Genomic DNA, 57,399 nt, shown 5'->3' with positions numbered 1-57,399 from the left:
TCGCCTCGACTTCCTTGAGCGCGGGATTCAGCACCTGCTCCAGGCCGCCTTCAGCCTGCCCCGAGGACAATGCCTGCCGCGCCGAGAGTGCCTGCATGACACGGGCCGCGAGAGCCTTTCGCGCAATATGCTCACCGTCTCCCGAGAAGGCGACGGCTCCCAATTGGTTGTCGGCATAGTAGCCGCAACCGGGTTGCGGAGAATCCCCCACACGACCCGGAGCACTGCCGTCCAGTCCGCCGGTCGAAGTGCCCACGGCGATGTCCCCGTACTGATCCAGGGCAACCACACCGATCGTATCCTTCGCCTCCGACTTGCTGGAGGCGTCGCGCTGCTGCGGCGTGATCAAATCCGCCGGATCGCAAAGCTCCAGCTGCTTGTCGGCGGCGAAACGCCGGGCCCCCTCCGACGCCAGCAGGATCGGCTCCTCATGCAGCATGGCCTTCGCGACACTGATTGGATGGCGCACGCCCTTGATCACTGCGACGGCACCTACATTGAAGTCCCTGCCCTCCATCAGGCCAGCGCACATCTCGACCTCGCCGTCCGAATTGAGGGCACTTCCATATCCCGCATTGAATGTCGGGTCGGCCTCGAGGACGCGACCGGCAGCTTCCACGGCATCGACCGCCGTTCCGCCGCCGGCCAGGACGGCCCGACCTGCCTCGAGCGCCTCGATGCATCCGTTGCGATGCGCCTCCTCCTCTTGCGGATCGATCTCCTTGGCGCCGCCGTGCAGGATCAGCGACCACATCAGCCAGCCCTCAGATGGCGAATATGGGTCTGATCGGGCCCTCCCCTCGAAGGCGTCGCGCCTCCGAAGCCGGTTACTTGCCGCCACACGGCTTCAACGTCGTCGACGGTCAGCACGACAAGGTCGTTTTCCCGTGCAAGCCGGAGACACACGTCGACGGCCTCCTTCTCGGGACAGACGGCGTGAATGCGGCCTGGGGCGCAGCCGGCGTTCAAGGCACCTTCCCGCAGCAAGCCGGCGATCGCTCCGGGGGCTCGGCCGCGCAGCTCCTGCTCATCCTCCTTGAAGACGATGACGTCGAATATCCGCGAAGCGATCGCGCCCATCTCGCGGATGTCGCAATCGCGGCGGTCGCCCGGTATGGCGACCAGGCCGATCGTGCGCTGATAGCCGCGCCTCATGTGGGAAACGAGCTTTCCGAGCGCCCTCAGCCCCTCCGGATTGTGCGCATAGTCGACGATCGTGCGGAAACCATGCCCGTCGAAGACGTTGAGGCGACCGGGAGATTGCTCGAACGAGGTGCCAAACTCCGCCAGCGCCGCCCGGATCGTTGCCGCCGGAACGTCGTGGCAATGCGCCATAGCGACGGCTGCCAGGCTGTTGGCAACGTTGAATTCGGCCGAACCCTCGAAGGTCGCGGGAATTTCGTCGACGCTCATCAGGAACATCGATTCCCCATCCTCGTGGATGAAAATGTCCCAGCCGTCGCTGCTTGGCTCCCGCGTCACGGCGCGGCCGCCTTCCGCCAGGTGGCTGCGCAAGAAACCGGGCCACTCGCTCCTGCTCGCCAGCGAGAAGTAGCAGATCCTGCCGCCGGCATCTCGCGACATTGCGGACGTGTGGACGTCGTCGGCATTAAGAATGCTCCATCCGCCGCGGCGGACGGACTCGACCACGACCGATTTCACCTCCGCCAGGTCCTCGATCGTGTCGATGCCCCTCAGCCCGAGATGATCGCCGTGGACGTTCAGCACCGCGCCAACATCGCATGCATCGAAGGCAAGCCCTTCGCGGAGGATGCCGCCGCGTGCACATTCCAGCACCGCGACATCGACACCCGGCTCGCGCAGCACGATCCTGGCGCTCTGCGGGCCTGAGCAATCGCCTGTGATGATTCGTTCGCCGTTCAGGTAGACGCCGGTGGTCGAGGTGAGCCCGACGGTTGCGCCATTCGCCTGCAGGATGTGCGCCAGCATTCTGGCAGTGGTCGACTTGCCGTTGGTCCCGGTGATCGCGAAGATCGGAATCCGGCCGTCCTTGCCGCCTTTGAAGAGAAGATCGAGCACGGGCCGTGCGACGTTGCGGGCGCGCCCCGACGAGGGTTCGAGATGCATGCGAAAGCCGGGACCGGCATTCACCTCTATGATGCCGCCGCCGGTTTCGCTGACCGGCCGTGAGATGTCGGGACAGACGAAGTCGATCCCGGCAATGTCGAGACCGACGATCTGTGCCGCCCGCCTGGCGATCAGCGCGTTTTCGGGATGGATTTCTTCCGTCCGGTCGATCGCGGTCCCACCGGTGGAGAGATTGGCGGTGGGCCGCAAGAGCACCATTTGACCCGGCGCTGGAACGCTCGCCAGGGTGAGCTGCGATTTTGACAGGAAATGCTCGACGCATTCATCGATTTCAATGCGGGTCAACACCGAGGAATGGCCCTCTCCCCTTCGCGGGTCGCGGTTCGTCTCCTCGACGAGCTCGGCGACAGAACTCCGGCCATCGCCGACCACATGGGCCGGAACCCTCTCGGCGAGCGCCACCACCTTTCCGCCGATCACCAGGATCCTGTGGTCCGAGCCGACGAAATGCTGCTCGACGATAACGCTGCGGCTGTGTTCTCGCGCCTGTTCGAAACCCCAGCGGACGTCGTCTTCTGTTGCCAGACCGATGTTGACGCCGCTCCCATGATTGCCATCGAGTGGTTTGGTGACCACGGGGTAGCCCAGCCGTGTGGCTGCCGCGACCGCGTCCTGCGCCGATCGCACCAGTTCCCCGCGTGGCACCGGTAGCCCGGCCTGTTGCAGCAGGAATTTGGTCAGGTCCTTGTCCGAGGCGATCTCGGTCGCAATCTCGGAAGTGAGGTCGCTGCAACTGGCGCGGATCCGCTTCTGATGCTTTCCGTGACCAAACAGCACGAGGCTGCTGTCGTCGATCCGCGCGGCGGGTATGCCCCGCCTCTCGGCCTCGCGCACCAAGGAAGCAGTCGTGGGGCCCAAGGCACGCTCGGCGGCCAGACGCTTGAGCTGCTGCAGCCTGGATGCGAACTCGAACGGCCCCTGCGTTTCCGCAATCTCGCCGAACCCCTCGACACCATGGAGATTGGCAGGCAGCAGGCTGTCCACCAGTTCGAGCGCGACGCGTCCCGCGAGCAGCCCGACAAGCTCATCCTTGTAGGCGAACATGACGTTGTAAGTGCCCGGACTGCCTTTGACCGACCGTGTCTTTCCTCGTGTCACCCGGTGACCGAGCATGCTCTGCAGTTCCAGGGCGACATGCTCGACGACGTGGCCGAGCCAGGTTCCTTCCTGCATGCGGCGGACGAAGCCGCCGGCGGCGCCATAGCTACAGCCATGGCCCGCAAGGCCGGGCAACAGTCGGACGATTTGTTCGGAAAACCCAGGCAGTTTGTCTGTCGGGAACGCCTCAAGTGCTCCGAGGTCGATCCGAATCTGGACCATTGGCGTCATGCTATAGAGGTGCGGCCCGCGAAACACGCGGGCGTCCACGACGCGGATAGGGCGAAAACGCGAGGCGCCCCGATGAATTTCTTTGTCCGACATAGTCCGTTTCTCCTGACTAACTCCGCAACATCCGGAGGATCGGTTAGTTCCCGGCCTTTCAGCCCAAATATTTTTGCAGGAGAGAGAAACAAAAGTGGCCGTTAACATATGTTGGCCCAAGAACACCCTCTGGTCATCTCGGCCACGTGCGGTCGCTGTTCTGAGGGCTACTTATCTCTCGGGACGAGGCGGGCCAGGCATTCGCTCCTCTTCACAAGCATTCGCCGGGCACACCGCGGCCGTTGAGCTAGTGCCCGGCTTTAGCTCATGGCGACCCATTGTGCGGGTCCAGCACTGAGGCATTAATCTTCAGCACGCCTTCGGCACCCGGGAACATTTCCAGACGCGTCAGGTTTGGAACCATCCTTGCACCGGAACTACAGCCATGCAGAGTCGAAAATCGGTGAAGGCCGCGCTCGTCAAGGAGATCGACGCGGTCCGCCTTCGTATCTCGCTGCTTGAAAGCGAGCTATGCAGAGATGGCAGACCCAGGCAAATTGGATGGCGTTCAGGATACGAACTGAACGCCCACAAAGCCCGCCTTGCTCGACTGGAGACCGTGCTTGCCCACTATCCGTCGGCACCGGCAGCCCGGGCATCGAAACAGCAACAGCTTGAGTTGCGCGCAAGGCAACCAAGTAATTTTGGGGAAACGCCATGGCTGACAGACCCTCAATCAGAACTCCGCTAGCTCGAGTGCGGGGCCTTGGATCGGCGAAACACGGAACCGAAACGTTCATGCTGGAGCGGCTGACATCTGCTGCCCTGTTGATCCTTGTCATTTACATCGTCGCGGTCGTTATAATGCTGGTCGGTGAGCCTCGAGACGCCGTCCTCAGCGTCGTAGGATCGATCTATGTCGCGCCAGCCCTTATTGGCTTCATTCTCGTAAGCTGCGTTCACATGCGGCTTGGAATGCAATCGATCATCGAAGACTACTGCCATGCCACCGTGCTCAAATCGCTTCTTCTGATCGCCAATTGGTTGTTCTGCTGGGCAGTCGCGCTCACAAGCTTGTTCGCTGTGCTATTAATCAGCTTCAGATAGCGATCCGGTTCCCTGCTGCAGCCAGCGTCTGCCACCGGCAGGCTGAAGTTCGCCTCAGCGGCGAACCGGGGCAGGCCCGCCCGAAAGGACCTCGACAACCCGGCCTCATCTGATTTGCGGCAGCCTGTCCCATTGATGGAAAGGGGGTGGAGAGGTCAGCTCCCACTCCAATGTGGTAGCTCCTGGCCCCCATGGGTTCATGCCGGCGGCTCTTTGCCGGTAGAAAGCTTCCAAGATGCCGAAGAGGAAAATCACGACACTCGCGGCCGACAGGTACGATCCATACGAGGACACCATGTTCCAGCCGGCGAATGCGTCGGGATAGTCGACATAGCGACGCGGCATGCCAGCCAATCCAAGGAAGTGATGGGGGAAGAAGACGAGGTTCACGCCGACGAAGGTCGTCCAGAAATGGACCCCAGCCAGAAGCGGGTTGTAGAGATATCCCGTCATTTTCGGAAACCAGTAATACCAGCCCGCGAAGATGCCGAAGATCGCTCCCAGTGAAAGTATGTAGTGGAAATGCGCGACGACGAAGTATGTGTCGTGCAGTTCACGGTCGAGGCCGGCATTTGCGAGTTGAACGCCCGTCACCCCGCCTACGGTGAACAGGAATATGAAGCCGAGGGCCCAGAGCATCGGCGTCCGCAGGCTGACCGAACCGCCCCACATGGTTGCAATCCAGGAGAACACTTTTATCCCGGTCGGCACTGCGATCACCATCGTGGCGAAGGTGAAGTAGCGCTGCGTGTCGAGGCCTATCCCGCTGGTGTACATATGGTGGGCCCAGACGACGAAGCCGATCACCCCGATCGCCACGATTGCGTAGACCATCCCGAGATACCCGAAGATCGGCTTTCGCGAGAAGGTCGAGATCACCTGGCTGACGATGCCGAACGCCGGCAGGATCATGATGTAGACTTCCGGGTGGCCGAAGAACCAGAAGAGATGCTGGTACAGCAGCGGGTCACCTCCGCCGTCCGGCGCGAAGAACGTGGTTCCGAAATTGCGATCGGTCAGGAGCATGGTGATGGCGCCGGCCAGCACCGGCAGAGCCAGCAGCAGCAGGAAGGCGGTGATGAGGATCGACCACACAAACAGGGGCATCTTGTGCAGGGTCATCCCCGGCGCGCGCATGTTGAAGATGGTGGTGATGAAGTTGATGGCTCCCAGGATCGAGGAGGCGCCCGCAATGTGCAGAGACAGGATGACCAGATCCACGGCGGGACCGGGATGGCCGGAGGTCGACAGCGGCGGGTACAGGAACCAGCCGGTCCCAGGGCCATAGCCGCCGGGGACGCTGGGCATGAAGATCGACAATAAAAGCAACATCAATGCCGGCGGCAGCAGCCAGAACGAGATGTTGTTCATGCGCGGGAAGGCCATGTCGGGGGCGCCGATCATGATCGGAACCATCCAGTTGGCGAAGCCGCCGATCAGGGCGGGCATCACAGTGTAGAAGATCATGATCAGCGCGTGGGCCGTGGTGAAGACGTTGTAAAGCTGCTTGCCGGCGTCGATCGCCGCGTCGCCCTGGTAACCGTAGATCATCGACGCCAGTCCGGGGAAAAACTGGATCCCGGGTTGCTGCAGCTCGATTCGCATGCTCACCGACAAGAGCATGCCGATCACCCCCGCGATGAAAGCGAAGACCAGATAGAGTGTGCCGATGTCCTTGTGGTTGGTCGAAAACAGCCATCGGGTGATGCCGGTCGGCTGGTGGCCGTCGAGACCGTCCGGATCTGCCGCCGTATATTCGTTCATGACCTTCTCCGCTTGAGCCGTCCGTCGCCAGCATCGAACCGTGCTGGAACTTGATTGTTCCCTCCACCGAACCGGCGGTAGGAACATTCCACGGAAGCCGCGGTTAGGTTCCGCGCGGCCGACCCTGCGCGGCTGAGGATCGACGTCCATGCTGGCGATAATTGCTGCGACACTGGTTCTGACGACGGTGGTTGGTGGGCTGATATCCGCCTTCTGGCTCGAGGCGCGTCATGGTCTCCATGACCCCACGCCGCCGGACATGTCGGTGCCCAGGGAACTGAACGCCCCGGCCTGGAGCCGGTGGTCCTGACATGGACGCGATCACCGCGACACTCGACCCGAGAACGCGAGCCGGCTGGCTGCTGCTCGGCTTCGCGCTCGGCGGTTTCTTCGACGGCATCGTCCTGCATCAGATCCTGCAATGGCATCATCTTCTCTCGGGCGTCGCCGATCCGGTGGGTTCCGACCTGCGCTTCCAGATCATGGCCGACGGCCTCTTCCATCTTTTCATGTATGTGCTCGCCGTCGCCGGCACGGTGCTGCTGGTGGCCGCGAGGGCGGCCGGCGCGCGGCCCGGGAGCACCACGGAGATCCTGCGGCTCGCCTTCGCCGGGTTCGGCGTCTGGCATGTCGTCGATGCCGTCGTGTTTCACTGGCTGCTGGGTCTGCACCGGATCAAGATGAACAGCGACTTGCCGCTCGCCTGGGATATTGCGTGGCTGGTCATCTTCGGCATCGTGCCGCTTGTGTTGGTGCTGGTGCTGCCCAACCGCGGCGGACCGGCACGCGGTGCTTCGGCAGCGCTTACCAGCATCGTCCTGCTCGCGGGAGTGGCAGCCGGCGCCGGCCCGTTCTTCAACGGTGCCGCCAATTCCATCATCGTCTTTCGGGCCGGGATGGAACCGGCGGCGATGATGCGGGCCGTTGAAGTCGCCGACGCCCATCTCAAATGGGTCGACGCCAGCGGCACCATCTGGGCGGTCGACCGCGTCTCATGGCGCGGGTTGGTAGCCCTTCACGCGCGCGGCGCCTTGGTGGTCAGCACGACGCCTGTCATTGCCGGATGCCTTGCCTGGACCGATGCCGCCGGAGTGAGCAGTAGCTCCAGCCAGCAGCGAGGCACTCCTGCCAGGCTATGACTTCCGGACAGGGATAGGGGAGTATCAAGCATGCAATTCGCCACCGAGAGCAGCCACGGCCGGAGCCTGACACCGCGGATCGTCGTGGTCGGCGGAGGCTTTGCCGGTCTGGAGGTTGCCAAGGCGCTTGGCAAGGCGGAAATCGGGGTGACGATCATCGACCGCCACAATCACCACCTGTTCCAGCCCTTGCTCTATCAGGTTGCAACCGCCGCCTTGTCGGCGCCTGATATCGCCGAGCCCATCCGCAAGATCCTGGGCCGCTATCCCTCGGTTCAGGTCCTCTTCGGCGATGTCACCGAGATCGGCACCGAGGCCAGGATACTGGTGCTGGCCGATGGGACCACGGTCCCCTACGACATCCTGGTCTTGGCCACTGGTTCGCAGCCATTCTATTTCGGCCAGGAGAGCTGGGCTCGGGTTTGTCCCGGTTTGAAGACCATCGAGGACGCGCGCACGATCCGGTCACGGCTGCTGCTATCGTTCGAGCACGCGGAACGGACCACCGATCCAGTCGAGCAATCCCGGCTGATGACGATCGCCATTATCGGCGGCGGCCCGACCGGTGTCGAACTGGCGGGCTCGATCGCCGAACTCAGCCGGCACACACTGGCGCGCGACTTCCGCAACATCCGGCCCGAGAAGACAAGGATCATACTGGTAGAAGCCGGCGAGCGTCTGCTCGCCGGATTCGCCCCGGAGCTTTCCAGATATGCACGTCTGCGCCTTGAAAGCCTGGGCGTCGAGGTCGCGCTCGGCAACCGGGTCGAGGCGATCGAAGCGCATCAGATCACCGTCGGCGGCCAGGTGATCCCGGTGGCCTTGACGCTCTGGGCCGCTGGGGTGGCGGCTTCTCCGCTGGTCGCCCAGCTCGGTGTCGGGCTCGACCGCGGCGGTCGGGTGAAGGTCGAATCCGACCTGCACGTCGTCGGCCACCCCGATGTCTTCGCGCTTGGCGACGTCGCACTGGTCCTCGATGGGAACGGCCAGCCATTGCCGGGTCTTGCCCAGGTCGCCAAGCAGCAGGGCGAGCACCTCGGCAAGGCACTGGCACGCCGGATAAATGCTGGCGACACGCTGCCCGCTTTTGTCTTCAGCAATCGAGGCAACACGGCCATTGTCGGCCGCCACGCTGCCGTGTTCGAATCGGGCAGGCTGAAACTGAAAGGCTGGTTCGCCTGGTCTGCCTGGGCGCTCATCCATGTCTACCTGCTCGTCGGTTTTCAGCACCGCGTTCAGGTCTCGATCCAGTGGCTCTGGCGCTACCTGACCTATGAGCGTGGCGCCCGGCTCATCGCCGAGGAGCGAGTCGAACCGGGTTCGACATCGTCGCCGGGAGCGGCCCCGAGAGAGCCGCTGCCAACCAAGGCAGACGCCGCCCCGGCATTGCACGCCCGCACTGACTAGATTGCCGGGTGCTCAGTTCGGAGACAGTGGCGATGCGGGGGTCAGCTCTGGATTCCGCCACGGCCCGTCGTCCCACGGCAGCCCGAACCTCGATAATCGAGGCGGGTGGTTCCCAGCTTGTATCCGGTGCCGGCCTGATGGATCCGGATGGCACCAACGACGTTGCGTCCCTATATGAACAAATGAACACAGGCTCCTCGAAACGGGATCTGTTGAACCCCTCCTCTTCAGAGACAGCTCGTCATGACGTCACCTGCGACTGCTGAACAACCCCCGGTCATTCAGACGGGGCTTCCCGCCCTGAGCAACAGCTATGCGCAATTGCCGGAGCGCTTCTTCGCGCAAACAGATCCGAAGCCGGTGTCCGAACCGCGGCTGATCCGGTTCAACCGGCACCTCGCGGAGGAACTCGGGCTCGATGCCGACCAGCTTACCAGCCCGGATGGAGTGGCGATGCTTGCCGGCAACAGATTTCCGGAAGGGTTGCAAGCAATCGCCCTGGCCTATGCGGGCCACCAGTTCGGAAACTTCGTGCCTCAGCTTGGCGACGGGCGCGCCCTGCTGCTTGGCGAAGTGGTGGACGTCAACGGCGTTCGCCGTGACATCCAGCTGAAAGGATCGGGACCAACGCGGTTCTCGCGCAACGGCGACGGCCGCGCCGCACTCGGCCCTGTCCTGCGCGAATATGTCGTCAGCGAAGCGATGGGGGCGCTCGGCATTCCGACGACGCGAAGCCTTGCGGCGGTGCTCACCGGCGACCCGGTCTATCGCGAGGTCCGGCTGCCCGGCGCCGTCCTGACACGGGTGGCGGCAAGCCATATCAGGATCGGCACGTTCCAATATTTCGCCGCGCGCCACGACACCGAGGCGCTCAAGATACTGGCCGACTATGCCATTCAGCGTCACTTCCCACAGCTGGCGGGGGAAGCACGGCCGTACCGGGCTTTGCTGGAGGCCGTTGTCGCCGCACAGGCGGACCTGGTGGCGCGCTGGATGCTGGTCGGCTTCATCCATGGCGTCATGAACACCGACAACATGTCGATCTCGGGCGAGACGATCGACTATGGCCCATGCGCCTTCATGGACGCTTACGACCCCAGCGCGGTGTTCAGTTCGATAGACCGCGCCGGTCGCTATGCCTATGCCAACCAGCCTCGTGTCGCCACATGGAACCTTGCGCGCTTTGCCGAGACCCTGCTGCCGCTCATGAGCACGGACGAGAATGAAGCAGTGTCTGAAGCGGAAGAGGTGCTGAGGTCGTTCCAGGCCTCCTATGAGGCTGTGTTGCAGCGCGGCTTCCGCAGAAAACTCGGACTGCTGACCGAAGCGGAAGGCGACTTGCAGCTCGCTGCCGACTTTCTGGATGTGCTGGCTCGCGGCGAAGCGGATTTTACGCTCGGCTTCCGGCGCCTGGGCGATGACCTCGACGCTGCGGACGGCCAAGGCACGGCGCGGCAGTTGTTTAAGGATCCAGGTGCATTCGATGCCTGGTCGGCGCGGTGGCGCCAGCGCATCGCAAGCGAGGGCGACACGGCCACGCGCCGTTCTGCCATGCAATCGGTCAATCCCAAATTCATCCCCCGCAATCATCGCATCGAGGCGATGATCCAGGCGGCGTTGGGCGGCGACTTCAGACCGTTCGAGGAGATTCTGGCGGTCGTCAGCCGTCCCTTCGATGAGCAGCCGGGAATGGAACGCTTTGCTGAGCCGCCACGCCCGGATGAGCGCGTCCTGCAGACATTCTGCGGTACATGAGACATTCGTGATGGTCGCTTAACATGTGCAAATGCGGAAGACCCATTTGCAAACTATCGTCACGGGCACTCTCGTAGGGGCTGAGCTATGACGATCATAGAATTGGCATTCGAATTGCTGGCACGGAAGCTCGTAGACCGTACCGGAATATCAGACGAAGATGCTCGAGACCTTGTCGCAGCCATGGGAGCTGACTGGTCATCGCTCGTGCGAGCAGCGAGGGCGATCAAAGAGGCTTAGGTCTTTTGACGTCGTTTTAGCTGCCATCAGCTGCAGGCAGATCGGACCAGAGGCTGCTGCCGCGATCCAGGCGCGACACCGCGCTCTTCACCGATCATGTCAGCAACGTGGTCAAGCACTGTATTTCGGTCGCTCCAGATCGACCGGATACAACACGCTGTCCCCTGAAAGCCACGGCGGCCCGCTACGCAAGTCGCCGCAAGCTCGCAATAAACAGCGATAGCAGCCCAGGCTTAGGATTTATATTGCAGGCCCGCACCACTGGCAGGGCGACGCGGGCGGGCCGCTGCCGTTCCTTGAAATCCGCGTTGGGAGTCAGATTCCGTCGGCACCGAAAAGCACAGGTGCTGACGAAGCAGACGGAACTTCCCCCCACGATCACGGTTTTGAGTCACGATACCAACCCAAGGAGATGCAGATGTCGAGCAAAATGCCGCCCGTGCCGCCTGAGAACCAGAGCCAGAAGGGTCGAGGAGAAGGGCGACAGGTTAGCCACGATGATGCCCAGCACGGCACTCACGGAGCGCCGGATCCGGAGCGCCAAGGGCAGCAAGCCAACACCAAGGTCAACACCACTCATCAGGGCCGTCAGCAGGATCGGTGATCATGTCCACATCGAAGAAACACCCGAACACGATCCGGCAGGGCGGGCCAGGCGCATCGCACGAGAACGCCAGAAAACCCCTGCAGGTCAACAAACCCCCGGCGGATGAAGACCGTCGATCCAAAAGCCGAGTTTCAGGGGGTGGCGGTGAAAAGGACAGTCATCATTCGCACAATCCAGCCAAGAAGGGTAGCAACAGTTGAACCCACGGCTTTGTGAATGATTGTGCTAAAGTGCGCCGCGTGTGCATGTCATTGTCTCACAACCGAGCCTTTTTTTGAGTGACATGCATAGCCGGACCAGGGTGAGGATCAGCGAGTCGAGACGCCCGGAAAAACCGGAGGCCGTGGGCCCGCACCACTGGCGGAGCGATGCGGGCCCGGCCAAGGGTTACGGCCCTCGACCAGCAGCGAGGGGCTCGCTGCCGCATGCAGAACAAGCCCCGTAATTTCAGGTTCCGCTAATATACAAAAAAGCCGGCCACCTTTCGGCAGCCGGCCAGTTCCAACAGAACAAGGGAACGTGCACTGATGGGGCAGTGCAACGCCCGAAGTGTTTCGAGGCGACGATGTTCCACCGGAAATCCACAGATTTGCCGTTTCGATCTTCATTGGCCGGATTGAAAGATCTTTGACGATCTCTCCCAAGTTCTCGCGGAGCCCGGTCCGACGTGTGGCGCCCTGTCTGCGCCTTGGCTCTCTATGCGGCCAGCAAGCTCATCTTTGAAGAATGCCCGCCGCGACTGCCGCGCGCGTCAAACACCGGCGTGCAATTGGTCGAGCGCGCGGCAGACCGGGGACGCGTCAAGTCGAGCGTCGGTCGACGTAGGTGTAGACGCCGGCCCCAATGGCGACCGCGCCGACCGTGATCACGATCGATGGCGCGCCCATCAAACTGGCAAAGACCGCCCAGATGAGGGCGATGACGATAGCGCCGAGTGTTCCCAGGATCAGTCTCGGCATTGTCTACCCCTCCACGTTCGGGCCGCCTGTGGATGGTCGTCACCCACCGGTCATGCGAAACGCCGCATGAAAGCACAGTGTGGCCCATGAGGTGAAGGGCCGCGCCGGAATACTCCGGTGCGGAAAAGATGATGCCCGCGCCGCCAAAGCCCGGGTGTTCAATAGCCAAATGGCTGGACCGGCGCCTAGCGCCTCAGCGCGTGGACTTCCGCCATGCTTTCGCCGCCCATCGGCAGGGCCATGTCATCATCGAGCAGCCGGGTGATGCGGGCAAAGCCCGTAAACGCCTTCCTGGCTGCTTCGGCCGACATTCTGCCCGACAGGGCCGCGGAGCAGCAATTCACGGCGCACTGATACACAGGCCCACGCCGTCCCAATGGCCATTTCTGCAAAAAGACCATCGCTTCGGCAACGCTATCGACCTCCTCGACGGGGTGTCCCTGCCCGCGCGCAATGCGCACAGGCGTAAAGAAATGCAAGCGGTCCATTTTGTTCTCTCCCTGGTCGGCCGCAGCGCGAACCAACCCTACTGAATTCGCGGATGGCGCGTTTGTTCCGCTTATTGCAAAAAAATCTGCGCTGGTGGGCTTGGGTTGCCGACGCCCGCTTTTGTCCGGAACGTTAGGCCGGCTGATGCATTTCGCTCTCGTGATTGCCTTGAGGGACACGTTCAAACCATGCGCATAGCCCATGTCGCCCCTTTGCACGAATCGGTGCCACCCCTTCTCTATGGCGGCACCGAGCGCATCGTTTCCTATCTGACCGAAGGGCTGGTCGAACTCGGCCATGAGGTGACGCTGTTCGCCAGCGGCGACAGCCGGACGTCGGCCAGACTGATACCAGGTCGCGAACGCGCGCTACGCCTCGATCCGCGTCCACTGAAATCGGACACGGCGGCGCATCTTGCGATGCTTGCCGATGTGAGGAACCGAGCCCGCGACTTTGATATCATTCATTTTCACCTCAGTCATTTCCTGCATTTCTCGTTCTTCGAGACCATGCCGGACAAGACGGTGACGACGCCGCATGGCCGGCTCGATTATGTCGACCTAGCGCCAGCCTATGAGCGTTTTCCGCGCTTTCCGCTGATCTCGATCTCACACAGCCAGAAGACCGGGCTTGCGAATGCCAATTGGCTGGCCACCATCCATCACGGGCTGCCGACGGGTCTCTATAAGCCGACCTTCGAGACGGCGGCGGGCGAACCATACCTTGCCTTTCTCGGCCGGCTTTCTCGCGACAAGCGGCCGGACCGGGCCATCGACATCGCCTTGCGCTCGGGCATGAAGCTCAAGCTGGCGGCCAAGATCGGCGACGATGACCGCGCCTATTTCCATGAGACGATCGAGCCCTTGATCGATGGCGACCGCATCGACTATGTCGGCGAGATCGCCGAGGGTGAGAAGACTGAATTCCTCGGCAATGCCGCTGGTCTGCTGTTTCCGATAGACTGGCCCGAGCCGTTCGGCCTTGCCGCGATCGAGGCGATGGCGTGCGGTACGCCAACCATCGGCTGGAACTGCGGTGCGTTGCCGGAAGTCATCGACCATGGCGTTACCGGATTTGTCGTCGATTCTCTCGATGCCGCTGTCGCCGCGGTGCCGGCCTTGCTGCAACTCGACCGGCGAAAGGTGCGCGCCGTCTTCGAAAGTCGGTTCTCCGCCAACAGGATGGCGCGCGACTATCTCACTGCCTATGCGCGTCTCATCGGCGCCCCGGCTGAATCGAAAGCATCGTGAACGACGGCGGACGTTCCGAGCCCGAAACAGAGATTTGTGACTGATGACCGAACTTGACGAGCGCAAGCTCGACCCTGCCGTGGCCCTTGCCTCCCTGGACGAAACCGCGCCGCGCGAGCCGCACCGGCTGTTTGCCCTGAAGCAAGGCGACTGTTTTGCCGTGGCCGATGCCTACGGCGATATCAGGGGCGCGGGCGACGGTTTCTTCCGTGACGACACGCGGGTGCTGTCGGAGTTCAGGCTCACCGTCGGCGGCCGGCAGACATCGCTGCTCGGCGCCTCGCTCAGCCAGGACAATGTGCTGTTCACCAGCAATTTGACCAATTTGCCGATGCAAAGCGCCGGTGGCCGCGACATCCCGCAGGGCGCCATCCATATCGAGCGCGTCAGGCTGTTGTGGCAGGACCGGCTGTTCGAGCGCATCACCCTTTCCAACTACAGCCAGGAGCATTCGGCAATCCGCGTCTCGCTGCATTTTGCCGCCGATTTCCGCGACATGTTCGAGGTGCGCGGTTCGACCCGGCCGAAGCGCGGAATGGCGCATGCAGCGGAGATCGAGCCTGCCTCGGTGCTGCTGCGCTATGACGGACTGGACGGGCTGGCGCGGGTGTCGGCGATCTCGTTCTCGCAGCCGCCAGACCAGTTGAGCGCCGAGCGCGCGGATTTCCTCATCGCAGTGACCAAGCGCAGCAGCAAGATGCTTTACGTCGAGGTCGGCGCGGAACTGACCGAAACGCCCGACCGCGACCGCTTCCGGGCGGCCGCGGCGCGCGCCCGTTTCGGCATGCGGGCCAAGCGCCGCCATGGCGCGACGGTGCACAGTTCGGGTCGCGTCTTCAACGATTGGGTCGAACGCGCCCGCGCGGATGTCGCCTTGCTGACCACCGAGTTGTCGACCGGCCCCTACCCCTATGCCGGCATCCCCTGGTTTTCGACGGCCTTCGGCCGTGACGGCGTCATCTCGGCGCTGCAGATGCTATGGCTCAACCCCGGCCTGGCGCGCGGCGTGCTTGCCTTCCTCGCCCAGCACCAGGCGACCGAGACATCGCCTTTCAGCGACTCGCAGCCCGGCAAGATCATGCACGAGACGCGCAAGGGCGAGATGGTGGCGCTGCAGGAACTGCCTTTCGGCCGCTACTATGGCGGCGTCGATACCACGCCGCTGTACATCCACCTCGCTTGCGCCTATGCCGAACGCACCGGCGACATGGACTTCATCGCCAGCCTGTGGCCGTCTCTCTGCGCCGCCGCCAAGTGGACGGAAGAGGCGAGCCGCGCAACCGGCTTCGTCACCTATCAGCGCGCTGCCGAATCCGGCCTTGCGAACCAGGGCTGGAAGGACAGCTTCGACTCCGTCTTCCACGCCGACGGGCGCATCCCCAAGGGGCCGATCGCGCTGGTCGAAGTGCAGGGTTATGTCTTCGCCGCCTTCAGGGGCCTTGCCGCTCTCGCCCGCCGCCGGGGCGAGTTCGCGCAGGCCGAGCACTGGGAAAATCGCGCCGAAGAGATGCGGATCGCCGTCGAGCGTGATTTCTGGCTGGACGATCTCGGCTTCTATGCGCTGGCGATCGACGGCGCCGGAGAGCCGTGCAAGGTGCGCACCTCGAATGCCGGACACCTGCTCTATGTCGGCCTGCCCGAACCGGCGCGGGCTAAGATGGTCGCCGACCAGTTGCTTTCGGCTTCCTTCCACTCCGGCTGGGGGGTGCGAACGCTTTCCGACGATGCTGTGCTGTTCAACCCGATGTCGTACCACAATGGTTCCATCTGGCCGCATGACACGGCGATGTGCGGCGCCGGCCTGGCGCGGTTCGGCGAGCGTGACAGCGTGGTGCGGCTGATGAGCGGTACGTTCGAATCGGCAGTGCATTTCAACATGCGACTGCCGGAACTGTTCTGCGGTTTCACCCGCTCGCCGGGCGAAGCGCCGATCGCCTACCCCGTCGCCTGCCTGCCGCAAGCGTGGTCGGCAGGCTCGGCCTTCATGCTGATGCAGGCGTGCCTCGGTCTGGAAATCGACGGCTGGAACGGCGAAATCCACGTCACTCGACCCCGTTTGCCGATCGGCATCGATACGCTGACGCTCAGGCATCTGGGTGTCGGCGAAAAGAGGGTCGATCTTACCTTCCAGCGCGTCGGCGACCGCGTCGTCGCCTTTCTCGCCGACCGCCATGAAGGGCTGGTTCCGCTGATCGTGCGGACATGATCTGAACGGCCTTCAACGGGAACCGAACCCAGGGTTTGTGCGTTGCGAAAAACACAGGTTCTCACGGGCGATGGTCGGCTGCGAACACTCAAATCGAACCATGAAGAAAAAGGCCCTGGCGGCCAAAATTGAGTTGGAATTGGAATGACTGATTATGGCATGGCCCTGCTCTGGGTCTTGATCCTTGCAAGCCTTGGCCTTTCGATTCTAGCCGTTATGTTATCGATCTCCAGGCAACGTCGTAGCCATAGCTTGACGGTTGCACCGACTGCCGGCGAGGACGTCGCATCGGAAGCGACGCGCAAGGTCTTGCGGGAGTTCGAGAAGAACGGACAATCTCCCGACGCGGCGCTGGTGAACTGGTCGCCCGACACCTTGCGCAAGATACTTGCCGACGACCTGCCGGACGCGCAGGTCATCGTCGTCTCGAACCGAGAACCCTATATCCACAACATCAAGGACGACGGCGTCGAGCTTCTGGTGCCGGCCAGCGGCCTGGTGTCGGCGCTTGAGCCTATCACCCGCGCCTGCAGCGGCACCTGGATCGCCTATGGCGGCGGAACGGCGGATCGTCTGACGGTCGATAGCAACGATCGGGTTCAGGTGCCGCCGGACAATCCGTCCTATACGCTGCGCCGCGTGTGGCTGAGCGACGACGAATATCAGGGCTACTATCTCGGCTTTGCCAATGAAGGGCTTTGGCCGCTCTGCCATATCGCCTTCACCCGGCCGGTCTTCCGTGCCTCGGACTGGGAGGCCTATGAGGTCGTCAACCGCAAATTCGCCGATATGGTGGTTGCCGAGGCGCGCAATGAGCGGCCGATCGTGCTGGTTCAGGATTACCATTTCGCGCTCCTGCCGCGCATGATCCGCGAGCGCCTGCCGGAGGCGATCATCATCACCTTCTGGCACATCCCGTGGCCGAACTCCGAAGTGTTCAGCATCTGCCCATGGCGCGAACGCGTTCTTGATGGACTGCTCGGGAGCTCGATCATCGGCTTTCACACCCAGTTTCATGCCAATAATTTCACTGAAAGCGTAGACAGGTTCCTGGAAAGCCGGATCGAGCGCGCCGACGCCGCGATCTCGTATGGCGGGCGGACGACACTGGTGCACGCCTATCCCATCTCCATCGAATGGCCGGCCGAACTCCTGGCCAAACTGCCACCGGTCGAGGAAAGCCGCGCCCGCCTGCGTGAGCGGTTCGGCCTGTCGGCGGACGTCAAGCTGTGCGTCGGCGTCGAGCGCCTGGACTACACCAAGGGCATCCTCGACCGCTTCCATGCGCTGGACGAATTGTTTACGCGCCACCCCGAGTGGATCGGCAAGGTAGTGTTCCTGCAGATTGCTGCCCCAAGCCGCGGCACGCTGCCGGCGTACCAGCAATTGCACGATGAATGCCTGCGTTATGCCAACGAGCTCAACCAGCGCTACGGTCATGACGGCTACAAGCCCGTGGTCATGGTGGCTGAGCACCATTCGCAGCAACAGGTCTATGAGATCTATCGCGCCGCCGACATCTGCATGGTCACCAGCCTGCATGACGGCATGAACCTAGTAGCCAAGGAATTCGTCGCCGCGCGTGACGACGAACAGGGCGTGCTGTTGCTCAGCACGTTTGCCGGCGCGTCGCGCGAACTGCTGGAAGCACTGATCGTCAATCCTTACGACGCGGCGATGATGAGCCAGGTGCTGCTGCAGGCGCTGACCATGTCACCGGACGAACAACGCGAGCGCATGCGCCCGATGCGCGAAATAGTGCGCGACAACAATGTCTTTCGCTGGGCCGGCAGCATGCTGCTCGATGCGGCGCGCCTGCGCAAACGCGGCGACCTCGAAAGAGCGACAAGTGTCGCCGAGCGGCCCGCAAACACCGGCAGCAACATCGTCTCACTGTTCGACCGCATGCGGAAGGTGGCGTCATGAATAGCCTGTCGAAAGCACCGGGCCTGCCAACCGCACCCGACCTGCCGGAAGGACAATGGGCGCTTTTCCTCGACATCGACGGCACGTTGCTGGAGCACGCCGCGCACCCCGACGCCGTGTCCGTGAGCGACGAACTGCGCAACCTCCTCGGCGCCGTCGACAAACGGCTGGACGGCGCCGTCGCCTTTATCACCGGCCGCTCGGTCGAGGGCGCCGACCGCCTGTTTCATCCGTTGAAGCTGCGTGTTGCCGGTCTCTATGGGCTGGAACACCGGCTGACGCCGGACGGCCCGGTCGTTACCGCGGATGCTCCCGCCGATATCGCTGCCCTTGCCGACGCCATCGAGGCCGAACTCGATGACGGCCTTGTTCATATCGAGCGCAAGGGTCCGATCCTCGCCATCCATACGCGTGCGGCGCCGCATCTGCTGGCCAGGGCAACGCATCTTGCCGAACAGGCATTGACCGAGCTTCCCAAGGGCTATCGGGTTATCCCGGGCAACGCCGGCGTCGAACTCATGCCGCTCGAAGCGGCCAAGGGCGCTGCCGTGCGGCGTTTCATGGCAATCCCGCCCTTTGCCGGACGGCGGCCGGTCTTTCTCGGCGACGACACCGCCGACGAAAACGGTTTCGAGGCGATCAACGAGGCCGGCGGCATCTCGATCCGGGTCAAGCCGCGTGGGCCGACCGTGGCCCAATACAGGCTCGATGATGTCACCTGCGCGATAGCTTGGCTTGCCGCCAATTTCGACGCATCACCGGCTCTCAACCGCAAAGCGTCCTGATCGCTGCTGCCTGCGGATCGAATCAAGATACGCCGCGTTTGCGCCGACCTTCGCCAAAAGCCGATCGATAAGCGCTGTTCTCATTGAATATCTTTAAGGCCAAAGCCGGCAAATGGATTGCTTGCCGGTTCCCCTGCGTCAGGCATAACCTGCGCAGTCGACGCGTGAGGGCGCGTGCGGCATCAAGGGGAGGACATCGCAGTGACCATACAAGGCGCATCACCTGATCTATACAATGAGGATCTGGCTCCGGCCAAAGTCCGAAACTGGGGGCCGTTCTCGATCTTCAACGTCTGGACGTCGGACGTCCACAGCCTCTGGGGCTATTATCTCGCCGCAAGCCTGTTCCTGTTTTGCGGCGGCTTCGTCAATTTCATCATCGCCATCGGCATCGGTTCGCTGATCATCTACGCGCTGATGAACATGGTCGGCTATGCCGGCGTGAAGACCGGCGTGCCCTACCCCGTGCTGGCGCGCGCCTCCTTCGGCATCTGGGGCGCCAACATTCCGGCCCTGGTGCGCGCCATCGTCGCCTGCTTCTGGTACGGCGCGCAGACGGCGGCGGCATCGGGCGCGATCGTGGCGTTGCTGATCCGCTCGCAATGGTTCGCCGATTTCAATGCCAACACGCATTTCCTCGGCCACACGGGTCTGGAAGTGATCTGTTTTGTGGTCATCTGGGCACTGCAATTGCTGATCATCCAGAACGGCATGGAAACGGTGCGCCGCTTCCAGGATTGGGCCGGACCGGCGGTGTGGGTGATGATGTTGATCCTGGCGATCTATCTCTGTGTAAAATCCGGGAGATTTGCCTTCACCAGCGACATCCCGATGGATGTGCTGCTCGACAAGACAAAGGATGCCGGCGTACCCGGAACCCCTGGCTCCTGGACGTCGCTGTTTGCGGTGGCGGCGATCTGGGTCACCTATTTCTCAGCGCTCTATCTCAATTTCTGCGATTTCGCCCGCTATGCCCCAGACAAGGCATCGCTGCGCAAGGGCAACATCTGGGGCCTGCCGATCAATCTCATCCTGTTCTCGCTGGTCGCCGGCGTGACCACCATCGCTGCCTTCGACGTGTATGGCGAAGTGCTTCTGCATCCCGACCAGATCTCGGCGAAATTCGACAGCTGGTTCCTGGCAGCGCTTGCAGCCCTGACTTTTGCCGTGGCGACGCTCGGCATCAATGTGGTGGCAAACTTCGTCTCGCCGGCCTTCGACTTCTCCAATGTCTTTCCCCGGCAGATCGACTTCAAGAAGGGCGGCTATATCGCAGCTGTTATCGCGCTGGTGCTCTATCCCTTCGCGCCGTGGGAAGGCAGTGCCGCATCTTTCGTCAACGTCATCGGCGCGACGATGGGGCCGATCTTCGGGGTGATGATGGTCGACTACTATCTGATCCGGAAGGGCGAGGTCGACGTCGAGGCACTGTACCGCGAAGATGGCGAGTTCCGCTTCCAGGGCGGCTGGCACGTCAACGCCTTCATAGCAGCCGGCATCGGCGCCATCTTCTCCTCGGTCCTGCCGAACTTCACCAATTTGCTGCCGGCATGGTGGGGCGTTTATGGCTGGTTTTTCGGCGTCGGCATTGCAGGGGTCATCTACTACGTCCTTCGCACCGCCGCCCTTGGCGCAGGGGCCAGGACGGCGAAGGCGTGAAATTGAGGGATAGGGAGTAGTCAGTAGTCAGTAGTCAGTAGTCAGTAGTCAGTAGTCAGTAGGGAATAATACCCCTACTCCCTACTCCCTACTCCCTACTCCACCATCTCAGCCAACCTCCGCACCGTGTTCCAGTTGCGTGCGGTGCCGATGCCCATGCGCTTGTGGTTCATGGCAGCGAGCAGCCGCGAGCTTGGCCGCTGGCGCGAAAAGACGACCCAGATGTCGCCGTCGACCGAAGCCACCCTCTCGTCCTCGGCGGCATAGGCCTGGAGCGCGGCCACACCATCCGCTGACGCTGGCTCGCGCATCACCCGCACGGCCACCTGATCGCCTGCCTCGGCAGAGTCGGCCGGGAATGGGTTGCCGGCGGCAAGTTTCAGCCAATCCTCGGCAGTGCGCACGATGATGACGACATTGCGGCCGAAGGTTTTTTCGAAGGCCGTTTCCAACTGCTGTTCCAGCTTGGCGATACCAGTCGCCCGTGTCTCGAAGACCAGATTGCCGGTCGCCACCAGGGTGCGCGGGTTCTTCAGCCCAAGCTGTTCAGCCATCGCCTTGAGGTCGGCCATGACGACCCGGCGGCCTTCGCCGAGGATAATGCTGTAGAGCAGCGCAACATAGGTTTGCATGGCAACGCGGCCTGCTTATACCAGCCGCGACTGGTCCACCGCGGCCGAGATGAAGCTGGCGAACAGGGGATGCGGCTCCAGCGGCCGGCTCTTCAGCTCCGGGTGATACTGGACGCCGATAAACCAGGGATGGTCGGGATATTCGACGGTTTCCGGCAGCACACCGTCGGGCGACATGCCGGCAAACACCAGGCCGCAATCTTCTAGCCGCTCCTTGTAGTCGATATTGACCTCGTAGCGGTGGCGATGGCGCTCGGAAATCTGGGTGTCGCCATAGATGTCGGCGATCTTCGAACCCTTGGCGAGTTCAGCCTGATAGGCGCCAAGCCGCATGGTGCCGCCGAGATCGCCCGTTTCGCGGCGCTTCTCCAGCATGTTGCCTTTCAGCCATTCGGTCATCAGGCCGACGACCGGCTCGTCGGTCGGACCGAATTCGGTCGACGAGGCGTGTTCGACGCCGGCCAGCGAGCGCGCTGCCTCGATGCAGGCCATCTGCATGCCGAAGCAGATGCCGAAATACGGCACCTTGCGCTCGCGGGCGAATTTCGCCGCCAGGATCTTGCCTTCCGAGCCGCGCTCGCCGAAGCCGCCGGGCACCAGGATGCCATGCACCTTTTCCAGCCACGGCGTCGGGTCTTCCTTCTCGAAAATCTCGCTCTCGATCCAGTCGAGCTTGACCTTGACGCGGTTGGCCATGCCGCCATGCGACAAAGCCTCGATCAGCGATTTGTAGGCATCCTTGAGGCCGGTGTATTTGCCGACAATGGCGATCGTTACCTCGCCTTCCGGATTGTGGATGCGGTTGGACACGGCCTGCCAGGGCTCCATGCGCGGCTTCGGCGCCGGATCGATACCGAAGGCGGCCAGCACTTCCGAATCGAGCCCTTCCTTGTGGTAAGCCATCGGCACGTCATAGATGTGGGGCACGTCGAGCGCCTGGATGACGGCGCTCTCGCGCACATTGCAGAACAGCGACAGTTTTCTGCGCTCTTCCTTGGGGATGGCGCGGTCGGCGCGGACCAGCAGGATATCGGGCGCGATGCCGATGCCGCGCAGTTCCTTGACCGAATGCTGGGTCGGCTTGGTCTTCAACTCGCCGGCCGTGGGGATGTAAGGCATCAAGGTCAGGTGGACATAGACGGCGTTGTTGCGCGGCAGATCGTTGCCGAGCTGGCGGATAGCCTCGAGAAACGGCATCGCCTCGATATCGCCAACCGTACCGCCGATCTCGCACAGCACGAAATCATAGTCGTCATTGCCGTCGAGCACGAAATTCTTGATCTCATCGGTGACATGCGGAATGACCTGCACGGTGGCGCCGAGATAGTCGCCGCGCCGTTCGCGCTCGATGATGTTCTTGTAGATGCGGCCGGTGGTGATGTTGTCTTGCTGGTTGGCCGAGCGGCCGGTGAAGCGCTCGTAATGGCCAAGATCGAGATCGGTCTCGGCGCCGTCATCGGTGACGAAAACCTCGCCATGCTGGTAAGGCGACATCGTTCCGGGATCGACATTGAGATAGGGATCGAGCTTTTTGATGCGTGCGCGATAGCCTCGCGCCTGCAAGAGAGCCCCAAGGGCCGCTGCAGCGATGCCTTTTCCAAGTGAGGAAACCACGCCGCCTGTGATGAATACATATCGCGCCATGGGAGTCATCGCTTAACGCGGCCGAATTGATTCCGCCAGAGAAAAAACCGCCGCTGAGGCTTTTTCCAGAGAAGGCGCGATAGTCCCGAGGTTCGAGACTGGTGTTTTGGTCAAAACAAAAGGGCCGGCAAAAGCCGGCCCTTTCGGCAGGTTTGTGAAAGCGTCAGATGATGACGACCTTGGTGCCGACCCTGACGCGGCTGTAGAGGTCCATGACGTGCTCGTTGATCATGCGGAAGCAGCCATTGGAAGCGCTGGTTCCGATCGACTGCGGCGCGATTGTGCCGTGGATGCGCAGATGCGTGTCCTTCTTGCCGTCGTAGAGATAGATGGCGCGGGCGCCGAGCGGGTTCTGGCCGCCGCCGGGCATGCCGTCCTTGTACTGGCCATAATGCTTGGGTTCGCGCTTCTGCATGTCGAGCGTCGGGATCCAGCGCGGCCATTCCTGCTTGTCGCCAACGGCAACCTTGCCCTTGAACTGCAGGCCTTCGCGGCCGACCGCGATCGCATAGCGGCGGGCGGTGAAAGCCGATTCGACGAGGTAGAGGCGGCGCGCGCTGGTATCGATGACGATCGTACCCGGCTCATAGCCGCTGAATTCGACGTCCTGCGGCACGAATTCCGGCTTCACCTTGAACTGCTTCTTGGCTTGCCGCTTGGCGAGAGCCTGGTCGAGCGCGCGCGTTTCGGGGAGATAGGCAATCGACGAGGCAGAGGACGTGCCGCCGAACAGGCCGGCGAACAGTCCGCCGCTCGTCGGCTTCTGGCCCGGGGCCTCGCTGCGCAATTCGCCATTGTTGCCGGTCAGCGCGATATTCATCGCTTCGGCCGGAAGCGGTTCAGCCGATTCGATCGGCTCGATCGGCGCGATCGGGTCAACCGGAGCGATGATCTTGGTGGTCTTCTTGCCTGGCTTGGCGTCGGCAACCACGACCGGCTTGCCCTTGCTTGCCAGGAACGCCTGGCGCTGGGCATCGGCCCTGGCTTTCGCCGCATCGCGCATCGCCAGCTTGCGGGCCTCGAGCGCCTTGACGCGGGCGAGATCCCTGTCGGCGGCGATCTTGTCTTCGAGCTTGCTGATCTGAGCCAGATCATCCGGGCTCGGGTTTTTCTTCTTCTTGAGAAGCTTCAGCTGCGTCGCATCGCTCTTGGCGGCGACGTTGATGACAGCGGTTTTGCCAACCGCCTGCGGTGAGGTCATTGCCGGAGTGCCGGCGAAGACCGCGGAGCTCATGCCGAATACGGCACAAAACCCCATGAAAATGAAGCTGCGAAGCTGCATGGCGAAGATCCGATCGTTCAATGCTTGTTGCCCACGGCGTCGCCCGGCGCCCCCCAAGGGCGCAGAAAGTGCCGCCGGCAATCTATAATCGAAGTGGCGTACGGGCCTCAAGCACGGGGTGCGGTCGAATCTTCGTGATCGTGTGCCATTTGCCGCGACTGTGTTGAAACAACAACAGATCGCGGCATCTGACGCTACCGACTACTGGTTCGGAACCTGCGGTGTCACCGGCAAGGTAACGCCATTGGTAGCCGGCGGCGTAGCCGAATCGGTTGCAGGTGGCGTCGCCGGAGATGGAGCCGTCGCCGGGGCCGTGGTGGCGGGCGGCGTGGTGGCGGCGCCGTTGGCCGCGGGCGCGGCCGGTGCGGTGTTGCCCGAAGGCGGCGTCGGCGCCGTCGTGCCGGGCAACTGATTGAGCACGCCGTTGCCGCTGTCGGCCGGCACGCGGTCGAGAATGTCGATCGGTTTTTCGCCATAGCGGGCAACGATCGAGAGTGTCAGCGACGTCACGAAGAAGGCCGCGGCCAGGATCGCCGTCGCCCGCGTCAGCGCATTGGCGGCGCCACGCGCGGTCATGAAACCGGAACCGCCGCCAATGCCGAGACCACCGCCTTCGGAGCGTTGCAGCAGCACCACGCCGACAAGGGCGAGCACGACCATGAGGTGGATGACGATCAGTACGGTTTCCATATTTTATCCTGGCAAGCCCTGCCGCTCCCTGGCGATCAGGGCCGGTGATTTGGAGGCGGCTCCATACAATGCTTTAACGGCATTTCCAAGCCCGTGGCCGGAATATGGGAAGCAATGCGCCCTTTGCAACGATTTCCGCCGAACTGCTGCGTTCATAAGTCTATGACCGAACTGGTCGGCAACGAAATTCCGGGGCCTACGAGATATTCTGGTATGCCTCGGCGATGGCGAGAAAGTCGGACGCCTTCAGGCTGGCGCCGCCAACCAGCGCGCCATCGACGTTTTTGACGCCTAGCAGTTCGACAGCGTTGGACGCCTTGACCGAGCCGCCATAGAGGATGCGCATCTTGCCGGCCACGGCTGCGCCGAGCGCTTCCGCCAGTTTTTGGCGGATATGCGCGTGCGCCTCCGCCACGTCTTCGGCGGTCGGCGTCAGGCCGGTGCCGATAGCCCATACCGGCTCGTAGGCGATAACGGTGTTGGCGGGCGTTGCGCTCGGTGGCACCGAGCCGGCGACCTGGCGCGATAACACGTCGAGTGCTGTGCCCGCTTCGCGCTCGGCCTTGGTCTCGCCGATGCAGATGATGGCGACGAGCCCTGCCCGCCACGCCGCCGAGGCCTTGGCGAGGACGATGGCATCGTCCTCGCTGCGCTGTTCGCGGCACTCGGAATGGCCGACAATGACGTGGCTGGCGCCCGCATCCTTCAGCATCTCGGCTGAGACGCAGCCGGTGAAGGCGCCGCTTTCCTTGATGTGGCAGTCCTCGCCACCGGCCCGCACCGGCGTGCGCGACAGGATTTCGACGGCGCGCGACAGTAAGGTCGCCGGCACGCAGACCAATGCTTCGGTCTCTGCGTCGAGCCCGCTCATGAAGCCGTTGCCGATCATCCTGAGCTCGTTCAGCGAAGCGCTGGTGCCGTTCATTTTCCAGTTGCCGGCAACGAGCGGTCGAATTCCTGGCGTCATGGGGATCTGGTTCTCCGGGCGACATTGGGGTCTCGCCCTCCCTATCAAAATCAGGCCACAAAGCAATCGACAGTGAGCCGGAAGGGCGCTATTGCGCTTGTTTCAGACTCGGGCGCACGCAAAACTGCGCAAAAATCGGAAGTAACAATGCTTGGTATATTGAGAAGCGCGGCAGGGACCTGGGTCGCGAAAGCCCTGCTGTCGCTGCTGGTGTTGAGTTTCCTTGCCTGGGGCGTCACCACGCGGATGACGGGCGGCTTCCTGGCTGGCCATCATGCGGTGATCACCGCCGGCAGCACCACCGTGTCGATCACCGAGTACCGCCTCGCCTACGATCGCCAGATCGCCATGCTGCAGCAGCAGATCGGCCAGCGCATCAGCCGCGACCAGGCCAAGGCCTATGGCATCGACAACCAGGTGCTGGCTCAGTTGGTGTCCGGCGCCGTCCTTGACGAACAGGCGCGCAAGCTCGGGCTTGGCTTCTCCAAGGACAGGCTGGCCGAACTGACGCGGCAGGAACCCGCCTTCCAAGGCCCGAATGGCCAGTTCGACCGCCGGCTGTTCGAATCCCGGCTGCGCGAACTGGGAATGCGGCCGGAGGATTATCTGAAGAACCGGGCTCAGGTGGCGGTGCGCCAGCAGATCGTCGAAGCGGTTTCGGACGGCCTCAAGGCTCCGGACACCTTCTTCAAGGCAGTTGCGCTCTATCGGGGCGAAGACCGCACCATCGACTATCTGATCTTGCCAAAGGCGTTGGTGGAGCCCATCGAGGCGCCATCCGACAGCGTGCTTCAGGCTTATTTCGAGGCCAACAAGAAAACCTACGCGGCGCCAGAATACCGCAAATTCTCCTATGTCCGGCTCGAGCCCGAAGACATCATGGATGTCAGCGCCGTAACGGACCAGCAGGTCAGCGACGACTACAACAAGAACAAGGGCCGCTACACCACGCCGGAAATGCGCACCATCGAACAGCTGGTGTTCCCTTCCGCGGACGCCGCCAAGGCGGCATCCGATTCGCTGAAGACGGGCGCCACTTTCGACAAGATCGTCACCGCGCAGGGCAAGACCCCGGCCGACACGCTGCTCGGCACGCTCTCCAAGGATAAGATCACCGACAAGGCGGTCGCCGATGCCGCATTCGCGCTTGCCGTCAACGAAGTCAGCCCGGTCGTCCAGGGCGCGTTCGGTCCGGTGCTTTTGCGCGTCACCGAGATCAAACCGGAAACGGTGAAGCCGCTGGCGGAAGTGTCAGACCAGATCCGAAAGGATCTGGCGCTCGGCGAAGCAAGCCGCATCCTGCTCGACGTGCACGACAACTACGAAGACACCCGCGCCGCCGGCAGCACGCTGGCCGAAGCCGCCGCCAAACTGAAGCTCAAGGACGTCACCGTCGAGGCCATAGACCGCACCGGCCTCAAGCCGGACGGCACCATCATCAAGGACCTGCCGGCATCGCCGGACCTGATCAAGGCGGTGTTCGAGGCCGAGCCCAACACCGAGAATCAAGCCCTGACCACGCCTAACAACGGCTTCGTGTTCTATGAACTGACATCGATCACGCCGGCTCGCGACCGCACGCTGGACGAAGTCCGCCAGCGCGTGGTGGCGGACTGGACGACAGAGGAAACGACCAAGCGGCTGACCGCGAAAGCAGACGAACTCGACAAGCGCCTCAAGGCTGGCACCACACTCGACGTCATCGCCGGCGAACTGAAGCTTGAAAAGCAGACCAAGCGCGGCGTGAAGCGCGAGGCCGACGATGTCGATTTCGGCAAGGAGGGTGCTGCTGCGATGTTCGGGGTCGGCGAAGGCGGCACCGGGCTGATCCCCTCGCCCACCGGCGACGGCCAGATCCTGTTCAAGGTCGCCGAAGTGTTCGAGCCGGCCGGAGCCGACGCCAGCTCGGTACCCGACGATGCGCAAAAATCCTTCACGCAAGGCATGTCCGACGATCTGCTCGACCAGCTGGTGGCGCAGTTGCAGACGCAGTACGCCGTCAGCGTCGACCAGGCCGCCGTTTCCCAAGCCCTCGCCCAATGAATGGCCTTAGCCCAATGAACGTCTTGGCCCAATGAGCGCCCTGAAGACCCATATCGCCAAGGTCGCCACGGGAACCGGGCTTACCTTCGAGGAAGCGCGCGAAGCTTTCGACATCATCATGTCTGGCGACGCGACGCCGGGCCAGATCGGCGGCTTCCTGATGGCGTTGCGCGTGCGCGGGGAGACCGTGAGCGAGATTTCCGGCGCCGTCGCCACCATGCGTGCCAAGATGCTGCGCGTCGAAGCTCCTGAGGGCGCCATCGACATTGTCGGCACGGGCGGCGACAATTCGCATTCAGTCAACATCTCGACCGCTTCGGCCTTCGTCATTGCCGGCTGCGGCGTGCCGGTCGCCAAGCACGGCAATCGCGGCCTGTCGTCGCTGACGGGCGCTGCCGATGTGCTGGTCGCGCTCGGCGTCAAGATCGATATCCTGCCAGAGGTGATCGGCCGCTGCATCCAGGGGGCCGGCGTCGGCTTCATGTTCGCGCCGGCGCACCACCCTGCGATGAAGCATGTCGGCCCGACCCGCGTCGAGCTCGGCACGCGTACCATCTTCAACCTGCTCGGACCGCTGTCCAATCCGGCTGGCGTCAGCAGGCAGATGGTCGGCGTGTTCCTGCCGGAATGGATCGTGCCGGTGGCCGAGACATTGAAGGCGTTGGGCACCGAGCATGCCTGGGTGGTCCATGGGGATGGCTATGACGAAATCACCACCACCGGCGAAACGCAGGTGGCGGAACTGGCCGGCGGCGAGATCCGCCATTTCACGCTCACCCCGGAAGCCGTCGGCCTGCAGCGCCACACCAAGGACGAGTTGCGCGGCGGCGACGCCGCCTACAATGCCACGGCGTTGCGCGACATGCTGAGAGGTGCTGCCGGGGCCTATCGCGATACGGTGCTGATGAACGCCGGCGCCGGCATGGTGGTGGCCGGCAAGGCGACGACGCTTGCCGACGGCATGGCCGCGGCCACACAGGCCATCGACAGCGGCCGGGCGCTGGGCGTGCTCGACAGGCTGGTCGAGATTTCGAACGGATGAGCCGTGGCTGACATTCTGCGCAAGATCGAGGCCTACAAGCGCGACGAGATCGCGGCGGCGAAGGCGCGGATACCGTTGGCCGAGATCAAGGCGCGAGCCAAGGATGCCGACGCACCGCGTGGCTTTCGGAGGGCGCTTGAGGCGAAGCGCAGATCGGGCAGCTTCGGCCTGATCGCCGAGATCAAAAAGGCAAGCCCATCCAAAGGCTTGATCCGTGCCGATTTCGACCCGCCCGCACTGGCGCAGGCCTATGAGAAAGGCGGTGCCGCCTGTCTTTCGGTGCTGACCGATGCGCCATCCTTCCAGGGCGCGCCGGAATTTCTCACCAATGCACGGAAGGCAGTGTCCCTGCCCGCGCTGCGCAAGGATTTCCTGTTCGACCCTTACCAGGTCTACGAGGCTCGCGCATGGGGCGCCGATGCCATCCTGATCATCATGGCCAGCGTCGATGATGCCTTGGCGAGCGAATTGGAAGCGACCGCGTTCGAACTCGGCATGGACGCGCTGATCGAGGTGCATGACGAGGCCGAGACGCAGCGCGCGGTAAAACTCTCGTCGCAGCTGATCGGCATCAACAACCGCAATCTCAGAACATTCGAGACCAGCCTCGAGACCTCGGAACGGCTGGCATCGATGGTGCCGGGCGGCCGATTGCTGGTCAGCGAGAGCGGAATTTTCACCCACGACGATTGCTTCAGGATGCAAAAGACCGGCATCAGCACCTTCCTCGTCGGCGAGAGCCTGATGCGGCAAGAGGATGTCGCTGCGGCAACGCGGCTGCTTTTGACAGGCAAGGCGAAAGCAGAGGCCATCTGAGGATGGCAGCCGCCCTCACCCATCTCGGCGCCAAGGGCGAGGCCAACATGGTCGATGTCGGCGAGAAGGCGGAGACGACGCGCACGGCGGTCGCCGAGGGCTTTGTCTCGATGCGGGCCGAAACCCTGAAGATGATCCTCGACGGCGACGCCAAGAAGGGCGATGTGCTGGGTACCGCGCGCATTGCCGGCATCATGGCTGCCAAGAAAACGCATGAGCTGATCCCACTCTGCCATCCGCTGCTTTTGACCAAGGTGTCGGTCGACATCGAACCGGACACCACGCTGCCCGGCCTCAGGGTCACCGCGCTCGCCCGCGTCACCGGCAAGACCGGGGTCGAGATGGAGGCGCTGACCGCGGCATCTGTCGCGTGCCTGACCATTTACGACATGGCCAAGGCGGTCGACCGCGCCATGGTGATTTCCGGTATAAAGCTGGTGGAAAAGACCGGCGGCAAGTCCGGCGACTACAAGGCGGGTTCGTAAATGGCGCTGGTTCCGGTCGCCGAGGCGCTTCAACGCCTACTCGACGGCGCTGTGGCGTTGCCCGGTGAAAGCGTCGCGCTGGCGGATTCGGCCGGCCGGGTGCTGGCGGAGCCGGTCGTGGCGCTGCGTACCCAGCCGCCTTTCAATGCATCTGCCATGGACGGCTATGCCGCACGGGCGCGGGATGTGGCGACCCTCCCGGCGAGGCTTTCGGTGATCGGCAAGGCGCCTGCAGGGCGAGGCTTTGACGGCGCTGTAGGTAAGGCGGAAGCTGTGCGCATCTTCACCGGCGCGCCGCTGCCGGAAGGCGCAGACACCATCGTCATCCAGGAGAATGTCCGCGATCTCGGCGGTGGCCGGATCGAGGTCACCGAACCGACGGCGAAGAACCGTAACATCCGCCGCCTTGGACTGGATTTTGCCCAAGGCGACGTGCTGCTGGAGAAAGGCCGCGTGCTCGATCCGGCTGCATTGTCGCTGGCGGCGTCGGCCAATCATCCCCGGTTGAACGTGGTGCAACGGCCGCTGGTCGCCATCATCGCCACCGGCGACGAATTGCTGCCACCGGGTAGCGAACCTGGCCCCGACCAGATCATCTCGTCCAACGCCTATGGCGTCGCTGCTGTGGCGCAGTCGGTCGGCGCTCGCGCGCTCGATCTCGGTATAGCGGCCGATCGCAAGGAAGCGATCGCGGCGCTGGTGAAAAAGGCGGTCGATGCGAAAGCCGACGTCATCGTCACGCTCGGCGGCGCCTCGGTCGGCGACCATGATCTCGTCCATGACGTGCTGACCGGCGAAGGCATGAACCTCGACTTCTGGAAGCTCGCCATGCGCCCGGGCAAGCCGCTGATGTTCGGGCGGCTGGGCGATATCAGGTGCATCGGCCTGCCCGGCAATCCGGTGGCGAGCCTGGTCTGCTCGCAATTGTTCCTGAAGCCGTTATTGGCGCAGCTCGGCGGCCGTCCCCACCGGCAGGACATCCGCCAGGCTCAGCTTGGCGCCGCGATGCCGGCCAATGATCTAAGGCAAGACTATGTGCGCGCCGTGGTCCGGGAAGAAGCCGGCGCATTGGTGGCGACGCCGTTCGGCATCCAGGATTCCTCGATGCTGAGAATGCTGGCCGACGCCACCGGCCTGATCGTGCGCGAGCCCTTCGCTCCGGCGGCAGAAGCAGGCGCTGCTTGCAGCGTTCTGATGTTGCGCTGAAGGTCGCGGATCCAAGCCGTTAATTCCAAGAGATAAGACTGGTTGTTACTCCGCCAGCAATGTCCGCGTCAGCGGATGTGTCGGATCGGCAAGCCCGTCGACGATGCTGAAATGATGCCGGTCCGGCTCGACCACTGTGCTGGTCGTGGCGCCGAGGCCGATCCAGATGTTGGCAAGCAGCGCATTCTGGCGCAGGAACTCCGCCCGCTCGCCGCCGCCGGCCCAGCAGGTGATGCGCGCGCCCTGCATGGGGCGCAGCAGAACCGGGCTTTCGGCCAGTGCTTCCGCTTCATCGATGGCCAGTGTCGCGTTCATCCCCGTCCGCATGATCGGCCGCAGATCATGAACCCCGGAGATCGAGACGACATTGCGTATGCGGCCGGCCACATCGGCGGCCAGAGGCGTCGTTGTCGTCACCATCCTGGAGGCGAGATGGCCGCCGGCGGAATGCCCGGTCAGGATCACCGGCCCGCCGACCATCGTCGCCGCCTTGCCGATCGCCGCCGCGATTTCCCTGACGATGCCGGAAATGCGTATGTCGGGACAAAGCGTGTAAGTCGGCATTGCCACGGCAAAGCCATTGGCAACCGCGCCGTTGGCCAGATGCGACCATGGCTTGTTGTCGAACGCCTTCCAGTAACCGCCATGGATGAAGACGACGAGCCCTTTGGGCATGACATCGGGAAGGAACAGATCGAGCCTGTTGCGCGGGCTGTCGCTATAGGCGATGTCGAGCTTGGCCCGACCGGACGCCGACATTGTGTCGCGAAAAGCCTGTGCCGGTGTGTCCCACGCGGCCGGCCAGCGATTGCTGCCGGCAATGTTGTCGCCGTTGGCGTAGGCATTGTCCCAATCGGCAACACGATGTTGGAGCATCTGCATCCCTCCCGGATGGCTTCAGTTCAGTCGACAGGAATGGCCGCCGAACAGGGCGGCGTCAATCCTGCGACCTAAAAACATTTTAGGCTTGAAACAAATTTCGACTGGTGCGATCCTGCGCCTTGTTCAGCCATGGGCGCGAGGCAGACAGGGGCAGCCGAAAATGCTTGGGCCATCAGCGCATATCGACACATTCACGCGCGACAACCTGCCGCCGCCGGAGCAATGGCCGGAGTTTTTGCTCGACGGCTTCGACTATCCCGACCACATAAATGCCGGCGTCGAATTGACCGACAGGCTGGTCGAAAAAGGGTTCGGCGACCACACCGCGCTGATCGGCAATGGCCGCCGCCGCACCTACAAGGAACTGTCCGACTGGACCAACAGGCTCGCCCATGCCCTGGTCGAGAATTATGGCGTCAAGCCGGGCAACCGGGTGCTGATCCGCTCGGCCAACAATCCGGCCATGGTCGCCTGCTGGCTGGCCGCCACCAAGGTTGGCGCGGTGGTCGTCAACACCATGCCGATGCTGCGCGCCGGCGAACTCGCCAAGATCGTCGACAAGGCGGAAATCACGGTTGCGCTTTGCGATACAAGGCTGATGGACGAGATGATCGCCTGCGCCAAGGGCAGTGCGTATCTCAAGCAGGTCATTGGCTTCGACGGCACGGCCAACCATGACGCGGAACTCGACCGCGCCGCCCTCGACAAGCCGGTCACCTTCACTGCCGTCAACACCGGCCGCGACGATGTCGCCCTGCTCGGCTTCACCTCCGGCACCACCGGCGTGCCGAAGGCGACGATGCATTTCCACCGCGACCTGCTGATCGTCGCCGACGCCTATGCCCGCGAAATCCTGGAGGTGACGCCCGACGACATCTTCGTCGGCTCCCCGCCCCTTGCCTTTACCTTCGGTCTTGGCGGGCTCGCCATCTTCCCGCTGCGCTTCGGCGCCGCGGCGACGCTGCTGGAACAGGCGACGCCACCCAACATGATCCACATCATCGAGACCTACAAAGCGACCATTTCCTTCACCGCTCCAACCGCCTATCGGGCCATGCTCAAGGCCATGGATCAAGGCGCTGACTTGTCCTCGCTGCGCGTCGCGGTTTCGGCGGGCGAGACGCTGCCGGCGCCTGTCTTCGAGGAATGGACTGAGAAGACCGGCAAGCCGATCCTCGATGGGATCGGCGCCACCGAGATGCTGCATATCTTCATCTCCAACCGCTTCGACGACATGAAGCCGGCCTCCACCGGCAAACCCGTCGGCGGCTATCAGGCACGCATCGTCGATGACGAGATGCGGGAGTTGCCGCGCGGCTCTACTGGCCGGCTGGCGGTGCGCGGCCCGACCGGCTGCCGCTACATGGCCGATGCCAGGCAAAAGGACTATGTCCGCGACGGCTGGAATCTCACCGGCGATACGTTCACGCAGGACGAGGATGGCTTCTTCCACTTCGCCGCGCGTTCCGACGACATGATCGTCAGCGCCGGCTACAACATCGCCGGCCCCGAGGTCGAAGCGGCGCTGCTCTCGCATCCCGACGTCGCCGAATGCGCGGTGACCGGCGCCGAGGACGGCGAACGCGGCCAGATCGTCGAGGCGCATATCGTGCTTGTGCAAGGCGTTTCGCCGGACGCATTGACCGTCAAACGCCTGCAGGACCACGTCAAGGCAACGATCGCGCCCTACAAATATCCGCGTTCGGTGAAGTTCATCGACGCCTTGCCCAAAACCCAGACCGGCAAGATCCAGCGCTTCCGGTTGCGCGCGGAGAAGATCAATTGATTAAGCCGCACGATCCGGCGTCCGATGGCGCGCAGATGTCGTTCAAGGAGCGGATGTCCTACAGCGACTATCTGCAGCTGGACAAGGTGCTCGATGCGCAGGCGCCGCTGTCTTCTGCCCATGACGAGATGCTGTTCATCATCCAGCATCAGACATCCGAATTGTGGATGAAACTGGCCCTCCACGAGATCGGCGCCGCGATCCGCTCGATCCGCGCCGACCGCCTCGAACCGAGCTTCAAGATGCTGTCGCGTGTCGCGCGCATCTTCGAGCAGCTCAACAATGCCTGGGACGTGCTGCGCACGATGACGCCAAGCGAATACACCGAGTTTCGCGACGCGCTCGGCCAATCCTCGGGCTTCCAGTCGTGGCAGTACCGCGCTATCGAGTTCATGGCCGGCAACCGCAACCTTGCCATGCTCGGGCCGCACAAGCACCGGCCCGACCTTACGGACAGGCTGGAAGCCATCCTGGCCACGCCGTCGCTCTATGACGAGGCGCTTCTGCTTTTGGCGCGCAATGGCTTCGACATCGGCGCCGACGCCAGTCGCACGGACTGGCGCGAGACGCGCGCCGAGAACGAAGAAGTGCTGGCTGCCTGGCAAACCGTCTACCGCGACCCGCAGCGCTACTGGATGCTCTACGAACTGGCCGAGAAGCTGGTCGACTTCGAGGATTATTTCCGCCGCTGGCGCTTCAACCACGTCACCACGGTCGAGCGCATCATCGGCTTGAAGCGCGGCACGGGCGGCACCTCAGGCGCCTCCTATCTGAAGAAGATGCTGGAGGTCGTGCTGTTTCCGGAGCTCTGGACGGTCCGCACCCGGCTCTAGAGCATTTCACCGTTTAACGGAAACGGCGAAATGCTCTAGCTCTTTGGTTGACGCAATTTCGGACGGAAAACCGCTTCACACTTTTCCTGAAATTGCTCTAGTTTCTCACGTAACCGCGGTCTTCACCGCGAAGCGGGCGTCCTGCCAGGCGCCGGTGCGCAGAATATCCTCCAGGACTTCGACCGCCTGCCAGACATCGCCATATCCGACATAGAGCGGCGTGAAGCCGAAACGGATGGTCGACGGCGCCCGGAAATCGCCGATCACGCCGCGCTCGATCAGCGCGCGCATCACCTGATAGCCATGCGGATGGAGGAACGACACCTGGCTGCCGCGCTGGCTGCCGTCGCGAGGACTTTCCAGTTCAAGCCCGTAGGCGCCGCATCTGGCTTCGACGAGCTGGATAAACAGGTCGGTCAGCGCGATGCTTTTTCTGCGCACCGCCGCCATATCGATGTCGTTCCAGATATCGAGCGCGCCCTTGAGCGCCCGCATCGACAGCACCGGCTGCGTTCCGCACAGGAAGCGGCGAATGCCGCTGCCGACGGCAAAGCCCTGCTCGAAGGCAAAGGGCCGCGCATGGCCCCACCAGCCGCTGAGCGGCTGGTGGGCATCGTCATGGTGGCGCTCGGCCGCGTAGATGAAGGCTGGCGAGCCCGGGCCGCCATTGAGGTATTTGTAGGTGCAGCCGACGGCGAAATCGGCATTGGCACGGTCGAGTTCGACCGGCAAGGCGCCGGCGGTGTGGCAGAGATCCCAGATGATCAGCGCGCCGGCGTCATGTGCCTTGCGCGTCAGCGCCGCCATGTCGCGCAACTGGCCGGATTTGTAGTTGACGTGGTTGACCAGGATGACGGCAACGCTGTCGTCGATCAGGTCCTCGATTGCGGCCGCGTCGACGCCCTCCAGCCGCAGCCGCGTTCCCGGCCGGGTCGAGGCGACGCCTTCGGCCATGTAGAGGTCGGTCGGGAAACTGTCGCCCTCGGCAACGATGACCGACCGATTCGGCCGCATGCCGAGCGCGGCGTGCAGCAACTTGTAGATGTTGATCGAGGTTGTGTCGCAGACCACCGTCTGCCCGTCAGCCGCGCCGATCAGTCGTCCGAGCTGATCTCCCAGTTCCACCGGCATGTTGAACCAGCCAGCGGTGTTCCAGGCGCGAATGAGGTCGTGCGCCCATTCCTGCGTGGCGGCCTGCTGCAATTCGCTGAAGACGGCTGGTGACGCGGCACCCAGCGAATTGCCGTCGAGATAAATTACGCCTTGCGGCAAGACAAAGCGTTCGCGCATGGAGCGCAGCGGATCGGCGGCATCCATTGCTTCGATTGTAGCGAGATCGGGTGTCGTGCTCATGATCCGGCGCCCCTCCATGGACAAACGCGCGCGGCGGAGCCTGCCGCCCAAACATGCCGGCGATCTTGAGTGGTCGCCCTTGAACTGTCAAACATTATATATAATTCACCCATTGAAAGGCTTTGATATATAATGATCCGCCGAGCGTTTATGACTGATGGATCACGATGCTGGATGACGAGCAGACCTCGAAGACGGAAGTGGCCTATCGCCTGCTCAGGCGCGATATTCTTGCGACCCGGCTGGCGCCTGCCGCGCCGTTGAAGCTGAGCACGTTGCGCAACACCTACGGCATCGGCTGGACGCCGTTGCGCGAAGCGCTGTCGCGGCTGGAGGCGGAACGGCTTGTGACCGCCATCAGCAACCGCGGGTTTGCGGTCGCTCCCGTCTCTCGGGCGGAGCTCGAGGATCTGGCGCGTGCGCGGCTGGTGGTCGAACTGCCCCTGCTGGTGGAATCGATCGAGAAAGGCGACCGTGAGTGGGAAGACGCGGTCGTTGCCGCCCACTATCGTCTCTCACGGTGCGGGTCTGTTCTCGACGATCCATCGGATGATGCGGTCGACGCGTGGTACGAAAAACACGATGCCTTCCATGCGGCGCTGCTCAGTGCCGCGACATCCAGCTGGCTGCTGCGCTTCAATGCAACGATTTCCGACCAATTGCATCGCCATCACCGCTTTCTGGGTCTGGCCCCCACGCTGCGCGCCGCCGCCGGCCGCACGGATGGGCACCGGAAGGCCGTGGCGGCCCTGCGCGACGCCGTGGCGATCGAACACCATACCGCCCTGATGGAAGCGGCCCTCGATCGCGACGTCGAACGTGCGAAAACTCTGATGACCGCTCACATCGGCTCCACGCTGCAGGTCTATGCCCAGAGCGAACCCGGCGCGGATGCTGCGCAGCCCAGTCCGAAAGGGAAGCGGCGATCGTAACCGACGACGCAGGGCACTTTGTCTTCGTTTCACCCCGTTGCTGGCAACTGGGCGCAGGCGGCGCTCGCAGCGCCGAACGTTACGCTGAACAAAACGTCAACACATTCATTAAACTTTAAAAGGTTGCGGAACACAACTGGAACAGATAGTGTTTGTTCTGGGTTTGTTTTTTCCGATTCTGGTTTCAGAACCCTTGGGGGCCGCGATGCTGACGCGCAAACAACATGAGCTTCTGATGTTCATCCATGAACGCCTGAAGGAGAGCGGAATCCCGCCGTCCTTCGACGAGATGAAGGAAGCGCTCGACCTCGCCTCCAAGTCCGGCATCCACCGACTGATCACAGCGCTTGAGGAGCGCGGTTTCATTCGCCGGCTGCCGAACCGGGCGCGCGCGCTGGAAGTGCTGCGGCTACCCGACTCGATCGCACCAGGCCTCAATGCGGCGAGGAAGTTTTCGCCGAGCGTCATTCAGGGCAGTCTTGGTCAAACCGGCCAAGGGCAAGGCGGCCAGGGACAAGGCGCGATGGGCCAAGGCGGTCTCGGCCGCCAGATCAAGCCGGGCTCGCCGTCGCGTTCGATGTCGGCCGGCAATGACGATGCCGTTTCCGCGATTTCAATCCCGGTTATGGGACGCATCGCCGCCGGCGTGCCGATCGACGCCATCCAGCATCAGACCCATTCGATCTCGGTGCCGCCCGACATGATCATGGGCGGCGAACACTACGCGCTCGAGGTTAAGGGCGATTCGATGATCGAGGCCGGCATTTTCGATGGCGACACGGTCATCATCCGCAATGCCGACACAGCCAGCCCCGGCGAGATCGTGGTGGCGTTGGTCGACGATGAGGAAGCGACCCTGAAACGCTTCCGCCGCAAGGGCGCCTCGATCGCCCTGGAAGCCGCCAACCCGGCCTACGAGACCCGCATTTTTGGACCGGACAGGGTGAAGGTGCAGGGCAAGCTTGTCGGATTGATCCGGCGCTACTGAGCCGGCTTGGGTTTGTACTTTTCACGCTGGTTGTAAGGCGGCAGGCCGCGCGCTTCGCGGGAGAAGCGGCGTTGCTCGTGCCAGGGGCGATACGGCTTGTCGACGGCGAAGCGGATGGTTGGCGCTGCCGCTGCCGATTGCGGATCGAAGAAGACGGCGGCGCTGCCGTCGCGGGCCAGCTGTTTCTTAGTCACGACCAGCACCAGCGGGTCGCGGCACGGATTGTAGGCGGTGGCGTCATCGATGACGATCAGGCTCGCGAAGGCACAGGCCGGCCGCGCCGTCTTGCGGTCTTTCGCAAGCGCTACAATGGCTCCGGAAGGGTGCCGGGCGATACAGAGATCGCCGGTGCAATAGAAGGGCGAGCCGGGCGGCAGATCGAGCGGATCGAGATCGAACCGCGTATCTGTTGCCTCGAAAATCTCAGGTGGGATAATGGTTTCGGCCCGCAGCGCCCGTTTCCAATTGTCCGTGGTGAATTCGTTGGAGCGTTCGCGGTTGAGGGCGAGTTCGCCGCCACCGATCGGCATGGCCACCAGATGCGCATCCTCGGATATGAGCACGTCGGGCGTAAGCACCTGCGGCACCGTCAACAGGCCGGCCAGCGCGAAAGGCACGGCCGCCAACCTGAGCCAGGTGGTGGCCATGGTGGCGATGACGAGGGCGACCGCCACCAACAGCACCGAGCGGATGGAGATCAGCCCGACGGCGTCGACCGGCGAGCGCTCGGAAATCCAGGCCGATATAGCGATCATCGCCATCAGACCCTTGCCCATCACATAGAGGAACGGCCCGTCGGCGCCGAACGGCATCGCCAGTGCGCTGAGCACGGCAAAGGGCATGACGATCAACGAAACAATCGGCATCACGGCCAGATTGGCGATCAGGCTGAGCGGCGACACACGCTGAAAATGCCAGATGGCGAACAGCAAGGTTGCACTGCCGGCGATGATCGAGGTCATGGCGAGGCCGCCCATGGCCAGCGCGAACTTTCGCGACAGGAAGCCGACGAAGGAGCGCTTTGCCGGCGGCGTTCTCACCTTGTCGGCGCGGTAATCGGCCCAGCCGGCATAGGCGCCGACAAGGGCGGCGGTGGCGGCAAACGACATCTGGAAGCTGGGACCGACCACCTCGTGCGGCGACACCAGGATGACGGCGATGGCGGAGATCGCCAGATTGCGCATGGTGAGTGCGGCGCGATCAAACAGCACGGCGACAAGCATGACCGCCAGCATGATGAAGCTGCGCTCGGCGGCAACCACGACGCCTGAAATAACGAGATAGGCGGCGATCGAGACAAGCGCTGCCGCGGCCGCATATTTCTTCACCGGCCGGCGCGAAGAGAAATCGGGAAACAGCGCAAAGGCGCCACGCAGCAACGCCATGATGGTGCCGGCAACCAGCGCCATGTGCAGGCCGGAGATGGAGATGATGTGGTAGATGCCGGTGCGCCGCATCGCTTCGTTGACCTCGTTCGGGATGCCAGCGCGCACCCCGACAATCAACGCCGCGGCAATCTCGCCTTCGGCGCCGCCGATCTTGCCCCTGATATGGTCGGCAATGTTTTCGCGCGCGTTCTCGATTGCCGAGGAGAGCCGCGCGGTCAGCGGCGGCGGTCCCTGCGTAGCAATGGTTTTCGGATTGCCGAGAAAGAAGCCGCTGCCGCCGATACCGGTGAAATAGCTGTCGAAGGAGAAATCGTAGCTCTCCGGCCGCACCGGACCGGTCGGCGGCAACAGCCTGGCATAGCCGGCGATCAGACAGCCGGCGGTCATATCGGCGGGAACGGTCCGCGCCGAGAGCCTGACCCGCTCCGGGGCGTAGCGCAACTCGGGGTAAGCGGTCGAAACCACGTCGAGCGTCAGCCTGATGCGGCCGCTTTCCATCTGTTCGAGACTGACGACGCGGCCGGTCAGCCGTGTCTGGATGTCGGAGCCGAGCATCTGCGTTCCGGCGCGCCAGGTCTCGACTTTGGCGGCGACGACGCCGAGCGCGCACAGCATCGCGGCCATGCAGAACAGATGCGTCCTCGGCCGCGATCGCGTGGCGACAGCGCAACATGTCGCCAGCACCACAATGGCGATTGGCTGCGCAAAGCCGGGCTCGCCGGCCAGCGAGAAATAAATGATGACGCCGGCCGCCAGGAAAACCGGCACCAGCAGGAAGGCGACGCCCCGGTCGAGCTCCGTGTTGGCGGCCACGGCAAGGCTGCGGCGGAGCGCGGGCCATGACGGACGGCGAAGCCGTCTGCGCAGACGGGCGATAGATCCGGGCGCTGTGACTTGCGCCGGCAACGGGTGACCGGGCAGCGCAGGCGCGACGCCGGGATGAGGCTCAGGCAGCGCGAGGGGCAGCGGCTCGGCATAGGGACTATCGGCAAACAGCGAGCGTTCGCTGACGCTTGCCTCGGCGCCTTCGCCTTCCTTCGTGCCCCGGCCACGTCCAGCCATCGGGTCTGCCCCTTGCGCCCCAGACCTCCTATGCTACATGAACGCGCAAAGCGCGAAAGTCCGTGCGGTCGTGCGTTAGAATCAAACCCACCGCGCTTTCACTCCTCTCGAAAGTCCTGCAGCAAGGCGCGCCGTAAGTCCTCCTCAAGCATGAACACACCGACAACCCGGCGCTCAGTTGTCACGTTCCTGTGAACGAAACACTGAGAATGTAGTCCGCGTCGTGAAGGAAGCCGCGAAAATTGGAGGCGGCGAGGACCGCCCTTCTAGCAGCAGAGACGCCCGGGATATGTGCCCTTAGCTCGCCAATTGTGCTTTTAAGCGCTTTCAACGGGCCAGGAAGTATGTAGACTTTGGCATCCGGGTAGACCATGAGCATCTTGCGGAGATCAGACGTCGATCCGCGCACGCTATCGACCATACCGCCGAGAGTGTGGACATCTCCAGAGGCGAGGCCCCTGATTTGCTGAGTGTCGCCGTTGGACGCTCGCACCACCATAGGGTTTTGGAATTTCTGGAGCAAAAGTTCGACTAAGCTTTGCAGCATTGCATCGAGATGACGATCCGCTGCGTCACTCGCAAAGATGCCAGTTTGAACTTCAATGAAGTGCGCCTGATTTTTGGCCTCCAGAGCTTGCTCCTTAGCGACCTCTCTGCTTTGGACAAATTCCTGCCGGGTAAGTTGTAGCTCCTCACGCTGTAGGGCGAGTTCTCCCGATTGCACCATGGTGGCCACGGCCAGCCATAGAAACGCAGGAGGGGCGAAAACGCCGGTCAGCACAGCCGCGAAATCATTCAGGCTAAGTGGCGTCTTGAACTCAACATAGCCTCCCGACGCCAGCGCCCAAGCGACAAGCAGAACGTAGATTCCCGTCACGATCCAACCGCCGGCCACCCAGCGCGAGCCTTTTGCCTTCCTTGGCGTTTCTGACACTTCACTCATCTCACCCCCAATGACCAATTCCCTTGCTGTGGTCTCTGCCAAATGCCGTTGCACGGAGCTACAGGCTTTAGCTGAATTCACGGTGCCTTCGTGCCCCCGGCCACGTCCAGCCATCGGGTCTTCCCTTGCGCCCCAGACCTCCTATGCTACATGAACGCGCAAAGCGCGAAAGTCCGTGCGGTCGCGTCCACCGCGCCGGAATTGACCCGCCAAGGACGCTCAATCCTCAATCATATCCTGGCCCTCCGCTCTCAGGCGAGCAAGCCCATCGTGCATTGCCTTCAATTGTTCCGGTGTATGACCCTGCCATTCACCGAGTTCACCCAGGATGAGCAACGGATCACGGGAGCGGTAGGATTTCGTCGGATTACCGGGAAATTTTTTGTCGGTCAGGTTAGGGTCATCCATAAAAAACCCCGTCGGCTTTACGATGTAAATCCTTTGACGACCGTCACCCGTTGCAAGCTCTGCTCCCCAGATGGCGGCTTCCGGTGTCTGGGTGAAATAGATCCATGACAGTGGTTTACCTCTGAAATTGGAAGGGTGGCCGACGCTCAGCAGATCCCCGGGTTTCAAATCCGCCCGGGTACCATGGTAGAACGGATCACCCTCCGTATGGTCGGCGTTTTCGGTCATCGGTAGTCCTTCTTTCAATCATGCCTCCTTCGTGGCGAGACCGGCCTGCACACAGTTGCGGTGTTCACGATAATGATTGCAGAAAGGTCAATATGCGTGACCAAGCCAACGCTGTCACGGCGGCGTTGTAGTCGGGCAGTGCCGCATCGGTGAAGAAATGTCCGCTCGTCAGAGGGGGCTACCACCGTCGCAGCGATGTTCCAGGCACTGTGACGGGCGCTGCAGCCGAATGAAACCCAGACATTGACGCTGCTGCCAAATGAGGTTGCGCGGAGGTGCGAACAGATTTTTGTGCTACAAGGCTCCACCGCCAGTTGACGCAACCGATAATTGCCGACGTGCCCCCGGTCTCATCCAGCCATCGGGTCTGCCCCTTGCGCCCCAGACCCCCTATGCTACATGAACGCGCAAAGCGCGAAAGTCCGCGCGATCACGCTCCGTTTTCCAAGGCTTCCCGAGAGTTCCATGTCCGACACGGTCGTCACCCGTTTTGCCCCCTCGCCCACCGGCTATCTGCATATCGGCGGCGCGCGCACGGCGCTGTTCAACTGGCTGTACGCCAGGCACACCGGCGGCACGATGGTGCTGCGCATCGAGGACACCGACCGCGAACGCTTCAACGAGGCGGCGACACAGGCCATTCTGGATGGGCTGACCTGGCTCGGCCTTTCCTGGGACGGTGAGGCCATATCGCAGTTCGAGCGCGCGCCGCGCCACCGTGAGGTGGCCGAGGAGCTGGTGCGCCTGGGCAAGGCCTACTACAGCTACGAGACGCCCGCCGAGCTCGAGGCGATGCGCGAGGCCGCACGCGCCAAGGGCTTGCCGCCGCGCTACAACGGCCAGTGGCGCGATCGTGCCCCCTCGGAGGCGCCTCCCGGCGTCAAGGGCGCCATCCGCATCAAGGCGCCGACCGAGGGCGAAACCGTGGTGCACGACCGTGTGCAGGGCGAGGTGCGCTTCCCCAACAAGGACCTCGACGATTTCATCATCCTGCGCTCGGACGGCAACCCGACCTACATGCATGCCGTCGTCGTCGACGACCATGACATGGGCGTCACCCACATCATCCGTGGCGACGACCATCTGACCAACGCCGCGCGCCAGACGGTGATCTACAACGCGATGGGCTGGGACGTGCCGTCGATGTCGCATATCCCGCTGATCCACGGCGCCGACGGCGCCAAGCTGTCGAAGCGGCACGGCGCACTCGGTGTCGAGGCTTATCGCGCCATGGGCTATCTGCCCGAGGCACTGCTCAACTATCTGGCAAGGCTCGGCTGGAGCCATGGCGACGACGAGATCATGTCGATCAAGGACATGATTTCGTGGTTCGACATCGGCGATGTCAACAAGGGTGCGGCGCGCTTCGACTTCGCCAAGCTCGAGTCGATCAACGGCGCGCATATGCGCAAGATGGCCGATACCGAGCTGTTCGACATTTTCGTCGCCACTCTGCCATACCTCGAAGGCGGATCTGCTATCGCCGCCCGTCTCGACGACGCCAGGAAGGCGCAGCTGCTGGCCGCCTTGCCGGGCCTGAAAGAGCGCGCCAAGACGCTGGTGGAACTGGCCGATGGCGCTGCCTTCCTGTTCGTCGAGCGGCCGCTGCCGATCGACGAGAAGGCGGCAGCACTGCTCAGTGCCGACGCGCGCGCGATCCTGCGCGGCGCACATGCCGCTTTGCAGACTGTTTCGGGCGATTGGTCGGCTGCCGCGGCTGAAGCCGCGGTGCGCAAGTTCGCAGCGGCCGGCGGCCACAAGCTCGGCGCCGTGGCCCAACCGCTCCGGGCGGCCCTTACCGGCCGCAGCACCTCGCCCGGCGTGTTCGACGTGCTTGCCGTGCTTGGCCGCGAGGAAAGCCTGACGCGGATTGCGGATCAAATCGATTAGGAGCGAGCTGGCCCAAAAAGATTGGCATTGAAAGGCGGGTTTCGCAGTGCAACATTAGGCCTTGGCCCAATCTGGCACGCACTTCCTAAATGCGGTGGCGAGTTCGCGCATTCCGGTGATTTCGACGTGTCGTTTGCAGGAATTGCCTTGCCGGCATGAGGAAGATGAAGGAGTTTGAGAATGAGCGAAGCTGCGACGAGACTGGAAACCGGCAGCAAGACGACGCACCCGTCGACTGCCACGCTCGAACTGGCCGGCAAGACGCATGAATTCAAGGTGCGGAGCGGCTCGGTCGGGCCCGACGTCATCGACATCGGTGCGCTCTACAACACCACCGGCGCCTTCACCTACGATCCCGGCTTCACTTCGACGGCGAGCTGCGAGTCGGCGATAACCTTCATCGACGGCGATGCCGGCATCCTGCTTCACCGCGGCTATCCCATCGACCAGCTGGCCGAGCATGGCGACTTCCTCGAAGTCTGCTACCTCCTGCTCTACGGCGAACTGCCGACCAAGGCACAGAAGGACGATTTCGACTACCGGGTGACGCGCCACACCATGGTGCACGAGCAGATGTCGCGCTTCTTCACCGGCTTCCGCCGCGACGCGCATCCGATGGCTGTGATGTGCGGCGTGGTCGGCGCGCTGTCGGCCTTCTATCACGACTCCACCGACATTTCGGACCCGTATCAGCGCATGGTCGCCTCGATGCGGCTGATTGCCAAGATGCCGACGATTGCAGCCATGGCCTACAAATACCATATCGGCCAGCCCTTCATTTACCCGAAGAACGAGCTGAACTTCGCCGCCAACTTCCTGCATATGTGCTTTGCGGTGCCGTGCGAGGAATACAAGATCAATCCGGTGCTGGCGCGCGCCATGGAGCGCATCTTCATCCTGCACGCCGACCACGAACAGAACGCCTCGACCTCGACGGTGCGCCTTGCCGGCTCGTCGGGCGCCAATCCGTTCGCCTGCATTGCCGCCGGCATCGCCTGCCTGTGGGGCCCGGCGCATGGCGGCGCCAACGAAGCGGCGCTCAACATGCTGGGCGAGATCGGCCATGTCGACCACATCCCGGAATTCATCGCCCGCGCCAAGGACAAGAACGATCCGTTCCGGCTAATGGGCTTCGGCCATCGCGTCTACAAGAACTACGATCCTCGCGCGAAAATCATGCAGAAGACGGCGCATGAGGTGCTGGGCGAACTCGGCATCAAGGACGATCCGCTGCTCGACATCGCCATGGAGCTGGAAAAGATCGCGCTGACCGATTCCTACTTCATCGAGAAGAAGCTCTATCCGAACGTCGATTTCTATTCCGGCATCACGCTGAAGGCGCTGGGCTTCCCCACCACCATGTTCACCGTACTGTTCGCGGTCGCGCGCACCGTCGGCTGGATCGCGCAGTGGAAGGAAATGATCGAGGACCCGCACCAGAAGATCGGCCGCCCGCGCCAGCTCTATACCGGCGCCCCGGAACGCGACTACGTGCCGATTGCGAAAAGGTGAAAGAGAGTGAATGGTGAATGGTAAGTAGTGAATAGCAGGTAGTAATAGCAGGTAGTAAGTAGCAGCTTGATTATAGTCGAGAGCTCGTTAATCCTATTCACTATTCACTATTCACTATTCACTATTCACTCGCTAAGCCCTATTCGCTCTCCCGATGTGGCGAAGAACGACATCGGCGGCGATGTCGCCGGAGGGCCTGTCGGTGGCCATGCGTCTGGCAACCTCGCCAAAGCCGTCCTTTTGCCAAGCGCGGTAGGCGGTGTCTGAGAACAGTGCCTCGAGCTGCCGCGCCAGATAGTGCGGCCGCACATACTGGTTGTAGCTTTCCGGCACGACCGGCCGGTCGGCAATAAGGTTGGGCAAAGCAGCGCTCCACACCGTGATCAGGCTCTGCGCCATCAGCATGATCGGATCGAACTTGTAGCAAGAGATCATCGGGACACCCGACATCGCCAGTTCCAGTGACACCGTTCCAGACGCGATCAGCGCCGCATCGGCCTTGCCGAAGGCCTGCCACTTGCGCTCGGGATCGAGGATGACTTCCGGCTCCTGATCCCAGCGCGCCACCGATGTTTTGACCAGTTCGGCGACATGCGGCACCGTCGGCAGCAACAGCCGCAGCCTGTGGCCACGCGCGCGCAGCGCCGACACCGTCTCGCCGAACGGACCGATAAGCCGGCTCACCTCGCCGCGCCGCGACCCTGGCAGGACGAGCAGCGTCTTGACGTGATCGGCCGAGAGATCGCGTGGCTGGGCTTGCGCCCTGGCCGCGCCCAGCACGCCTGGATCATGCGTGAGGCGATGTCCGACGTAAGTGCCGGGCGGGCCGCCGAGACGGCTGAGCTCCTTTACCTCGAAAGGCAGGATGCACAGTATGTGGTCGACATAGGGCTTCATCGCGGCCGCCCTACCCGGCCGCCACGCCCAGACGCTCGGGCAGACATAATGGACGATCGGGATCGACGGATCGGCGGCGCGGATCTTTTTGGCGACGCGCAGCGAGAAATCGGGGCTGTCGATGGTGATCAGACAGTCGGGTTTTTCGGCGGCGACAGCACTTGCCGTCTGGCTGATCCGCCGCATCAGGCGCGGCAAGTCACGCAGGATGGCGCTGAGCCCCATCAGCGCGATCTCGGCGCCGTCGAACAGCGGCGCCAGTCCGAGCGCCTGCAGATGCCGCCCGCCAGTGCCGACGAGTTGCACCTCGCGCCCGGTCATGCGCTTCAGCGCCTGCACGATGTCGGCGCCCAGCAGGTCGCCGGATTCTTCGCCGGCGACGATGGCAATCTTCAGCGGCTTCTCAGCTGCCATGGACAGACTCCGCAGCCGGCAGGCCGAACACGAACAGGCCGAGCGCATTGGCGCGCGCGAGAACGGCGGGGCCTTCGAGGATGAGCGAACGGCCGGCTTCGACGGCAATGCCGGCGAGCCCCGCGGCATGCGCCGCCTCGACGGTCTGGGGGCCAATAGATGGCAGATCGGCACGCAATTCCTGGCCAGGCTTGGCGCATTTGACCAGGACACCGCGCGTCTTGCCGGCCAGCCTGCCATGGCCGCGCAACTGCTGCGTCCGCTCCAGCAGTCCGTGGGTGCCCTCGACGCCTTCCAGGGCAACAGTGCGGCCACCGATGGCAATTGCCGCCTGACCAATGTCGAGCGCGCCGATGGCCTTTGCCGCCGCGTGTGCCGCCTCGATATCGCGCCAGTCGGACTTTCGCGGCACTGCTTTGGTCAGCGGCCCTTCGGCCGCGACGAGCCGGGGCACGACTTCATGCGCACCGACAACCTTGACGCCCCGTGCCTCCAGGCCGCGGGTCAATATCTTCAACAGCCCGTCATCGCCGCGGGCAAGCGCCATGGCGAGCGAGGGTATAAGTGCCAGTAGCCCAAGGTTCGGACGCATGTCGACCAACCGCGGCCTGCGCCTGATCTCGCCGGCAAGCACAAGATGGGTGATCCGCCGGCGCCTCAGCAACGCAACCAGCGAGCCGATGTCTTCCAGCGCAAGGCTTTCACGCTCATAGATTGTGAGGTCGGACTGACGGTCGGCCTGACCTTCGACCAGGATGATGACAGGCCGATGTCCGGCCTCCGCCAGGCCGGCGGCAACTTCGACCGGCAAGCTACCGCCGCCGGCAATGATGCCGACCCTGGCGTCCGGCGCAAGTTCGAGGCCCGTTGAAGTGGCCTCAGCCTTCGTCATCGGCATCGTCGCCGTCGCCACCCTTAAGCGACGGGACGGCAAAATGCCGCTTGCCGCGACTGGTGATGAAATCGATGATTTTCATGGCCGTCGGCGACGACGCAAACTCGGCCTTGGCGAATTCGATGTTCTCGCCGACAGTGCGGGAGCGGTCGAAGATGGTCTTGTAAGCCTTGCGCAGCAGGTAGATTTCTGCGCGCGGCAACCCGGCGCGCTTCAGGCCAATGATGTTGAGTCCACGCAGGCTGGCGCGATTGCCCACCGCAATGGCGTAGGGAATGACATCGCCGACAAAAGCCGAGCAGCCGCCGAGAAAGGCGTTGTCACCAACACGCACGAACTGATGAACGGCGCTGAGGCCGCCGATATAAACGCTGTCACCGACCTCGCAATGGCCGCCCAGGGTCGCGCCATTGGCGAAGGTGGCGTTTTTACCGACGACGCAATCATGGGCAATGTGGGCATAGGCAAGGAAATTGCCGTTGTCGCCGACGGTCGTCTCGCCGCGGCTGGAATCGGTGCCGAGATGCATGGTCACGCCTTCGCGGATCGTGCAGTTCTGGCCGATGACCAAAGTGGTGCGGCCGCCCTTGTGCTTGGTGTTCTGCGGCGGTCCGCCCAGTGTCGCCATTGGATAGACCTTGGTCGCGGCGCCAATGGTTGTCGCGCCCAGCACCGAGACATGGCTGACCAGTTCGACGCGGTCACCGATCACGGCGTCAGCGCCGACATAGCAGAAAGGTCCTATTGCGGCGCCTTCGCCGATCTGCGCGCCGGCCTCGATGACGGCCGAGGGGTGGATTGAAGTCTGTATTTTCATGAGCATTTCGAACCGTCAGCCGGTAACCATCATTGCCGAGATCTCGGCTTCGGCGGCCTTTGTGCCCTCCACCATGGCCTCGCAGGCGAATTTGAGCAGGTTGCCGCGCATCTTGATTTTCTTGACGTGGATTTTCAACTGGTCGCCCGGGACGACCGGTTTGCGGAATTTCGCATTATCGATGGTCAGGAAATAGACCAGCGACGGCTTTTCCGTGTTGAGGTTACGGATGCAGATCGCGCCGGCGGTCTGCGCCATGGCCTCGACGATGAGCACGCCCGGCATCACCGGCTGATCCGGGAAATGGCCCTGGAAATGCGGCTCATTGATGGTCACGTTCTTGATGCCGATGGCAGAATCATTGCCGTCGATTTCGATGATGCGATCGATCATCAGGAAGGGATAGCGATGCGGTAAAAGCTTCATCAACCCCAATATATCGACCGCTTCGAGCGTCGCCGGCACCATCTCAGCTACTTCCCCCTTCGCCCTGCTTGCGCGTCCTGGCGAGCTTCCTCAGCATGGCGATCTCGCGCATGGCTTCCGCCATCGGCTGCGCCGGATAGCCTCCCCAGATCTCGCCCGCCGGCACGTTGCTCATGAACCCGCTTCTTGCAGCAAGCTTGGCCCCTGATCCGATGGTCAAATGATCGGCAAGGCCAACGCCGCCGCCCATGGTGACACCATCACCGACGGTGACGGAGCCGGAAATACCAGAGAGCCCGGCAATAATGCAATTGCGGCCGATGCGAACGTTATGGGCGATCTGCACCAGATTGTCGATCTTGGTGCCCTGACCGATGACCGTATCCGACATGGCGCCGCGATCGACGGTCGTGTTCGAGCCGATTTCGACATCGTCCTGGATGATGACGCGGCCGACCTGCGGCACACGCTCAGGGCCTTTGGCGCCGCCGACAAAGCCGAAGCCGTCCTGGCCTATCCTGGCGCCGCCATGAATGATGACGCGGTTGCCGATCAGCGCATACTGAACACTGACACCCGGCCCAATGTAGCCGTCACGGCCGATCTGGCAGGAGGGGCCGATAACGGCGTGGGGGGCAATGACCGTTCCGCTGCCGATGGAAGCGCGGGGGCCGATGACCGCTCCGGCCTCGATGATCGCCCCGGCCTCGATATGCGCCGAGGCATCGACATGAGCTTGCGGCGAGACCCCGGTTTCGCTGGTCATCGGTCCCGGCGTAGCCGCCGTCGGGAACAGCAGCCGGCCGATCATGGCGAAGGCCTGCTGCGGGCGCGGATGAACCAGAACCGCAATGCCTGCCGGCGCCTTGCCCGCGAACTCGGCGGGACAAAACACGGCCGCCGCCTTCAGCGACTGCATCAGCGCGAAATTGCGCTTGCCGTCGACGAAGACGAGCGCACCCTCGCCGCCTTCATTGGCTGGCGCCAACGCATCGATCGATATGTGGGCAAAATCGGAATCGACAAGCGATGCGCCGGTCAGATTCGCGACTTCGCCAGCCGTATACCGGCGTGATGGCGCGAAGAACACCGGATCGGTCATTCCAGAAGCAATATCCAGCTAGGTCGGATCAATTCTCTTCCGGACCCCAACGGCCCGGAAGCATCGTTACCCACGCATCAGAAGCGGCTCGACATGCCGAAGTTGAATTCCTGCACGTCGTCGGTCTTTTCCTTCTTGACGGGCATCGCGTAGTCAATGCGGATCGGGCCGAAAGGCGATGACCACAACAAGCCGACACCAACCGAAGCGCGCAACTCTAGATCAGTTGAAGCTTGAGTAACCCCGGCGACGTTAATCTTGCTGCCATACAGTGTGGCGGCATCAGCAAACACGGCGCCGCGCACACCAAAGCTTTCCGGAATGACCGGTATCGGGAACTGAGCTTCCGCCGACGCATTGAAATAGGTGGTGCCGCCGAGGTGGTCACCCGTTGCAATATCCGCAGGACCGATGCCACCATACTCGAAGCCGCGGATCATGCGGTCGCTGCTCTGGAACTGATCGAAGATACGCAGGCCGTCACCGCCGAAGCCTTGGATATGGCCGGCGCCGCCTGAGATCAGGCCGACCAGGTCCAGCTGTTCGGACAACGTCTGGTAGACAGTCCCACGACCGGTAACCTTTACGAATTTGGCATCGCCACCAAGGCCGGCAACTTCCATGGTCGTGGTGGCGTAGATGCCTTCATGCGGGCTCTTCATGTCATCGATGGTGTTGTAGACCAACCCAAGGCTGACCGACGACTTGATCCAAGGGCTTTCATCAATTCCCTGGACGATTGCCGCAGATACGTTGCAGTCCGCGTCGGGAATCCCGTCGCCAGGGGCGTTGCCCGGGACGGCAGGATTGTTATCGCAACCGTCGTCGAGCTTGTACTTCTCCTGGGCGATATTGTACGCCAACTGCGTCGAGATGTTGTCGGTGATCGGCAGGCCGAAGCGCACCGTCGCACCCAGCGTCTCGCTGTCATAGTGGTCGTAGTTGCGTGTCTGCTGGAAGATGTCGAAGCCGGCAGCGATACGGCGCCCGAGGAAATAGGGCTCGGTGAAGGACAGGCTGTAGTCGCGCGAATTCTTGCCACCACCCGCCGAAACCTTGATGTACTGGCCGCGACCGAGGAAGTTGCGCTCCGCGACCGAACCTTCGACGGACGGACCCGCAGTGTCGCCACCGGTCGAATATCCTGCGCCAACCGAGAACTCGCCGGTCGATTTCTCGACTACGTCAACCACGAGCACGACCTGGTCTGGCTCAGAACCCGGGACAGTCGAAACGTCGACTTTCTCAAAGTAATCTAGCTTTTCCAGCCGCTTCTTCGCGCGCTGGATGAGTACCTGGTTGAAGGCGTCGCCTTCGCTGACATCGAACTCACGACGAATGACATAGTCGCGCGTGCGGTCGTTGCCGCGGATTTCGATGCGCTCGATATAGGCCTTGGTGCCCTGGTCGATCGTATAGACGACCGAAATGGTGTGGTTCTCGAAGTTGCGATCACCGCGCGGTGTCACCTGGGCGAAGGCATAGCCCGAACCCGCGACCTTTTCGGTCAGCGCGATGATGGTGTCCTCGACATTCTTGGCGTTGTAGACGTCGCCCTTGTGGGTCTGAACCACCGATTCCAGCGCCTTCGAGTCGACTTCGGGAATGGTGCTCTCGACGCTGACGTCGCCGAACGTATAGCGGTCGCCTTCCTGGACGGTGATGGTAACGGTGTACTGGTTGGTCGTGTCGTCGAGCTCGCCGACGGCTGAGACCACCTGGAAGTCGGCATAGCCGTGATTGTAATAGAAGCGGCGCAGCGATTCCTGGTCGGCGCGGAGCTTGTCCTCGTCATAGACGTCGTCACGCAGCACGAAGGACAAGAAGCTCGAGCGCTTGGTTGCGATGACGTCGGACAGGCGGCGGCTCGAATAGGCGCTGTTGCCGACGAAATTGACAGCGGCGATCTTGGTGCGGCCGCCTTCGTTGATGTTGAAGACCACGTTCACGCGGTTGTCGCCGAGATCCATGATCTGCGTCGTGACAGCGGCGTCATCCCGGCCAATTCGCCTGTAGGCAGCCTTTACCGCCTCGACATCGGAGTCCAGCGTTGCCTGCGAGAACGTCCCGCGCGGCTTCAACTGCACGGCGACTGCCAGCGCGTTGTCCTTGAGCTTCTTGTTGCCCTGGAACAGAACCTGGTTGACGACCTGGTATTCGGCAACCTTGACTACCAGCGTCGAACCGACCTGATTGATCTGCACGTCCGAGAACAGCCCGGTGCCGAACAGCGCCTTGACCGCATCGTCGATATCGGCGCTGGAAAACGCCTTGCCCGGCTTGATCGTGATGTAGTTGCGGATGGTGTCGGCGTCGACACGCTGGTTGCCGCTGACCTCGACTCTCGAGACAACGGCTGCCTGCGCCGCAGATGTGGCAACGAACTGCACGGCGAGCGCACCTGGTACAACCAGAGCGGCGGACATAGCCACCGCGGACGCGGCGCTCAAAAATTTGGATGCTGCCTTCATCGGGCTTTTGTACCTTTTCTCGAAGTCCCCACGGCGAGAAAACCGGACGTGCGGTAATTTCTCCTACCGTATTAACCGGATTTTCCCTACACGCAAGGCTTCAGGTTAATTTGTAATTACTTAACCCTGATGCGTGGCTTTCGCGTCACGCATACCCCCGTGCATGGTAAACGGCGTCTCAACATTGCCGGTGCTGAAGCCAAATTTCTTCATGATTTCAGCACCCAAACAGATCGTTCCAGAAGACGAAGCCCATAAATCCCAACACCAGAAAGAGGCCGGCCCGGTATCCCATTTCCATCATCCGCTCCGATACCGGACGCCGGAAAACGGCTTCGAGTGCGTAGAACAGGAGGTGGCCGCCGTCGAGGGGGGGAATCGGCAAAAGGTTCAGAATTCCGATCCCGACCGATAGCCCGGCGACGAGTTGCACCAGCCATAGGAAGCCCAGCTTTGCCGCCTGCCCCGACATCTTGGCGATCTTGATGGGGCCGCCCAGCTGGCATTTGTCTTCGCGGCCGACAACGAATCGCTGCAGGAACTGGCCGGTGCGCTGAATGACGTGCCCCGTCTCCTCGACCGCGGCGCCGACTGCTCCGACAGGGCTGTAGGTGATCAGCCTGGGCTGGCCGACATCCTTGTTGTTGACGACGCCGATGACGGCCACCTTGACCTTGTTGCCCAGCGCGTCCAGCTGCTCCATCGGCTCCGGCGTCGCGACGACGGTGACCTCCTTGCCGTCGCGCAACATGGTGAAGGTGATGGCGTCGCCGCCGCGGCCTGAGACCAGGCGTTGGACGTCGGCGAAGGTCTCAACCTTGCTGCCGTCGACGGCGACGAATCGGTCGCCTGGCAAAATGCCGGCCCTTTCGGCTGGACTGCCGGCGGTGACCGCCGCCACCATCGGCTCAAACACAGGGCGGCCATAGAGGGAAAACAGCACGGCAAAGACGGCAATGGTCAAAAGGAAGTTGAACAACGGTCCGGCCACCACCGTGGCGGCGCGTTTCCAGATGGGTTGCGTGTGGAAGGCGACCTTGCGTTCAGCGTCAGTCAGCGTTTCCAGATCTTCCGAACTCGGCTGGCTCGACGTGGCGCTCATGTCGCCGACGAATTTGACATAACCGCCGAGCGGTATGGCGCAGAGCTTCCAGCGCGTGCCGTGGCTGTCGTTGAAGCCGAGAAGTTCGGGGCCGAAGCCGATCGAAAAGGCCTTCACGCCAATGCCGCACCAGCGGCCGACGAGGTAATGTCCCATTTCGTGAATGAAGACGACCACGGTCAGCACGAACAGAAACGGCACCAGCGTGCCGAGGACAAAGCCTTCCGTGCTGAAAAACGCGTGAAGAATTTCGTTCAAGTCATGCCCTCAAATTCACCCGCGGCGAAAGGTGTCGCCGCGACTGTGACATCAATCCAGGCGAATCCGTGGCGTGCGCCATTTCTTCGCCGTGAAATATCACTCAAGCCGGAAACAGTCCCCGCGCCGGATGATCGGCGCCCGCCGAAATCCAGCCGATCACGTATAGGGCAAAAGCCGCCGCGACAAGCCCGTCCACCCTGTCCATGACACCGCCATGCCCGGGTATCAACGCGCTTGAATCCTTGCGGCCGTGGCGGCGCTTGACCCAGGATTCGAAGAGATCGCCAACCTGGGCAACAATCGACAGCACCAGCGCAACCAAGGCGAGGACGCCAAGATTGCCGGCCCCGGCGGCGGCAGCCAGAAGCACGCCGGCGGCCACGCCACCGACAGCGCCGCCAAGTGCGCCGCTCTGCGTCTTGCCGGGGGATATCGATGGCGCGAGCTTGGGCCCGCCGACGGAGCGGCCGACGAAATAGGCAAAGATGTCGGTCGCCCAGACCACGGCGAACAGAAACAGGATTGCGACCAGGCCGGGATGGTCGCCGCCGCGCAGCAGCGCCAGCGATAAGCCGGACAAAGCCGCGTAGGCAAGACCGGCTGCATCCCATTGCGCCGCTCCACGCATACGGGCGCCGACAGCAGCGACCACAACCATGGCCAGGACAAGAGACAGAAGCCACGATGCCGGCACGCCTGCAACCAGGGCGACGACGAAAACCAGAAGCAGCGCTTCGGGAATGAAGCCGAGGGTCGCACCGGCCAAGGGGCGCGACATGCGCGCCCATTCATAGAAGATGACCGCCGATATGCCGGCGCAAAGCAGGCGGAACCACAGCCCTCCCAACCAGGTCAGGCCAAGCGCTATTGCGGCCAGCACCAGCGCCGAGACGATGCGAAGCTGAAGATTGTTCATCCCGCCGCCGATCACGAGGCAGCGACATCTTGAGCGGCAAGCCCGCCAAAACGGCGCTCGCGGCCAGCAAAATCGCGCAATGCGTCGGCCAGGTGTTCGCGGCTGAAGTCAGGCCAGTAGCAGGGCAGAAAAACCAGTTCGCTGTAGGCTGCCTGCCACAGAAGGAAGTTCGACAGCCGAAGCTCGCCACTGGTGCGGATGACCAGCTCCGGATCGGGAATGCCTGCGGTGTCGAGGGCGCCGGCAAAAGTGTCTGCCGTGATCGCCTCTGCGTCGATCTCGCCGCGCGCCACTGCGGCTGCGAGCTTGCGTGACGTGCGCACGATCTCGTCGCGCCCGCCATAGTTGAAGGCGATGACCAAGGTCAGCGATTCATTGCGCGCAGTCAGCGATTCGGCCTCTTCCAGCAGGCCCCTGATGTCCGGCTGCAGCCCCGCCCTGTCACCGATGATCCTGACGCGCACGCCGTTCTGGTGCAGTTCGGCCAGATCGCGGCGGATGAACAGCTTCAAAAGCCCCATCAGGTCGCTCACTTCGGCCTTGGGCCGCGACCAGTTTTCCGATGAAAAGGCGTAGACGGTCAGGAAGGAAATGCCGAGACCGGGCGCGGCGCGCACCGTCTTGCGCAGCGCTTCGACGCCGGCGCGATGGCCGGCAAGCCGCGGCATGCCGCGCGCCTTGGCCCAGCGTCCGTTTCCATCCATGATGATCGCGACATGCGCGGGCGTTGCCATTGTCTCGCTTTCGGGCCGGTGTGGGCCGACCCTAGACCTGCATGATTTCAGCTTCCTTATCGGAAAGCAGGTGATCGATGGTGCTGATCGTTTCGTCGGTCAGCTTCTGGACCTGATCGGAGCGCTTGCGCTGATCGTCCTCGCTGATGTCGCCGTCCTTTTCCGCCTTCTTCAAGAAGTCCATGCCGTCGCGACGGACATGGCGCACCGCAACGCGGGCGTTCTCGGCGTAGCCATGCGAAATCTTGACCAGTTCCTTGCGGCGCTGCTCGTTGAGCTCGGGCAGCGGAATTCTGAGATTGGTGCCGTCGACGATCGGATTGAAGCCGAGATTGGATTCTCTGATGGCACGGTCGACCGCGCCGACCATCGACTTGTCCCATACCGAAACCGAGATCATGCGCGGCTCCGGCACCGACACGTTCGCCACCTGGTTGATGGGCATGGTGGTGCCGTAGGCCTGGACCTGGATGGCGTCGAGCAGATTGCTGGAGGCACGGCCGGTGCGCAGCGAAGCCAGATCGTGCTTGAAGGCGGCGATCGCGCCATCCATGCGCCGCTTGAGGTCGTCGAACTCACCACTCATCTTAGTCTCCTCGACCCGTTTGAACCGGGTTCAGTGCTTAGGGCCTATATTCGGACCCGCTTTCGAAAACTGATCCCCTTTTTAGGAGAGTATACTCCGGGTCACTCGTCGGCGACGATCGTGCAACGGCCGCCGCCCCGCAGAATATCGCCGAAACCACCTTTTTCGTGGATCGAATAGACGATTATCGGGATGTTGTTTTCGCGCGCAAGTGCAATTGCGGCGGTATCCATGATCGAAAGGCCCTTGTTGATGACTTCGGCATGGCTGATGCGCTCGAAGCGGGTCGCATTCGGATCCTTCTTGGGATCGGCCGAATAGACGCCGTCGACCTGGGTGCCCTTGAACAACGCGTCGGCGCCGATCTCGGCGGCGCGCAAGGCCGCGGCCGAATCGGTGGTGAAGAACGGATTGCCGGTGCCGCCGGCGAAAATGACGACCTTGCCCTGGTTCATATAGGCGGTGGCCTGGCGCTGGGAAAAACTCTCGCAAAGTTCGGGCATGGCGATGGCCGACAGCACGACGGCATCGACGCCGATCTTGTTTAGCGAGGTGCGCAGCGCCAGCGAGTTGATGACGGTGGCCAGCATGCCCATGTGGTCGCCGGTGACGCGGTCGCCGCCCTTGGATGCCACCGCCACGCCGCGAAAGATATTGCCGCCGCCAATGACGACGCCGACCTCGATGCCAAGTGCGCGGGCTTCGGCGATGTCGGCGGCGATTCGGTCGACCACCGAGACATCGATGCCGAAATGCTGCTCGCCCATCAACGCTTCGCCCGACGCTTTCAGCAGGACACGTCGATAGAGGGGCTTTGCCGTCATCTGGACCTCGTCATTGTTGCGTGTGGCAGCCTGGGCAGGTCGCCCTCGCGCGGGCGCCGCCGCTGGCGCGATGCCGAGTTCCGATACACGAAGGGGGGCGCGGTGTGGCGCGGCGCCCCGGGCCCCCATACCCCGTGCCGGGGCGGGCCGGGCGGGTGGGGGGGTGGGGGCGGGGGCG

49 protein-coding genes (1 of these 49 only partly in view) are annotated in these 57,399 nt (G+C 62.8%); 23 read left to right on the top strand and 26 right to left on the bottom strand.

The annotated features are described in order from the left end of the window. Positions 1–754: the 5' portion of an isoaspartyl peptidase/L-asparaginase family protein gene (locus tag NKJ80_RS07695; RefSeq protein WP_023738739.1), read on the bottom strand. The gene continues 146 nt to the left of window position 1, outside the view; 754 of the gene's 900 nt are visible here — the first part of the coding sequence; its start codon is at positions 752–754; the stop codon falls past the left edge of the window. Then, positions 754–3,477 (bottom strand): cyanophycin synthetase, encoded by a 2,724-nt coding sequence (gene cphA / locus NKJ80_RS07690; protein WP_352497366.1) that lies wholly within the window; start codon positions 3,475–3,477, stop codon positions 754–756. Before cphA ends, NKJ80_RS07695 begins: the two co-directional genes overlap by 1 nt. Positions 3,478–4,188: 711 nt before the next feature. Here cphA and sdhD point away from each other — a divergent pair. Further along, positions 4,189–4,578 (top strand): succinate dehydrogenase, hydrophobic membrane anchor protein, encoded by a 390-nt coding sequence (gene sdhD, locus NKJ80_RS07685; protein ID WP_352497365.1) that lies wholly within the window; start codon positions 4,189–4,191, stop codon positions 4,576–4,578. A gap of 105 nt (positions 4,579–4,683) precedes the next feature. Here the strand turns inward: sdhD and ctaD are convergent, their stop codons facing one another. Beyond that, entirely contained in the window at positions 4,684–6,342 is a 1,659-nt protein-coding gene (gene ctaD / locus NKJ80_RS07680) for a cytochrome c oxidase subunit I (protein WP_352497364.1), read from the bottom strand. Positions 6,343–6,490: 148 nt separating this feature from the next. On the opposite strand from ctaD, the gene NKJ80_RS07675 reads away from it, so the two are divergent. From NKJ80_RS07675 to NKJ80_RS07650, 6 genes are all read left to right on the top strand, one after another. Next, complete coding sequence (locus NKJ80_RS07675) at positions 6,491–6,652, top strand: hypothetical protein (RefSeq protein ID WP_352497363.1); 162 nt, start codon at positions 6,491–6,493, stop codon at positions 6,650–6,652. 1 nt (position 6,653) lies between these two features. Continuing rightward, complete coding sequence (locus NKJ80_RS07670) at positions 6,654–7,481, top strand: DUF2243 domain-containing protein (protein WP_023702856.1); 828 nt, start codon at positions 6,654–6,656, stop codon at positions 7,479–7,481. Positions 7,482–7,511: 30 nt separating this feature from the next. Then, entirely contained in the window at positions 7,512–8,888 is a 1,377-nt protein-coding gene (locus tag NKJ80_RS07665) for an NAD(P)/FAD-dependent oxidoreductase (RefSeq protein ID WP_023806117.1), read from the top strand. A gap of 243 nt (positions 8,889–9,131) precedes the next feature. Beyond that, positions 9,132–10,643 (top strand): protein adenylyltransferase SelO, encoded by a 1,512-nt coding sequence (locus tag NKJ80_RS07660; protein ID WP_352462499.1) that lies wholly within the window; start codon positions 9,132–9,134, stop codon positions 10,641–10,643. 658 nt (positions 10,644–11,301) lie between these two features. Further along, entirely contained in the window at positions 11,302–11,487 is a 186-nt protein-coding gene (locus tag NKJ80_RS07655; RefSeq protein ID WP_023688550.1) for a hypothetical protein, read from the top strand. A 2-nt stretch (positions 11,488–11,489) separates the two neighbouring features. Then, positions 11,490–11,690, top strand: a complete 201-nt coding sequence (locus NKJ80_RS07650) for a hypothetical protein (RefSeq protein WP_081725396.1) — start codon at positions 11,490–11,492, stop codon at positions 11,688–11,690. Between the two features lie 600 nt (positions 11,691–12,290). Here NKJ80_RS07650 and NKJ80_RS07645 read toward each other — a convergent pair. Both NKJ80_RS07645 and NKJ80_RS31450 read right to left on the bottom strand, forming a co-directional pair. Further along, entirely contained in the window at positions 12,291–12,449 is a 159-nt protein-coding gene (locus NKJ80_RS07645) for a hypothetical protein (protein WP_023672685.1), read from the bottom strand. A 185-nt stretch (positions 12,450–12,634) separates the two neighbouring features. Next, positions 12,635–13,141, bottom strand: coding sequence for a DUF982 domain-containing protein (locus NKJ80_RS31450; RefSeq protein ID WP_502902191.1), 507 nt, complete (start codon positions 13,139–13,141; stop codon positions 12,635–12,637). Between NKJ80_RS31450 and NKJ80_RS07635 the strand changes: the two genes are divergently transcribed. From NKJ80_RS07635 to NKJ80_RS07615, 5 genes are all read left to right on the top strand, one after another. Further along, positions 13,127–14,188: a glycosyltransferase family 4 protein gene (locus NKJ80_RS07635; RefSeq protein ID WP_352497362.1), complete on the top strand. Its 1,062-nt coding sequence runs from the start codon at positions 13,127–13,129 to the stop codon at positions 14,186–14,188. The two genes, NKJ80_RS31450 and NKJ80_RS07635, sit on opposite strands and share 15 nt — an antisense overlap. Before the next feature lie 43 nt (positions 14,189–14,231). Next, entirely contained in the window at positions 14,232–16,394 is a 2,163-nt protein-coding gene (locus NKJ80_RS07630) for an amylo-alpha-1,6-glucosidase (protein ID WP_352497361.1), read from the top strand. Between the two features lie 144 nt (positions 16,395–16,538). After that, positions 16,539–18,320: an alpha,alpha-trehalose-phosphate synthase (UDP-forming) gene (locus tag NKJ80_RS07625; RefSeq protein ID WP_352497360.1), complete on the top strand. Its 1,782-nt coding sequence runs from the start codon at positions 16,539–16,541 to the stop codon at positions 18,318–18,320. Then, entirely contained in the window at positions 18,317–19,105 is a 789-nt protein-coding gene (otsB, locus tag NKJ80_RS07620; protein WP_023748419.1) for a trehalose-phosphatase, read from the top strand. Before NKJ80_RS07625 ends, otsB begins: the two co-directional genes overlap by 4 nt. A gap of 201 nt (positions 19,106–19,306) precedes the next feature. Next, positions 19,307–20,764, top strand: a complete 1,458-nt coding sequence (locus tag NKJ80_RS07615) for an NCS1 family nucleobase:cation symporter-1 (protein WP_023688556.1) — start codon at positions 19,307–19,309, stop codon at positions 20,762–20,764. Positions 20,765–20,859: 95 nt separating this feature from the next. Here the strand turns inward: NKJ80_RS07615 and NKJ80_RS07610 are convergent, their stop codons facing one another. The 5 genes from NKJ80_RS07610 to tpiA form a co-directional block, all read right to left on the bottom strand. Beyond that, positions 20,860–21,396 (bottom strand): DUF1697 domain-containing protein, encoded by a 537-nt coding sequence (locus NKJ80_RS07610; protein ID WP_352497359.1) that lies wholly within the window; start codon positions 21,394–21,396, stop codon positions 20,860–20,862. Between the two features lie 15 nt (positions 21,397–21,411). Then, positions 21,412–23,049 (bottom strand): CTP synthase, encoded by a 1,638-nt coding sequence (gene pyrG, locus NKJ80_RS07605; RefSeq protein WP_081725397.1) that lies wholly within the window; start codon positions 23,047–23,049, stop codon positions 21,412–21,414. A gap of 154 nt (positions 23,050–23,203) precedes the next feature. Further along, the gene (locus tag NKJ80_RS07600) at positions 23,204–24,322 is read right to left on the bottom strand and encodes a L,D-transpeptidase (RefSeq protein ID WP_023693456.1); all 1,119 of its coding nucleotides are present in this window, start codon (positions 24,320–24,322) and stop codon (positions 23,204–23,206) included. 201 nt (positions 24,323–24,523) lie between these two features. Further along, complete coding sequence (secG, locus tag NKJ80_RS07595) at positions 24,524–25,012, bottom strand: preprotein translocase subunit SecG (RefSeq protein ID WP_023693455.1); 489 nt, start codon at positions 25,010–25,012, stop codon at positions 24,524–24,526. A gap of 196 nt (positions 25,013–25,208) precedes the next feature. Continuing rightward, positions 25,209–25,979, bottom strand: coding sequence for a triose-phosphate isomerase (tpiA, locus tag NKJ80_RS07590; RefSeq protein WP_023688559.1), 771 nt, complete (start codon positions 25,977–25,979; stop codon positions 25,209–25,211). A 147-nt stretch (positions 25,980–26,126) separates the two neighbouring features. Between tpiA and NKJ80_RS07585 the strand changes: the two genes are divergently transcribed. Genes NKJ80_RS07585 through NKJ80_RS07565 form a run of 5 tightly spaced genes read left to right on the top strand, consistent with a single transcriptional unit; the run spans position 26,127 to position 31,571 of the window. Next, positions 26,127–28,022 (top strand): peptidylprolyl isomerase, encoded by a 1,896-nt coding sequence (locus NKJ80_RS07585; protein ID WP_023688560.1) that lies wholly within the window; start codon positions 26,127–26,129, stop codon positions 28,020–28,022. 31 nt (positions 28,023–28,053) lie between these two features. Then, positions 28,054–29,064, top strand: coding sequence for an anthranilate phosphoribosyltransferase (trpD, locus tag NKJ80_RS07580; protein ID WP_352497358.1), 1,011 nt, complete (start codon positions 28,054–28,056; stop codon positions 29,062–29,064). A gap of 3 nt (positions 29,065–29,067) precedes the next feature. Beyond that, entirely contained in the window at positions 29,068–29,880 is an 813-nt protein-coding gene (trpC, locus tag NKJ80_RS07575) for an indole-3-glycerol phosphate synthase TrpC (RefSeq protein ID WP_023684711.1), read from the top strand. A 2-nt stretch (positions 29,881–29,882) separates the two neighbouring features. After that, a complete protein-coding gene (gene moaC, locus NKJ80_RS07570; RefSeq protein WP_023684710.1) occupies positions 29,883–30,365 on the top strand; it encodes a cyclic pyranopterin monophosphate synthase MoaC in 483 nt (160 codons plus the stop codon). Further along, a complete protein-coding gene (locus tag NKJ80_RS07565) occupies positions 30,366–31,571 on the top strand; it encodes a molybdopterin molybdotransferase MoeA (protein ID WP_023693454.1) in 1,206 nt (401 codons plus the stop codon). It begins immediately after the preceding gene. A gap of 45 nt (positions 31,572–31,616) precedes the next feature. Here NKJ80_RS07565 and NKJ80_RS07560 read toward each other — a convergent pair whose 3' ends face one another. Beyond that, a complete protein-coding gene (locus NKJ80_RS07560) occupies positions 31,617–32,447 on the bottom strand; it encodes a hormone-sensitive lipase (protein ID WP_023815758.1) in 831 nt (276 codons plus the stop codon). A gap of 166 nt (positions 32,448–32,613) precedes the next feature. On the opposite strand from NKJ80_RS07560, the gene NKJ80_RS07555 reads away from it, so the two are divergent. After that, the gene (locus NKJ80_RS07555; RefSeq protein WP_352497357.1) at positions 32,614–34,239 is read left to right on the top strand and encodes an AMP-binding protein; all 1,626 of its coding nucleotides are present in this window, start codon (positions 32,614–32,616) and stop codon (positions 34,237–34,239) included. Next, positions 34,236–35,072: a tryptophan 2,3-dioxygenase gene (gene kynA / locus NKJ80_RS07550; protein ID WP_352497356.1), complete on the top strand. Its 837-nt coding sequence runs from the start codon at positions 34,236–34,238 to the stop codon at positions 35,070–35,072. Before NKJ80_RS07555 ends, kynA begins: the two co-directional genes overlap by 4 nt. A 105-nt stretch (positions 35,073–35,177) precedes the next feature. On the opposite strand, the gene kynU is transcribed toward kynA, so the two are convergent. Next, entirely contained in the window at positions 35,178–36,425 is a 1,248-nt protein-coding gene (gene kynU, locus NKJ80_RS07545; protein WP_023834107.1) for a kynureninase, read from the bottom strand. Positions 36,426–36,592: 167 nt separating this feature from the next. Between kynU and NKJ80_RS07540 the strand changes: the two genes are divergently transcribed. Both NKJ80_RS07540 and lexA read left to right on the top strand, forming a co-directional pair. Further along, on the top strand, positions 36,593–37,357 hold the full coding sequence (locus NKJ80_RS07540; protein WP_352497355.1) for a GntR family transcriptional regulator: 765 nt from the start codon (positions 36,593–36,595) through the stop codon (positions 37,355–37,357). A 205-nt stretch (positions 37,358–37,562) separates the two neighbouring features. Further along, on the top strand, positions 37,563–38,345 hold the full coding sequence (gene lexA, locus NKJ80_RS07535; RefSeq protein WP_023724387.1) for a transcriptional repressor LexA: 783 nt from the start codon (positions 37,563–37,565) through the stop codon (positions 38,343–38,345). Here the strand turns inward: lexA and NKJ80_RS07530 are convergent. The 3 genes from NKJ80_RS07530 to arr form a co-directional block, all read right to left on the bottom strand. Then, positions 38,339–40,795 carry a ComEC/Rec2 family competence protein gene (locus NKJ80_RS07530; protein ID WP_352497354.1) on the bottom strand — a complete coding sequence of 819 codons (2,457 nt, stop codon included), beginning with the start codon at positions 40,793–40,795 and terminating at the stop codon, positions 38,339–38,341. The two genes, lexA and NKJ80_RS07530, sit on opposite strands and share 7 nt — an antisense overlap. A gap of 181 nt (positions 40,796–40,976) precedes the next feature. Continuing rightward, positions 40,977–41,852, bottom strand: coding sequence for a hypothetical protein (locus tag NKJ80_RS07525; RefSeq protein WP_352497353.1), 876 nt, complete (start codon positions 41,850–41,852; stop codon positions 40,977–40,979). A 105-nt stretch (positions 41,853–41,957) separates the two neighbouring features. Further along, a complete protein-coding gene (arr, locus tag NKJ80_RS07520) occupies positions 41,958–42,374 on the bottom strand; it encodes an NAD(+)--rifampin ADP-ribosyltransferase (protein ID WP_352497352.1) in 417 nt (138 codons plus the stop codon). A 465-nt stretch (positions 42,375–42,839) separates the two neighbouring features. Here arr and gltX point away from each other — a divergent pair, with 465 nt between their 5' ends. Then, positions 42,840–44,264, top strand: coding sequence for a glutamate--tRNA ligase (gene gltX / locus NKJ80_RS07515; protein WP_352497351.1), 1,425 nt, complete (start codon positions 42,840–42,842; stop codon positions 44,262–44,264). Positions 44,265–44,444: 180 nt separating this feature from the next. Beyond that, complete coding sequence (gene gltA, locus NKJ80_RS07510; RefSeq protein ID WP_023671037.1) at positions 44,445–45,776, top strand: citrate synthase; 1,332 nt, start codon at positions 44,445–44,447, stop codon at positions 45,774–45,776. 132 nt (positions 45,777–45,908) lie between these two features. Here gltA and lpxB read toward each other — a convergent pair whose 3' ends face one another. The 11 genes from lpxB to pyrH all read right to left on the bottom strand — a co-directional run bounded on the left by lpxB (position 45,909) and on the right by pyrH (position 57,221). Continuing rightward, a complete protein-coding gene (gene lpxB, locus NKJ80_RS07505; protein WP_352462509.1) occupies positions 45,909–47,087 on the bottom strand; it encodes a lipid-A-disaccharide synthase in 1,179 nt (392 codons plus the stop codon). Continuing rightward, positions 47,077–47,979, bottom strand: a complete 903-nt coding sequence (locus NKJ80_RS07500) for an LpxI family protein (protein ID WP_352497350.1) — start codon at positions 47,977–47,979, stop codon at positions 47,077–47,079. Before NKJ80_RS07500 ends, lpxB begins: the two co-directional genes overlap by 11 nt. Then, positions 47,966–48,799 (bottom strand): acyl-ACP--UDP-N-acetylglucosamine O-acyltransferase, encoded by an 834-nt coding sequence (gene lpxA / locus NKJ80_RS07495; RefSeq protein ID WP_023706235.1) that lies wholly within the window; start codon positions 48,797–48,799, stop codon positions 47,966–47,968. Before lpxA ends, NKJ80_RS07500 begins: the two co-directional genes overlap by 14 nt. Before the next feature lie 15 nt (positions 48,800–48,814). Continuing rightward, complete coding sequence (gene fabZ / locus NKJ80_RS07490; protein WP_023684696.1) at positions 48,815–49,267, bottom strand: 3-hydroxyacyl-ACP dehydratase FabZ; 453 nt, start codon at positions 49,265–49,267, stop codon at positions 48,815–48,817. Position 49,268: 1 nt separating this feature from the next. Further along, the gene (lpxD, locus tag NKJ80_RS07485) at positions 49,269–50,327 is read right to left on the bottom strand and encodes a UDP-3-O-(3-hydroxymyristoyl)glucosamine N-acyltransferase (RefSeq protein ID WP_023684695.1); all 1,059 of its coding nucleotides are present in this window, start codon (positions 50,325–50,327) and stop codon (positions 49,269–49,271) included. Positions 50,328–50,404: 77 nt separating this feature from the next. Beyond that, positions 50,405–52,798: an outer membrane protein assembly factor BamA gene (gene bamA, locus NKJ80_RS07480; protein WP_023684694.1), complete on the bottom strand. Its 2,394-nt coding sequence runs from the start codon at positions 52,796–52,798 to the stop codon at positions 50,405–50,407. 217 nt (positions 52,799–53,015) lie between these two features. Further along, positions 53,016–54,158, bottom strand: coding sequence for an RIP metalloprotease RseP (rseP, locus tag NKJ80_RS07475; protein WP_023688578.1), 1,143 nt, complete (start codon positions 54,156–54,158; stop codon positions 53,016–53,018). A gap of 103 nt (positions 54,159–54,261) precedes the next feature. Beyond that, positions 54,262–55,077 (bottom strand): phosphatidate cytidylyltransferase, encoded by an 816-nt coding sequence (locus tag NKJ80_RS07470; protein ID WP_352497349.1) that lies wholly within the window; start codon positions 55,075–55,077, stop codon positions 54,262–54,264. An 11-nt stretch (positions 55,078–55,088) separates the two neighbouring features. After that, the gene (locus tag NKJ80_RS07465) at positions 55,089–55,811 is read right to left on the bottom strand and encodes an isoprenyl transferase (RefSeq protein WP_031196581.1); all 723 of its coding nucleotides are present in this window, start codon (positions 55,809–55,811) and stop codon (positions 55,089–55,091) included. Between the two features lie 31 nt (positions 55,812–55,842). After that, positions 55,843–56,397 (bottom strand): ribosome recycling factor, encoded by a 555-nt coding sequence (gene frr / locus NKJ80_RS07460; protein ID WP_023671027.1) that lies wholly within the window; start codon positions 56,395–56,397, stop codon positions 55,843–55,845. A gap of 101 nt (positions 56,398–56,498) precedes the next feature. After that, positions 56,499–57,221 (bottom strand): UMP kinase, encoded by a 723-nt coding sequence (gene pyrH, locus NKJ80_RS07455; RefSeq protein WP_023671026.1) that lies wholly within the window; start codon positions 57,219–57,221, stop codon positions 56,499–56,501. Between the last annotated feature and the right edge of the window lie 178 nt (positions 57,222–57,399).

It is taken from the genome of Mesorhizobium sp. M0030, from assembly GCF_040323695.1.
Classification (GTDB): Bacteria; Pseudomonadota; Alphaproteobacteria; order Rhizobiales; family Rhizobiaceae; genus Mesorhizobium.
Note: the sequence above shows the minus strand (reverse complement) of the source record. Positions and strands in the feature narration are given on the sequence as shown.

What these genes read in the sequence shown, in the direction of transcription:
- ctaD (WP_352497364.1), bottom strand. Translation starts at nt 6,342, where the DNA reads ATGAACGAATATACGGCGGCAGATCCGGACGGTCTCGACGGCCACCAG.
- NKJ80_RS07650 (WP_081725396.1), top strand. Translation starts at nt 11,490, where the DNA reads ATGTCCACATCGAAGAAACACCCGAACACGATCCGGCAGGGCGGGCCA.
- bamA (WP_023684694.1), bottom strand. Translation starts at nt 52,798, where the DNA reads ATGAAGGCAGCATCCAAATTTTTGAGCGCCGCGTCCGCGGTGGCTATG.
- NKJ80_RS07625 (WP_352497360.1), top strand. Translation starts at nt 16,539, where the DNA reads ATGACTGATTATGGCATGGCCCTGCTCTGGGTCTTGATCCTTGCAAGC.
- NKJ80_RS31450 (WP_502902191.1), bottom strand. Translation starts at nt 13,141, where the DNA reads ATGGGCTATGCGCATGGTTTGAACGTGTCCCTCAAGGCAATCACGAGA.
- pyrG (WP_081725397.1), bottom strand. Translation starts at nt 23,049, where the DNA reads ATGACTCCCATGGCGCGATATGTATTCATCACAGGCGGCGTGGTTTCC.
- lpxA (WP_023706235.1), bottom strand. Translation starts at nt 48,799, where the DNA reads ATGAAAATACAGACTTCAATCCACCCCTCGGCCGTCATCGAGGCCGGC.
- moaC (WP_023684710.1), top strand. Translation starts at nt 29,883, where the DNA reads ATGGCAGCCGCCCTCACCCATCTCGGCGCCAAGGGCGAGGCCAACATG.
- fabZ (WP_023684696.1), bottom strand. Translation starts at nt 49,267, where the DNA reads ATGGTGCCGGCGACGCTCGAAGCGGTCGATATATTGGGGTTGATGAAG.
- NKJ80_RS07470 (WP_352497349.1), bottom strand. Translation starts at nt 55,077, where the DNA reads ATGAACAATCTTCAGCTTCGCATCGTCTCGGCGCTGGTGCTGGCCGCA.
- trpD (WP_352497358.1), top strand. Translation starts at nt 28,054, where the DNA reads ATGAGCGCCCTGAAGACCCATATCGCCAAGGTCGCCACGGGAACCGGG.
- otsB (WP_023748419.1), top strand. Translation starts at nt 18,317, where the DNA reads ATGAATAGCCTGTCGAAAGCACCGGGCCTGCCAACCGCACCCGACCTG.
- secG (WP_023693455.1), bottom strand. Translation starts at nt 25,012, where the DNA reads ATGGAAACCGTACTGATCGTCATCCACCTCATGGTCGTGCTCGCCCTT.
- lexA (WP_023724387.1), top strand. Translation starts at nt 37,563, where the DNA reads ATGCTGACGCGCAAACAACATGAGCTTCTGATGTTCATCCATGAACGC.
- kynU (WP_023834107.1), bottom strand. Translation starts at nt 36,425, where the DNA reads ATGAGCACGACACCCGATCTCGCTACAATCGAAGCAATGGATGCCGCC.
- NKJ80_RS07660 (WP_352462499.1), top strand. Translation starts at nt 9,132, where the DNA reads ATGACGTCACCTGCGACTGCTGAACAACCCCCGGTCATTCAGACGGGG.
- NKJ80_RS07530 (WP_352497354.1), bottom strand. Translation starts at nt 40,795, where the DNA reads ATGGCTGGACGTGGCCGGGGCACGAAGGAAGGCGAAGGCGCCGAGGCA.
- NKJ80_RS07560 (WP_023815758.1), bottom strand. Translation starts at nt 32,447, where the DNA reads ATGCTCCAACATCGTGTTGCCGATTGGGACAATGCCTACGCCAACGGC.
- NKJ80_RS07600 (WP_023693456.1), bottom strand. Translation starts at nt 24,322, where the DNA reads ATGCAGCTTCGCAGCTTCATTTTCATGGGGTTTTGTGCCGTATTCGGC.
- NKJ80_RS07610 (WP_352497359.1), bottom strand. Translation starts at nt 21,396, where the DNA reads ATGCAAACCTATGTTGCGCTGCTCTACAGCATTATCCTCGGCGAAGGC.
- gltA (WP_023671037.1), top strand. Translation starts at nt 44,445, where the DNA reads ATGAGCGAAGCTGCGACGAGACTGGAAACCGGCAGCAAGACGACGCAC.
- NKJ80_RS07630 (WP_352497361.1), top strand. Translation starts at nt 14,232, where the DNA reads ATGACCGAACTTGACGAGCGCAAGCTCGACCCTGCCGTGGCCCTTGCC.
- NKJ80_RS07635 (WP_352497362.1), top strand. Translation starts at nt 13,127, where the DNA reads ATGCGCATAGCCCATGTCGCCCCTTTGCACGAATCGGTGCCACCCCTT.
- NKJ80_RS07675 (WP_352497363.1), top strand. Translation starts at nt 6,491, where the DNA reads ATGCTGGCGATAATTGCTGCGACACTGGTTCTGACGACGGTGGTTGGT.
- lpxD (WP_023684695.1), bottom strand. Translation starts at nt 50,327, where the DNA reads ATGACCGATCCGGTGTTCTTCGCGCCATCACGCCGGTATACGGCTGGC.
- NKJ80_RS07645 (WP_023672685.1), bottom strand. Translation starts at nt 12,449, where the DNA reads ATGCCGAGACTGATCCTGGGAACACTCGGCGCTATCGTCATCGCCCTC.
- pyrH (WP_023671026.1), bottom strand. Translation starts at nt 57,221, where the DNA reads ATGACGGCAAAGCCCCTCTATCGACGTGTCCTGCTGAAAGCGTCGGGC.
- lpxB (WP_352462509.1), bottom strand. Translation starts at nt 47,087, where the DNA reads ATGGCAGCTGAGAAGCCGCTGAAGATTGCCATCGTCGCCGGCGAAGAA.
- sdhD (WP_352497365.1), top strand. Translation starts at nt 4,189, where the DNA reads ATGGCTGACAGACCCTCAATCAGAACTCCGCTAGCTCGAGTGCGGGGC.
- NKJ80_RS07525 (WP_352497353.1), bottom strand. Translation starts at nt 41,852, where the DNA reads ATGGCTGGACGTGGCCGGGGGCACGAAGGCACCGTGAATTCAGCTAAA.
- NKJ80_RS07555 (WP_352497357.1), top strand. Translation starts at nt 32,614, where the DNA reads ATGCTTGGGCCATCAGCGCATATCGACACATTCACGCGCGACAACCTG.
- gltX (WP_352497351.1), top strand. Translation starts at nt 42,840, where the DNA reads ATGTCCGACACGGTCGTCACCCGTTTTGCCCCCTCGCCCACCGGCTAT.
- NKJ80_RS07500 (WP_352497350.1), bottom strand. Translation starts at nt 47,979, where the DNA reads ATGACGAAGGCTGAGGCCACTTCAACGGGCCTCGAACTTGCGCCGGAC.
- NKJ80_RS07540 (WP_352497355.1), top strand. Translation starts at nt 36,593, where the DNA reads ATGCTGGATGACGAGCAGACCTCGAAGACGGAAGTGGCCTATCGCCTG.
- NKJ80_RS07565 (WP_023693454.1), top strand. Translation starts at nt 30,366, where the DNA reads ATGGCGCTGGTTCCGGTCGCCGAGGCGCTTCAACGCCTACTCGACGGC.
- frr (WP_023671027.1), bottom strand. Translation starts at nt 56,397, where the DNA reads ATGAGTGGTGAGTTCGACGACCTCAAGCGGCGCATGGATGGCGCGATC.
- tpiA (WP_023688559.1), bottom strand. Translation starts at nt 25,979, where the DNA reads ATGACGCCAGGAATTCGACCGCTCGTTGCCGGCAACTGGAAAATGAAC.
- NKJ80_RS07665 (WP_023806117.1), top strand. Translation starts at nt 7,512, where the DNA reads ATGCAATTCGCCACCGAGAGCAGCCACGGCCGGAGCCTGACACCGCGG.
- NKJ80_RS07670 (WP_023702856.1), top strand. Translation starts at nt 6,654, where the DNA reads ATGGACGCGATCACCGCGACACTCGACCCGAGAACGCGAGCCGGCTGG.
- NKJ80_RS07655 (WP_023688550.1), top strand. Translation starts at nt 11,302, where the DNA reads ATGTCGAGCAAAATGCCGCCCGTGCCGCCTGAGAACCAGAGCCAGAAG.
- arr (WP_352497352.1), bottom strand. Translation starts at nt 42,374, where the DNA reads ATGACCGAAAACGCCGACCATACGGAGGGTGATCCGTTCTACCATGGT.
- NKJ80_RS07465 (WP_031196581.1), bottom strand. Translation starts at nt 55,811, where the DNA reads ATGGCAACGCCCGCGCATGTCGCGATCATCATGGATGGAAACGGACGC.
- NKJ80_RS07585 (WP_023688560.1), top strand. Translation starts at nt 26,127, where the DNA reads ATGCTTGGTATATTGAGAAGCGCGGCAGGGACCTGGGTCGCGAAAGCC.